Source organism: Streptomyces sp. NPDC002935 (assembly GCF_040611295.1).
In the GTDB taxonomy this organism is placed as follows: domain Bacteria; phylum Actinomycetota; class Actinomycetes; order Streptomycetales; family Streptomycetaceae; genus Streptomyces.
Map to the genome: position 1 here is coordinate 1 of NZ_JBEXNW010000018.1, position 57,046 is coordinate 57,046.

At 72.2% G+C, this 57,046-nt stretch carries 48 protein-coding genes, 1 other RNA gene, 2 pseudogenes and 1 riboswitch; of the genes and pseudogenes, 24 read left to right on the forward strand and 27 right to left on the reverse strand.

Annotated features, from left to right (window positions below; translation table 11 throughout):
- Positions 1-321: 321 nt before the first annotated feature.
- The 6 genes from ABZX90_RS24015 to ABZX90_RS24040 form a co-directional block, all read right to left on the reverse strand.
- Positions 322-741, reverse strand: coding sequence for a transglycosylase SLT domain-containing protein (locus ABZX90_RS24015; RefSeq protein WP_351121829.1), 420 nt, complete (start codon positions 739-741; stop codon positions 322-324).
- A gap of 375 nt (positions 742-1,116) precedes the next feature.
- Positions 1,117-1,977 carry an ECF transporter S component gene (locus ABZX90_RS24020; protein WP_351121831.1) on the reverse strand — a complete coding sequence of 287 codons (861 nt, stop codon included), beginning with the start codon at positions 1,975-1,977 and terminating at the stop codon, positions 1,117-1,119.
- The gene (locus ABZX90_RS24025; RefSeq protein ID WP_355207826.1) at positions 1,974-3,737 is read right to left on the reverse strand and encodes an ATP-binding cassette domain-containing protein; all 1,764 of its coding nucleotides are present in this window, start codon (positions 3,735-3,737) and stop codon (positions 1,974-1,976) included. Before ABZX90_RS24025 ends, ABZX90_RS24020 begins: the two co-directional genes overlap by 4 nt.
- Entirely contained in the window at positions 3,734-5,062 is a 1,329-nt protein-coding gene (locus tag ABZX90_RS24030) for an energy-coupling factor transporter transmembrane component T (RefSeq protein WP_355207829.1), read from the reverse strand. Before ABZX90_RS24030 ends, ABZX90_RS24025 begins: the two co-directional genes overlap by 4 nt.
- A gap of 10 nt (positions 5,063-5,072) precedes the next feature.
- The gene (locus ABZX90_RS24035) at positions 5,073-5,729 is read right to left on the reverse strand and encodes an SCO2322 family protein (RefSeq protein ID WP_355207832.1); all 657 of its coding nucleotides are present in this window, start codon (positions 5,727-5,729) and stop codon (positions 5,073-5,075) included.
- Positions 5,726-6,961, reverse strand: a complete 1,236-nt coding sequence (locus tag ABZX90_RS24040) for a prenyltransferase/squalene oxidase repeat-containing protein (protein WP_351121842.1) — start codon at positions 6,959-6,961, stop codon at positions 5,726-5,728. The genes ABZX90_RS24035 and ABZX90_RS24040 overlap by 4 nt, the downstream gene beginning before the upstream one ends.
- A 130-nt stretch (positions 6,962-7,091) precedes the next feature.
- A riboswitch (cobalamin riboswitch) is annotated at positions 7,092-7,155 on the reverse strand.
- 165 nt (positions 7,156-7,320) lie between these two features.
- Here ABZX90_RS24040 and ABZX90_RS24045 point away from each other — a divergent pair.
- Positions 7,321-7,983, forward strand: a complete 663-nt coding sequence (locus ABZX90_RS24045; protein WP_351121844.1) for a phosphotransferase — start codon at positions 7,321-7,323, stop codon at positions 7,981-7,983.
- Between the two features lie 32 nt (positions 7,984-8,015).
- Here ABZX90_RS24045 and ABZX90_RS24050 read toward each other — a convergent pair whose 3' ends face one another.
- Positions 8,016-9,212, reverse strand: coding sequence for a PP2C family protein-serine/threonine phosphatase (locus ABZX90_RS24050; protein WP_355207836.1), 1,197 nt, complete (start codon positions 9,210-9,212; stop codon positions 8,016-8,018).
- Positions 9,213-9,372: 160 nt separating this feature from the next.
- Between ABZX90_RS24050 and ABZX90_RS24055 the strand changes: the two genes are divergently transcribed.
- Complete coding sequence (locus tag ABZX90_RS24055; protein WP_355207839.1) at positions 9,373-11,445, forward strand: hypothetical protein; 2,073 nt, start codon at positions 9,373-9,375, stop codon at positions 11,443-11,445.
- A gap of 120 nt (positions 11,446-11,565) precedes the next feature.
- On the opposite strand, the gene ABZX90_RS24060 is transcribed toward ABZX90_RS24055, so the two are convergent.
- On the reverse strand, positions 11,566-12,645 hold the full coding sequence (locus tag ABZX90_RS24060; RefSeq protein WP_355207842.1) for an MBL fold metallo-hydrolase: 1,080 nt from the start codon (positions 12,643-12,645) through the stop codon (positions 11,566-11,568).
- Between the two features lie 193 nt (positions 12,646-12,838).
- Here ABZX90_RS24060 and ABZX90_RS24065 point away from each other — a divergent pair, with 193 nt between their 5' ends.
- Both ABZX90_RS24065 and ABZX90_RS24070 read left to right on the forward strand, forming a co-directional pair.
- The gene (locus ABZX90_RS24065; protein WP_351121856.1) at positions 12,839-14,296 is read left to right on the forward strand and encodes an aldehyde dehydrogenase; all 1,458 of its coding nucleotides are present in this window, start codon (positions 12,839-12,841) and stop codon (positions 14,294-14,296) included.
- A gap of 2 nt (positions 14,297-14,298) precedes the next feature.
- Complete coding sequence (locus ABZX90_RS24070) at positions 14,299-14,532, forward strand: ferredoxin (protein WP_351121858.1); 234 nt, start codon at positions 14,299-14,301, stop codon at positions 14,530-14,532.
- 10 nt (positions 14,533-14,542) lie between these two features.
- Here ABZX90_RS24070 and ABZX90_RS24075 read toward each other — a convergent pair whose 3' ends face one another.
- Complete coding sequence (locus ABZX90_RS24075) at positions 14,543-15,244, reverse strand: TetR family transcriptional regulator (protein WP_351121860.1); 702 nt, start codon at positions 15,242-15,244, stop codon at positions 14,543-14,545.
- Between the two features lie 240 nt (positions 15,245-15,484).
- On the opposite strand from ABZX90_RS24075, the gene ABZX90_RS24080 reads away from it, so the two are divergent.
- From ABZX90_RS24080 to ABZX90_RS24090, 3 genes are read left to right on the forward strand one after another with little or no spacing between them, the layout of a single operon-like run.
- The gene (locus ABZX90_RS24080; protein WP_355207847.1) at positions 15,485-16,960 is read left to right on the forward strand and encodes a glycosyltransferase family 4 protein; all 1,476 of its coding nucleotides are present in this window, start codon (positions 15,485-15,487) and stop codon (positions 16,958-16,960) included.
- The gene (locus ABZX90_RS24085; protein WP_355207850.1) at positions 16,954-17,715 is read left to right on the forward strand and encodes a class I SAM-dependent methyltransferase; all 762 of its coding nucleotides are present in this window, start codon (positions 16,954-16,956) and stop codon (positions 17,713-17,715) included. The genes ABZX90_RS24080 and ABZX90_RS24085 overlap by 7 nt, the downstream gene beginning before the upstream one ends.
- Positions 17,712-18,794: a prenyltransferase/squalene oxidase repeat-containing protein gene (locus ABZX90_RS24090; RefSeq protein ID WP_355207852.1), complete on the forward strand. Its 1,083-nt coding sequence runs from the start codon at positions 17,712-17,714 to the stop codon at positions 18,792-18,794. Before ABZX90_RS24085 ends, ABZX90_RS24090 begins: the two co-directional genes overlap by 4 nt.
- 67 nt (positions 18,795-18,861) lie before the next feature.
- Here ABZX90_RS24090 and ABZX90_RS24095 read toward each other — a convergent pair whose 3' ends face one another.
- The 6 genes from ABZX90_RS24095 to ABZX90_RS24120 form a co-directional block, all read right to left on the reverse strand.
- On the reverse strand, positions 18,862-19,155 hold the full coding sequence (locus ABZX90_RS24095) for a hypothetical protein (protein ID WP_351121871.1): 294 nt from the start codon (positions 19,153-19,155) through the stop codon (positions 18,862-18,864).
- A 243-nt stretch (positions 19,156-19,398) separates the two neighbouring features.
- Positions 19,399-20,409, reverse strand: a complete 1,011-nt coding sequence (locus tag ABZX90_RS24100; RefSeq protein WP_355207855.1) for an LLM class F420-dependent oxidoreductase — start codon at positions 20,407-20,409, stop codon at positions 19,399-19,401.
- Positions 20,410-20,523: 114 nt separating this feature from the next.
- A complete protein-coding gene (locus ABZX90_RS24105; protein ID WP_355207858.1) occupies positions 20,524-21,372 on the reverse strand; it encodes a hypothetical protein in 849 nt (282 codons plus the stop codon).
- A 173-nt stretch (positions 21,373-21,545) separates the two neighbouring features.
- Positions 21,546-22,520 carry an N-acetylmuramoyl-L-alanine amidase gene (locus ABZX90_RS24110; RefSeq protein WP_351121879.1) on the reverse strand — a complete coding sequence of 325 codons (975 nt, stop codon included), beginning with the start codon at positions 22,518-22,520 and terminating at the stop codon, positions 21,546-21,548.
- 22 nt (positions 22,521-22,542) lie between these two features.
- The gene (locus ABZX90_RS24115; RefSeq protein WP_355207861.1) at positions 22,543-23,193 is read right to left on the reverse strand and encodes a class I SAM-dependent methyltransferase; all 651 of its coding nucleotides are present in this window, start codon (positions 23,191-23,193) and stop codon (positions 22,543-22,545) included.
- Positions 23,194-23,425: 232 nt separating this feature from the next.
- A complete protein-coding gene (locus ABZX90_RS24120) occupies positions 23,426-25,171 on the reverse strand; it encodes an MFS transporter (protein ID WP_351121885.1) in 1,746 nt (581 codons plus the stop codon).
- 293 nt (positions 25,172-25,464) lie between these two features.
- Between ABZX90_RS24120 and ABZX90_RS24125 the strand changes: the two genes are divergently transcribed.
- The 5 genes from ABZX90_RS24125 to ABZX90_RS24145 all read left to right on the forward strand — a co-directional run bounded on the left by ABZX90_RS24125 (position 25,465) and on the right by ABZX90_RS24145 (position 32,016).
- Entirely contained in the window at positions 25,465-27,732 is a 2,268-nt protein-coding gene (locus ABZX90_RS24125) for an acyl-CoA dehydrogenase (protein ID WP_355207864.1), read from the forward strand.
- Positions 27,733-27,739: 7 nt separating this feature from the next.
- A complete protein-coding gene (locus ABZX90_RS24130) occupies positions 27,740-28,933 on the forward strand; it encodes a lipid-transfer protein (RefSeq protein WP_355207867.1) in 1,194 nt (397 codons plus the stop codon).
- A gap of 222 nt (positions 28,934-29,155) precedes the next feature.
- Positions 29,156-30,583, forward strand: coding sequence for an MFS transporter (locus ABZX90_RS24135; RefSeq protein WP_355207870.1), 1,428 nt, complete (start codon positions 29,156-29,158; stop codon positions 30,581-30,583).
- A gap of 51 nt (positions 30,584-30,634) precedes the next feature.
- On the forward strand, positions 30,635-31,174 hold the full coding sequence (locus tag ABZX90_RS24140; RefSeq protein WP_351121896.1) for a SigE family RNA polymerase sigma factor: 540 nt from the start codon (positions 30,635-30,637) through the stop codon (positions 31,172-31,174).
- Positions 31,174-32,016 carry a hypothetical protein gene (locus tag ABZX90_RS24145; RefSeq protein ID WP_351121899.1) on the forward strand — a complete coding sequence of 281 codons (843 nt, stop codon included), beginning with the start codon at positions 31,174-31,176 and terminating at the stop codon, positions 32,014-32,016. Before ABZX90_RS24140 ends, ABZX90_RS24145 begins: the two co-directional genes overlap by 1 nt.
- A gap of 188 nt (positions 32,017-32,204) precedes the next feature.
- Here the strand turns inward: ABZX90_RS24145 and ABZX90_RS24150 are convergent, their stop codons facing one another.
- From ABZX90_RS24150 to ABZX90_RS24165, 4 genes are all read right to left on the reverse strand, one after another.
- A complete protein-coding gene (locus ABZX90_RS24150; RefSeq protein ID WP_355208092.1) occupies positions 32,205-32,837 on the reverse strand; it encodes a response regulator transcription factor in 633 nt (210 codons plus the stop codon).
- 155 nt (positions 32,838-32,992) lie between these two features.
- Positions 32,993-34,243: a sensor histidine kinase gene (locus ABZX90_RS24155; RefSeq protein ID WP_355207874.1), complete on the reverse strand. Its 1,251-nt coding sequence runs from the start codon at positions 34,241-34,243 to the stop codon at positions 32,993-32,995.
- Between the two features lie 14 nt (positions 34,244-34,257).
- On the reverse strand, positions 34,258-34,977 hold the full coding sequence (locus ABZX90_RS24160) for an ABC transporter permease (RefSeq protein WP_355207877.1): 720 nt from the start codon (positions 34,975-34,977) through the stop codon (positions 34,258-34,260).
- Complete coding sequence (locus tag ABZX90_RS24165) at positions 34,977-35,858, reverse strand: ABC transporter ATP-binding protein (protein WP_355208095.1); 882 nt, start codon at positions 35,856-35,858, stop codon at positions 34,977-34,979. Before ABZX90_RS24165 ends, ABZX90_RS24160 begins: the two co-directional genes overlap by 1 nt.
- A 404-nt stretch (positions 35,859-36,262) precedes the next feature.
- On the opposite strand from ABZX90_RS24165, the gene ABZX90_RS24170 reads away from it, so the two are divergent.
- The 3 genes from ABZX90_RS24170 (at position 36,263) to ABZX90_RS24180 (ending at position 39,310) form a co-directional block, all read left to right on the forward strand.
- A complete protein-coding gene (locus ABZX90_RS24170; RefSeq protein ID WP_355207880.1) occupies positions 36,263-37,120 on the forward strand; it encodes a MaoC/PaaZ C-terminal domain-containing protein in 858 nt (285 codons plus the stop codon).
- A 34-nt stretch (positions 37,121-37,154) separates the two neighbouring features.
- On the forward strand, positions 37,155-38,231 hold the full coding sequence (locus ABZX90_RS24175; RefSeq protein WP_355207883.1) for a Zn-dependent alcohol dehydrogenase: 1,077 nt from the start codon (positions 37,155-37,157) through the stop codon (positions 38,229-38,231).
- 122 nt (positions 38,232-38,353) lie between these two features.
- Entirely contained in the window at positions 38,354-39,310 is a 957-nt protein-coding gene (locus ABZX90_RS24180) for a 3-oxoacyl-ACP reductase (RefSeq protein ID WP_355207886.1), read from the forward strand.
- A gap of 350 nt (positions 39,311-39,660) precedes the next feature.
- On the opposite strand, the gene ABZX90_RS24185 is transcribed toward ABZX90_RS24180, so the two are convergent.
- On the reverse strand, positions 39,661-39,831 hold the full coding sequence (locus ABZX90_RS24185; RefSeq protein ID WP_351121914.1) for a hypothetical protein: 171 nt from the start codon (positions 39,829-39,831) through the stop codon (positions 39,661-39,663).
- 1,371 nt (positions 39,832-41,202) lie between these two features.
- A pseudogene (locus ABZX90_RS24190) lies at positions 41,203-42,246 on the reverse strand (hypothetical protein); the annotation flags it as partial.
- Positions 42,247-42,490: 244 nt separating this feature from the next.
- On the opposite strand from ABZX90_RS24190, the gene ABZX90_RS24195 reads away from it, so the two are divergent.
- The 3 genes from ABZX90_RS24195 to ABZX90_RS24205 are packed head-to-tail and all read left to right on the forward strand — an operon-like array spanning position 42,491 to position 45,744.
- Entirely contained in the window at positions 42,491-43,342 is an 852-nt protein-coding gene (locus tag ABZX90_RS24195; RefSeq protein ID WP_351121916.1) for a Nif3-like dinuclear metal center hexameric protein, read from the forward strand.
- A complete protein-coding gene (locus tag ABZX90_RS24200) occupies positions 43,339-44,082 on the forward strand; it encodes a C4-type zinc ribbon domain-containing protein (RefSeq protein ID WP_351122266.1) in 744 nt (247 codons plus the stop codon). The genes ABZX90_RS24195 and ABZX90_RS24200 overlap by 4 nt, the downstream gene beginning before the upstream one ends.
- Positions 44,083-44,094: 12 nt before the next feature.
- Entirely contained in the window at positions 44,095-45,744 is a 1,650-nt protein-coding gene (locus tag ABZX90_RS24205) for a bifunctional RNase H/acid phosphatase (protein ID WP_355207890.1), read from the forward strand.
- Positions 45,745-45,756: 12 nt separating this feature from the next.
- Here the strand turns inward: ABZX90_RS24205 and ABZX90_RS24210 are convergent, their stop codons facing one another.
- Complete coding sequence (locus ABZX90_RS24210) at positions 45,757-46,557, reverse strand: helix-turn-helix transcriptional regulator (protein ID WP_351121922.1); 801 nt, start codon at positions 46,555-46,557, stop codon at positions 45,757-45,759.
- Between the two features lie 144 nt (positions 46,558-46,701).
- Between ABZX90_RS24210 and ABZX90_RS24215 the strand changes: the two genes are divergently transcribed.
- Positions 46,702-47,718, forward strand: a complete 1,017-nt coding sequence (locus tag ABZX90_RS24215; protein WP_355207893.1) for an NAD(P)-dependent alcohol dehydrogenase — start codon at positions 46,702-46,704, stop codon at positions 47,716-47,718.
- Between the two features lie 136 nt (positions 47,719-47,854).
- On the opposite strand, the gene eda is transcribed toward ABZX90_RS24215, so the two are convergent.
- Together eda and yaaA are read right to left on the reverse strand one after the other, a co-directional pair.
- A complete protein-coding gene (gene eda, locus ABZX90_RS24220; RefSeq protein WP_355207896.1) occupies positions 47,855-48,499 on the reverse strand; it encodes a bifunctional 4-hydroxy-2-oxoglutarate aldolase/2-dehydro-3-deoxy-phosphogluconate aldolase in 645 nt (214 codons plus the stop codon).
- A 199-nt stretch (positions 48,500-48,698) separates the two neighbouring features.
- Positions 48,699-49,499, reverse strand: coding sequence for a peroxide stress protein YaaA (yaaA, locus tag ABZX90_RS24225; RefSeq protein ID WP_355207899.1), 801 nt, complete (start codon positions 49,497-49,499; stop codon positions 48,699-48,701).
- 347 nt (positions 49,500-49,846) lie between these two features.
- Here yaaA and ABZX90_RS24230 point away from each other — a divergent pair, with 347 nt between their 5' ends.
- The 4 genes and pseudogenes from ABZX90_RS24230 to rnpB all read left to right on the forward strand — a co-directional run bounded on the left by ABZX90_RS24230 (position 49,847) and on the right by rnpB (position 53,698).
- Positions 49,847-51,280 carry an RNB domain-containing ribonuclease gene (locus ABZX90_RS24230; RefSeq protein WP_355207902.1) on the forward strand — a complete coding sequence of 478 codons (1,434 nt, stop codon included), beginning with the start codon at positions 49,847-49,849 and terminating at the stop codon, positions 51,278-51,280.
- Between the two features lie 246 nt (positions 51,281-51,526).
- Entirely contained in the window at positions 51,527-52,345 is an 819-nt protein-coding gene (locus tag ABZX90_RS24235; RefSeq protein ID WP_355208098.1) for an AraC family transcriptional regulator, read from the forward strand.
- A 49-nt stretch (positions 52,346-52,394) separates the two neighbouring features.
- Positions 52,395-53,174 (forward strand): annotated as a pseudogene (locus tag ABZX90_RS24240) (DMT family transporter); the annotation flags it as partial.
- 118 nt (positions 53,175-53,292) lie between these two features.
- An RNA gene (gene rnpB / locus ABZX90_RS24245) (RNase P RNA component class A) lies at positions 53,293-53,698 on the forward strand.
- Between the two features lie 147 nt (positions 53,699-53,845).
- Here rnpB and ABZX90_RS24250 read toward each other — a convergent pair.
- The 3 genes from ABZX90_RS24250 to ABZX90_RS24260 all read right to left on the reverse strand — a co-directional run bounded on the left by ABZX90_RS24250 (position 53,846) and on the right by ABZX90_RS24260 (position 56,404).
- Positions 53,846-55,198, reverse strand: coding sequence for a hypothetical protein (locus tag ABZX90_RS24250; RefSeq protein ID WP_355208101.1), 1,353 nt, complete (start codon positions 55,196-55,198; stop codon positions 53,846-53,848).
- 184 nt (positions 55,199-55,382) lie between these two features.
- The gene (locus ABZX90_RS24255) at positions 55,383-55,823 is read right to left on the reverse strand and encodes a MazG-like family protein (RefSeq protein WP_355207905.1); all 441 of its coding nucleotides are present in this window, start codon (positions 55,821-55,823) and stop codon (positions 55,383-55,385) included.
- 35 nt (positions 55,824-55,858) lie between these two features.
- Positions 55,859-56,404, reverse strand: a complete 546-nt coding sequence (locus ABZX90_RS24260; protein WP_351121938.1) for a DoxX family membrane protein — start codon at positions 56,402-56,404, stop codon at positions 55,859-55,861.
- Between the two features lie 132 nt (positions 56,405-56,536).
- On the opposite strand from ABZX90_RS24260, the gene ABZX90_RS24265 reads away from it, so the two are divergent.
- On the forward strand, positions 56,537-56,863 hold the full coding sequence (locus ABZX90_RS24265; protein WP_351121941.1) for a nuclear transport factor 2 family protein: 327 nt from the start codon (positions 56,537-56,539) through the stop codon (positions 56,861-56,863).
- Positions 56,864-57,046 lie beyond the last annotated feature (183 nt).

Below are 57,046 nucleotides of genomic sequence, written 5' to 3' on the forward strand. Positions count from 1 at the left end.
CATCCCCGTCCGTCGCCGCTGGATCAGACGTGGGCTACCTGTGCGAACTGCTGCTCGATCCGAACGTAAGCGACGGACATTTGGGATGTACCGGCGCGGCCCCTCCCGTGCAAGATCCAGCCCCTCCGGCGTTTGAGGAGCGGGGTCTGGGGCGGAGTCCCAGGGGGTGGGAAGGGTAAGGGTGGAGGGGGCGAAAGGAGCTTCTGGGGTCCGCGTCACCGGGGGGGGCCTGCCAGGGCGGGCCGGGGTCCGGGTACGACGAAAGCGGCAGCCCCGGGAACGGGGTTGCCGCTTTGCGTGTGGTGTAAGGCTGGGGGCTGATCAGTACCAGCCGTTGGCCTGCCAGAAGTTCCAGGCGCCGGCCGGGCTGCCGTAGCGGGAGTTCATGTAGTCCAGACCCCACTTGATCTGGGTCTTGGGGTTGGTCTTCCAGTCGGAACCGGCCGAGGCCATCTTCGAACCGGGCAGAGCCTGGACCAGGCCGTACGCGCCGGACGAGGAGTTCGTCGCGCTGACGTTCCAGCCGCTCTCGTGCTCGACGATCTTGCTGAAGGCGTTGAACTGCGCGGCGTCCGGAATCATCGAGTGCGCGATCGACTTCGCGGAGGAGGCGGCGGTGGGCGTGGCGGCCTGGGCGGGCGCCGCGGCCAGAACCATACCGGTGGTGGCAGCGGCCACAGCGGCACCGGCGAGAGCCTTCTTCGGGGAAGCGACGATGCGGCGGATGACGGAGACGGACACGGAGAACCTTTTTCTTCGGGGACATGGAGTCGCTCGCAGGCCGTGACCACGTGGTGTGTGGATGGGGCGTACGTCGGCGCCGCGACCCGTGTGGGCTCGTGGCGCCTGGCGACTGCTCCAGAGAAACAGGCTCGGAGCGCGTCCGCAATGACCTCTTTTACTAGTGGTGGTCGCATCCGCGGTGAAAGTCCCTCATGTGACGTGGCTCTCAAACCCCAGGTCAGAGGGCATGACGACGCGTCCATGTCATGGCATTGGGTCTACGAAGCCGCTTCGTATGTGACCTGGGCCCTGTGGCCCGGTTCACCCCGCACCTGACGGACAGTGCGGGGAAGTCCACGGAGTGCCGCCGGGCGTTGTGACGTGGGTCGCGGATCACCGGGGGTCGAAGGTGACCGGGCTCTCGAAAGCCGCCCGGCGCGTGGCCCGGCGCAGCGCCTTGAGGAGGGTCGTGCCGATCGCCAGGGTCAGGACGACGGTCACGACCGCCCGGCCCAGGTCCCAGCCGAGGGACGTGGCCAGGCAGTACGCGAGGAAGCGGGCGAGGTTGGCGGGGACGGCGGCGTGCGGGTCGAAGGCGACGTTCGAGGCCAGCGCGTCCATGAACGGCCAGCCGGCCAGATTCATGACGGTGCCGTACGCGAAGGAGGCGAGGAAGCCGTACCCGGCGAGCATCAGCAGTTCTCCGCGCCCGCGCAGCCGGTCCGGGCCCGGCAGCAGTCCGGCGCCCATCGTGAACCAGCCCATGGCCAGCATCTGGAAGGGCATCCAGGGCCCCACCCCGCCGGTCAGCAACGCCGACGCGAACATCGTCACGGACCCGAGCACGAACCCGAAGCCCGGCCCGAGCACCCGCCCGCTCAGCACCATCAGGAAGAACATCGGCTCGATGCCCGCGGTCCCGGCCCCGATCGGGCGCAGCGCCGCGCCGGTCGCGGCCAGCACGCCGAGCATCGCGACCGCCTTCGGGCCGAGCCCCGACTCGGAGATCGTCGCCGCGACGACGGCGACCAGCAGGACGAGCAGCCCCGCGAACAGCCATGGAGCGTCCTGGGCGTGTGCGCTGACCTGTGAGCCGGGCCCCGCGAACAGCGGCCAGGCGAATCCGGCGGTCCCGGTGGCGCTGACCAGGGCCAGGGCGGCGACGGAACGCGGGCCGAGGCGGATGGCCCTGGCCTGGGGCTGGGGATGAGACTGGGCCTGAGGGCGGTGGGCGGAGGCTTCGGGGGCGCTCATGCGAGGGCCTTCCTGACCTGGGCGACGGTGAGCCACGGCTCGGGGGCCAGGATCTTGGCCACCTGCGGGGCGAAGGACGGGGACGCGACGACCACCTCGGCGGTGGGGCCGTCGGCGACCACCTCACCGTCCGCGAGGATCACCACACGGTGGGCGAGGTCGGCGGCGAGTTCCACGTCGTGGGTGGCCAGCACGATGGCGTGCCCCTCGGCGGCCAGCCCGCGCAGCACGGCCACGAGCCGGGCCTTCGCCGCGTAGTCGAGTCCGCGGGTCGGCTCGTCGAGGAGCAGCAGCGGGGGGCGGGCCGTCAGGACGACGGCCAGCGCCAGCGCCAGCCGCTGTCCCTCCGACAGGTCACGGGGGTGCGTGTCGTCCGCGATGTCCGACAGCAGCTCGGACACCAGGGCCCGGCAGGTCCCGGCCTCGGCCCCGGCGTCCTCGTCGGCCGCCGCGCACTCGGCGGCCACCGTGTCCGCGTACAGCAGATCCCGCGGCTCCTGCGGTACGAGCCCCACACGGCGTACGAGGTCGCGCGGCGCCGTGCGATGCGGGACCGCCCCGCCTACCCGTACGGACCCGGCGGCCGGCTCGACCAGTCCGACCAGCGCTCCGAGCAGCGTCGACTTCCCGGCTCCGTTGCGGCCCATCAGCGCGATGGTCTCGCCGGGCCCCGCCGTGAGGTCGACCTTGCGGAGCGCCTCGACGCGCCCGCGCCGCACGGCCAGCGACTCGACGACGGCCACTTCGGCCGGGGGAGGGGCGGCGTCGGGGGTGCGCCTGCGGAGGAGGCGGAAGAAGCGGGAGGAGGGGGAGAGGGGGGAGAGGGAGGAGGGGGAGAGAGATGGGGAGGCTGTGGAGGAGGGGCTGAGGGAGGGGCTGGGGGAGGTGGGGTGCGTCGGTGCCGGAGGGAGGGGGAGGGTGGCTGCGGGGGATTTCGACGGGGTCGTGGTGAGCCGCTCGCGCAGTGGTCCCGCCCGGCGTCGCGCGTCGCGGACGGTCAGGGGGAGCGGGGACCAGCCGGCCAGGCGGCCCAGTTCCACCACCGGTGGGCAGACCGGGGAGACGGTCATGATCTCGGACGGGGTGCCGAGCGTCAGGGGCGCTCCCGGGGCGGGGAGGAGGGCGATCCGGTCGGCGTACTGGACGACGCGCTCCAGGCGGTGCTCGGCCATGAGGACCGTGGTGCCGAGGTCGTGGACCAGGCGCTGCAGGACGGCCAGGACCTCCTCGGCCGCGGCGGGGTCCAGGGCCGAGGTGGGTTCGTCGAGGACCAGGACCTTCGGGTGCGGGGTGAGCACCGAGCCGATCGCGACGCGCTGCTGCTGGCCGCCGGACAGGGTGGCGATCGGACGGTCGCGGAGGTCGGCCAGGGAGAGGAGGTCGAGCGTCTCCTCCACGCGGCGGCGCATCACCGCCGGCGCCAGGCCCAACGACTCCATGCCGTAGGCGAGTTCGTCCTCCACCGTGTTCGTCACGAAGTGGGACAGCGGGTCCTGGCCGACCGTGCCGACCACGTCCGCGAGTTCGCGCGGCTTGTGTGTTCTGGTGTCCCGCCCCGCGACGGTCACCCGGCCGCGCAGTGTCCCGCCCGTGAAGTGCGGGACGAGTCCGCTCACCGCGCCCAGCACCGTCGACTTGCCGACCCCGGACGGGCCGACGAGCAGCACCAGTTCGCCCTCCGGGACCTCGAAGTCCACGCCCCGGACGGTGGGTTCGGCCGCCCCGGCGTACGTCACGGAGACATCCTCGAAGCGGATCACGATGGTTCCTCGGGGGCCGGGGTTCGCTGGGGGGTCGGGGCCAGGAAGGCGGGGAGCAGGCCGAGCATGACCACCGCCGTCGGCCAGAGAGGGAGGGCGGGGGTCACCAGGGGGATGACGCCGGGGCTCAGTGCGGCGGGGTCGTAGGATGCGGCGACGATCATCAGGGCCGCCACCGCCACGCCCGACCCGGCGACCAGCCAGGCCCGTACGCCCCAGGTGTCCGGCCGGTACCGCGTCCGCGGTGAGTGGCGGCCGCCCAGCCACAGGCCGCCGAGCGCCGCGGCGAGGCCGGCCAGCAGGACCGGCAGGCCGTAGGTGTCGCCCTCGGCGGTCAACAGCCCGTAGGTGCCCGCGCAGACGCCGAGCAGACCGCCCAGGGTGAGGGCCCCGGTGGTCCGGCGGACGGCGGGCGGGACCTGCGCCGTCCGCCCGTACCCGCGTGCGTCCATCGCCGCCGCCAGCGCGACCGAACGTTCCAACGCGCCCTCCAGGACCGGGAGTCCGACGTGCAGCAGGCCGCGCAGCCCCCGGTCGGGGCGGCCGCGGAGCCGGCGCGCGGCGCGCAGCCGCTGGACGTCGGCGATCAGATGCGGGGCGAAGGTGAGGGCGACGACCACCGCGACGCCCGCCTCGTACAGCGCTCCCGGCAGTGACTTGAGCAGGCGTGCCGGGTTCGCGAGGGCGTTCGCCGCGCCGACGCAGACGAGGAGCGCGGCCAGCTTCAGGCCGTCGTACAGCGCGAAGAGCAGGCCCTCGGCGGTGACCCGGCCGCCGATGCGGACCCCCTGCGCCCAGTGCGGGAGGGGAATTTCGGGCAGCGTGACGATCACATGGGTGCCGGGGATGGGGGAGCCGAGGAAGACCGCGAAGGCCAGCCGGATGGCGAGGACGGCCGCGGCCAGTTTCACGAACGCGGTGTAGGAGCGGGCCCAGGGGGCGTCGGTGCGATGGGTGGCCACCACGAAGCCCGCCACACCTATGAGGAGGGCGAGCAGGAGGGGGTTCGTGGTGCGGGAGGCCGCCGTGCCGAGCCCCAGGGCCCAGATCCACCAGGCGCCGGGGTGCAGGGCGTTCGCACGGTTCGCCCGAGGTGCGCGGGCGCGCGACGGTCGCCCCGTCGGGCCTGCGCCCGGCGCGGACCGTGTGCCGCGCGCTTTCCCGGCCTCCCGGCCGCGCGACTCCGCGGCCTTCCGGCCGCTTGCTCCCCCGGCCTTCCCGCCGGGCACGGAGGCTTCCGGGCCGGAGAGGGAGGACCCCCGTCGCTCCGCGGGACGTCGGCCCACGGCGGTGGCGGCGGGGCGTTCACGGTCGCCCTTGGTCATGATCCGCGCCTCAGCCCCGGTGCCGACGGGCCTGCCAGACGGCCGCCGCGCCCAGCACCGCCACCGCTGCCGCGCCCGCCAGCAGGCCCACCGAGGGGCCGTGGTGGGCCGGCTCGGAGGCGTGCGGCCGGGCGGACGCGGTCGGCTCGGTGGCCGAGACCGGGTCGCCGCAGCCCGTTCGCGGATAACCCGTGATGGCGCACAGCAGCGCGTTGGCGTCGTAGCGCAGGGGCTTGGCGACCGTGGCCAGAGCCTCCGCGGTGCTCGCGTCGGGGGCGACGCGTGCACAGGCGGTGCGCGAAGGCGGCGGGGTCTCGCCGGACGGCGCGTCCGCGGCCGTACCGGCGTCGATGACCAGGGCCACCCGCTTCGTGCCCTGCTGGGCGGGCGTCTTGGCGCATATCGCCGCGAAGTCCCGCTCCCCGCGCGGCTGTACGGCGTGCTGGGAGTCCTCGCTCACCGCGAAGCGGAAGCCCTGGACATCGCCGTCGGACGGCCGCGCGGTGGACGGGCCCTGGGTGGCGTACGTCCACTTCCCGCCGGTCAGGTCCCAGAAGGACCAGTAGCGGTAGCCCACAGCCTGGGCCTGCCCCGCGCCGCCGAGGACGAGGAGCAGGAGGGCCAGCGTGAGCGCCAGGGCGGGCGCGGTCGTCCGACGGGTGGTCACAGCTGCTGCTTCTTGTTGCGGCCGCTGATCAGGAAGCCGATGCCGATGCCGGCGACCAGGCCGATGCCGATGATCCACCAGACGCCGAGCCCGTTGCCGTCGTCCTTCTCGTCGTGCTTCTTCTCGCTCGGGGTGGCCGAGGCGCCGGCCGCACTCGGCGTCGGGCCCGTCGCGTTCAGCTTCGCGACCAGGTCCTGGCCGCCGAAGTCGCGCGGGTCGGTGCCGGTGGCGTGCGCGGCGAAGATCAGCTGCGCGTACGCGGCGGGGCCCGACTGGGCCGCCCAGTCGGCGGAGTTCTTCTCCAGCCAGGCGAGCGGCTGCTGCGCGAGCTTCTTCGCACCGACGGCCGAAAGGGCCACGACCGCGTCCGCCGTGTTGCCGTAGTCGGGCTGGTCCTTGGCGCCAGGGAGGGCGGACTTCAGGTACGAGGTCTTCGCCAGGGCCTTGGCGAGATAGTCGGCGCCGTTCCCCGCCGCGTCCGCCCGGTTGGGGGTGTCGGCGATGACGCAATCCGTCAGGTCGAAGGGCTCGCCGGCCTCCGCCACGAAGCCCTGGCCCATGCCGGCGACCACGCCCGCCGCGGTCGCGTCCGCGTTCGCCACCAGATTGCCCTTCTTGTCGGGCTGGTAGGCGAAGGCGCCGCCGCCCTCCCCTCCGCAGACCTTCGACAGCTTCACCAGGGTGTCGTACGGGGACTTGCCGTCCTTGGAGACGCTCTGGGGCTTCTTGCCGACCGCCTTCAGCGCGCCGATGACGACGGACGTCGAGTTGGTGTCGCTGGCGCCGCCGGCCATGTAGCCCCAGCCGCCGTCCTTGTTCTGCGCGGACTTGAGCCAGGTCACGGCCCTGCTCGTGGCGGCGTCCTGCCCGCCGAGCGCGGCGAGTGCCTGGACGGCGGCCGCGGTGCTGTTGGTGTCGACCTGCGTCTTGGCGTCGCACGCGAGTCCGGCGTCGGCGCGGTACGCGGCGAACGCCCCGTTCGCGCACTGCTGCCCGGTCAGCCAGTCGACGGCCTTGGCGGCGGGCCGTACGCCGACGGTGTGCTGGGCGAGCAGCGCGAGCGACTGGCGCCAGACACCGTCGTAGGTCGGGTCGGTGGAGCCGTACAGGCCCGACGGGATCGCCGTCGAAGGCGACGGTGAGGGGGACGAGTCGGCGGCGAACGCGGACGGTGCGACGACCCCGATCACGGCGGTGGCGGCCAGTACCGCTGCGGTGCGGCGAACAAACATGACTCTCCCTGCGGGGAGCCGGGCAGCACCGGGCGCGAGGCATCCGGGCGGCTCCGGCTCCGTATCCCTCGACGGTGCCGGCCGTCGGCGGGCTGCCGAGGGCACGAGCCGGTCACGTCCCGTGCGAGGCGATCCGGCTCACCACCGAAGTGGCTCACGGTTGCGGGTCAGCGCCGGATTTGCACCGGCTTCTCCTCGTACGGGTGTGATGACGACGCGCTCACTCTACCGGCCGCTCGGAATTCCCCGAGTGCCGCCTGTGGAGCGGGTCGGGGGCGCGGCAGGCGGGTGTCGTCGGGATCACCCGGATCACGGTGGGGACCCCCTGTGATCCCCATGGCATCCGCTAGGTTCGGGCCATGCGAACGGGGAGACTGCTCGGCTCGGGGCGTTCGGCGGACGTCTACGAGATAGACGAGGCGTGGGTGCTGCGGCGGGACCGCGAGGGCTGGGGCGACGCGACGGCCGAGGCGGCGGTGATGCAGCACGTGCGCTCGCACGGCTATCCCGTGCCGGGTGTGCGGGCGGCGACCCGCGGCGATCTGGTGATGGAGAGGCTGTCCGGGCCGACCATGCTGGAGGCGTTCGGCCAGGGCCTGCTCTCCGCCCAGGAAGCGGGCCTCACCCTGGCCCGGCTGCTGCGCAAACTGCACGCGGTGCCCGCCCGGCTCTCCGCCGACCCCGGCGTCCGTGTCCTGCACCTGGATCTGCATCCCGACAACGTGATGCTGACCCCGGACGGCCCGAAGGTCATCGACTGGACCAACGCCGAGGAGGGACCGCCCGGCCTCGACTGGGCCATGTCCGCCGTGATCCTCGCCCAGGTCGCTGTCGGCGGAGAGCCGGTCGGGGACGTGGCCGCCGAGACACTGGAAGCGCTGCTCGACGGGAACGAGGACCAGGTGACCGAGGAGGGGCTCGTGGAGGCGGGGCGGCGCCGGGCGGCCAATCCGACGATGAGCGCGCGCGAGGTCCAACTCCTGGGCGAGGCCGACGGGTTGATCCGCGGGCTGCTGCACTGAGCGAAGGCCGACCGGCCGACCGGCCGACGCGGTCACAGCACGTGTGCGGGGACCGTGGCCTCCACCGGCTGGCACAGCACCAGGGCGAGATCGTCGGCGAGGGGCGCACCGGTGTGCCGGAGCAGGGAGGCGTGCAGGGTGTCCAGGGCGTCCTCGGCGAGAGGCTCACGCAGGGCGAGGGCGGCCTCGCCGAGCAGCGGGAACGCGATGCCGTCCGGGTCGCGGCCCTCGGTCAGGCCGTCCGTGTAGAGGAGCAGCCGGTCGCCGGGCTGGAGCCGTACGCGGTACTGGTGCGGATCGGGCCGCAGCCCCAACGGCGTTGTGGGGACCTTGGGTTCGAGGAACTCGACACTCCGGCCGGAGCGCAGCGGCGCGGGATGACCGCAGTTGACCAGCCGCACCTCGCCGGGCGCGAACTCCACGAGCAGCGCGGTGACGAAGTCCTCCGGCCCCAGCTCCGGTGTCAGGTGGGCGTCGAGACCGGCGGCGAGGGCCGGCAAGGCGGGTGCGGTATAGGCGAGTTCGCGGAAGCCGGTGATCGTCTCGGCGGTCAGCCTGAGGGCGTCGAGGCCATGACCGCGTACGTCGCCGACCAGGACCCGCAGTCCGTACGGGGTCACCGCGATGTCGTACAGATCGCCGCCGACCGTAGACTCGTCGGCGGAGCAGTGGTAGCGGGTGTACACCTGAGTGCCGCCCAGCGTGCGGGAGATGGGCCGCAGGATCGCCTCCTGGGTGACCCGGGCGACCTCGCGGGCCCGCGCGAGCGCGGTGGTCAGGCGCTCGCGCCGGCCGGCGGCGTACACCGTGACCGCGCAGCCGAGCAGCAGCCCGCCGAAGCGGACGCCGAAGTCGAAGGCGGTGGCACCGCGGTCACCGAGCCCCGTCGCGAGCCCCAGCGCCGCCGCCCAGCAGCAGACCAGCAGGGTGTGAAGCACCCCGAACCGCACGCACGCCAGCAACGGCCCGATCAGCAGCAGCGTGACCAGCGGCGGCACCCGGTCGTCCACCAGATCCGGCAGGGCGACCGCCGCACAGGCGGCCGGTGGCACGAGCATCGACCACGAGAAGCCGCCTTCGCCGCCGTTCCCCCCGCTTCCTTCGCCCGTCCCACGGCTTCCGCGGCCGTTCCCGCCGCCTTCGCCGCCGTACCCGTCGCCTCCGCGGCCGTCCTCACCCCCTCCGCCGTCCGCGGACATCGGTTTGCCCCGCTGCTCCTTCTTGCGCATCACCCGACAATCCCCGAAAAACGCCCCTGTCGCCCTCACCGACGGAGAGTTGATCGCATGTCGTCGCAAGGTGCCCGGAAGTGGCGTCGTGCTGCGGGCTTTTTGTCCGAGTCGGTGGAGCGGGACATCGCGCGAGCGTGATCCGGTCACACTGGTCCGCGTGTCCGACAAGACGACCGGTGGACGGCCCGGCAATCTGCCTTCCCACACGCGGAGCTTCATCGGGCGGCGGGAGGAGCTGGGCCGGCTGGAGCGAGACCTGGATCCGGGTGTCGGGACCGACCGGCTGGTGAGCGTGGTCGGTGTCGGAGGGGTCGGCAAGACCCGGCTCGCCCTGCGGGCCGCCGGCCGGATCGAAGGCGCCTACCCGGACGGCGTCTGGCTGGTCGAGCTCTCGCCGCTGCACACCGCCGGCCTGGTGGGCCTCGCTGTCATGGAGACGCTGCCGCTCTCCGACCGGTCGACGCGGCCGGTCACCGAAGTGGTCGCCGAATGGGCCGAGGGCAAAAGGCTGTTGCTGGTCCTCGACTCCTGCGAACACGTCCTCGCGGACTGCGTGGCCTTCGTCGAGAAGCTGCTGCCCCTCCTGCCGGGCCTGCACGTCCTCGTCACCAGCCGCGAGCCGCTCGGTCTGCCGGGTGAACGCGTCCTGTGCCTGGACCCGCTGCCGGTCGCCGACGACGCGGTGGCCCTGTTCGCCGACCGCGCGGCCGGCAGCGGATTCACCCTCGACGACACCAACCGCCCCGCCGTGGAGGCCGTCTGCCGCCGCCTCGACGGTATCTCGCTCGCCATCGAGCTCGCCGCCGTCCGGCTCGGCGAACTCACCCTGGACCAGTTGCGCGGTCTGCTCGGCGCGCGGCTTCCGTCCCGGCTCGACCTGCTCTCCGCGCGAGGGGGCGAGGGGCCGCCCCGCCACCAGACCCTGCGGACGGCCATCGGCTGGAGCCACGAGCTGTGCGCCCCACTGGAACGGCTGCTGTGGGCCCGACTCTCCGTGTTCCCGGGCGACTTCTGCGCGAGCGTCGCCGACGACGTCTGCGCGGGCGGTCCGCTCCCCGCCGACCAGATCCCCGGCCTGCTCACCCGGCTCGTCGAGCAGTCCATCGTGCGCCGTCACGTCGCCGACCCCGCCCGCTACCGACTCCTCGACGCCGTACGGGAGTTCGGCGCCGACTGGCTGCGCGCACTGGGTGAGGAACGCACCGTACGGCTGCGTCACCGCGACCACTACCGGCGGCTGGCCCGCGAGGGCTGCGCCGAGTGGAACACCGGACGCCAGGCGGCCTGGTGCGAGCGCGTCCTCACCGAGCACGCCAATCTCCGCGCGGCCATGGACTGCGCGCTCACCGAGCCCGACGGACGGGTCGCCCTCGCGATGGCGGCCGACATCGGCTTCCTTTGGCGGCACTGCGGCTATCTGCGCGACGCCCAGTACTGTCTCGACCAGGCGCTGGTGAACGGCGCCCCGCCCGGCCCCGACCGCATACGCGCGGTGTGGACACGGGGTGCGGTCGCGCTGCTCCAGGGCGATCTGGAGGTCGCGGCCAACTGGGCGGTGCGCTGCGCCGACGCGGCGCGGGAACAGGGCGACCCGGTGGCGGTGGTGGCCGCCAAGTACCTCCGGGGCGGCCAACTCGCCCTGAGCGGGCGCCTGTCCGAGGCGGTCCAGGTGCTGGCCGGCGCACCTCGGCTGCCCGTCCGGCGGGACTGGTTCGGGGCGGCGCAGCTCCAGGTCCGGGTGGCGCTGGCCTTCGCGCATCTGTTGAGCGGGGACCAAGAGCGGGCGCGCGCGGTGGCGGAGGAGGTGCGTGCGTCGAGCGCGGCGTGCGGGGAGTCGTGGGCGGGGGCCTTCGCCGACAGCCTCGTGGCCCAGACCGACCTGGTCCGCGGGGACATCCTCGCGGCCGTCGCCAATGCCCGCACCGCGCTGGCCGGGCACGCACTGTTGCACAACACCGTGGGTGCCGCGATGGCCCTCGACGTGCTCGCGGCGGGAGTCGTCGCGGCGGGCGACGGTCGTCGTGCCGCCCGTCTCCTCGGCATCGGGGAGCGCGTGTGGGAGCTCACCGGGCGTGCTCAGATGGACTCGCCCGACCTGATGGCCACCCGCCGCTCGCACGAACTCCGCGTCCGCGGCGAGATCGGCGACCCGGCCTACGAGCAGGCGTACGAGGAGGGCCGCACGATGGCGTACGAGGAGGGGCTGGACTACGCGGCCCACACCTACTGAGGTGCGCTACCAGCTACCAGCTACCAGCTACCAGCTACCAGCCACCAGCTACCAACCACCAGCTACCAACCACCAGCTACCAACCACCGGTTACCGTGCGACTCGCTGGAGGCGAGCGCGTCACACCGCCACGTACGTCACCGGGTCGCTGCCCGCCACCGCCTCCGCCCGTCCCAGCTTCACCAGCCGGCGGACATGGGCCTCGGCCTCCGAGACCGCGATGTTCCGTGATCCGTAGGGGATGTCGGCCCAGGGGCGGTTCCACTCCATGCGCTCGGCGAGCTGCCAGGGCGTGAGCGGGGCGGAGAGGAGGGAGAGCAGGCCGGTGAGCCGCTCCTCGTGGTGTGCGAGCAACTCCGCGACACGGGACGGGGCGTCGGTGAACACGTGCTGGTGGGCAGGGAGCACCTCGGCGGGGTCGAGACGGCCGACGCGCTCCAGGGAGTCGAGGTAGTCGCCGAGCGGATCGGCGATGTCCCCGAGGCTCTCGATCCCGTTCGCGTAGGGGGGACGCCCGTGGGTGTCCGGGTCCTCGTAGAGGCCGATGTGCGGGGTGATCCTCGGCAGCAGGTGGTCGCCGGAGAACAGCCGTCCGTTCCCCGGTAGTCGGGCCGGGTGGTTCTCCTCCAGGTGGAGGCACACGTGCCCCGGTGTGTGGCCGGGGGTCCAGATGGCGCGCAGCCGGCGGCCGGGCAGGTCGACGAATTCGCCGGGGACGATCTCGCGGTCGGGGAGCGCGGGGGAGAAGCCTGGCAGGGTGCTGGGGCGGCGTACGGACGTGCGTGCCTCGCGCAGGGGGGCGATGTGTTCCTCCGGGGCGCCGGAGGCCGCCAACTTGGCCGCCATGTAGGCGAACCAGCGCTCGGGCGGGCTCTCCCGGGTGCGCCGGACGAGCGCCGTGTCGGCGGCGTGCATCGCGATCCAGGCGCCGGACGCCTCGCGGACCCGGCCCGACAGGCCGTGGTGATCGGGGTGGTGGTGGGTGATGACCACGCCGTGGATCTCCGCGACGGAGGTTCCGCAGCCGGTGAGTCCCTCGACGAGGGTGTCCCAGGACGTCGGGTCGTCCCAGCCCGTGTCGATGAGCACGGGCCCCGCGTCGGTGTCGACCAGGTACACCAGCGTGTGGCCCAGCGGGTTGTTCGGGATGGGGACCCTGATCGACCGTACGCCCCCGCCGTGATCGGTCACCTGCGTCATGCGCTTCCACCCATCGCCGAGTTCTCGCCACTATAACTAGAACGAGTTCCAATGGGAGCCCAAGTCGACTGTTCTGTCCGCGTGGACGGCCGCGTCCTTTCCGTGGACTCATCCGGCGGGAACTGGTATCAGTTCTCGTATCTGATGAAGCGTCAGAAGCGGTGGCAGAGAGCGTCCTTGGAGGCAGTCGGCCATGACCGAACTCGTGGAACACGGACAGCTGTTCATCGGCGGGGAGTTGACCGACCCGCTGGGCAAGGACGTCATCGAGGTGATCTCGCCGCACACCGAGGAGGTCATCGGCCGGGTGCCGCACGCCTCGGCGGCGGACGTCGACCGGGCCGTCGCCGCGGCGCGCGAGGCGTTCGACGAGGGGCCCTGGCCGCGTATGAGCCTCGACGAGCGGATCGCGGTCGTGACGCGGATCAAGGACGCGATCGCCGTACGCCACGAGGAGATCGCCCGTGTCATCTCCTCCGAGAACGGCTCCCCCTACTCCTGGAGCGTCCTCGCGCAGGCCCTCGGCGCGATGATGGTGTGGGACACGGCGATCACGGTCGCGCGCGGCTACCCGTACGAGGAGAAGCGCGACGGAGTCCTCGGCAAGCTCCTCGTCCGCCGTGAGCCGGTGGGCGTGGTGGCGGCCGTGGTGCCGTGGAACGTCCCGCAGTTCGTGGCGGCGGCCAAGCTCGCGCCCGCGCTGCTGACCGGCTGCACCGTCGTACTGAAGCCGTCGCCCGAATCACCCCTGGACGCCTACCTGTTGGGTGAGATCGCAAAGGAGGCCGGGCTGCCCGACGGGGTGCTGTCGATCCTCCCGGCGGACCGCGAGGTCAGCGAGTACCTGGTCGGACACCCCGGCATCGACAAGGTCTCCTTCACCGGCTCGGTCGCGGCGGGCAAGCGCGTGATGGAGGTCGCCGCGCGCCATCTCACCCGCGTGACACTCGAGTTGGGCGGCAAGTCGGCGGCCGTGGTGCTGCCGGACGCCGACCTCGACACATCGGTCCCCGGGATCGTCTCGGCGGCCTGGATGAACAACGGCCAGGCCTGCGTGGCCCAGACCCGCATCCTCGTACCGCGCTCGCGCTACGACGAGTTCGCGGAGGCCTTCGCCGCCGCGGCGAACGCGCTGGTCGTCGGCGATCCGCTCGACCCGGCCACCCAGGTCGGCCCGCTGGTCGCCGAGCGGCAGCAGCGGCGCAACCTCGACTACATCCGCATCGGTCAGGAGGAGGGCGCCAAGATCCTGGCCGGCGGCGGGCGTCCGCACGGGTTCGACCGCGGCTGGTACGTCGAGCCGACCCTCTTCGGCGACGTCGACAACTCGATGCGCATCGCCCGCGAGGAGATCTTCGGCCCGGTGATCTGTCTGCTCCCCTACGGCGACGAGACCGAGGCCGTCAAGATCGCCAACGACTCCGACTACGGGCTGAGCGGCAGCGTGTGGACGGCGGACGTCGCCCACGGCATCGACATCGCCCGCCAGGTCCGTACCGGCACCTACTCGGTCAACACCTTCAGCCTCGACATGATGGGACCGTTCGGCGGCTACAAGAACTCCGGCCTGGGACGGGAGTTCGGGCCCGAGGGCTACGGCGAGTTCCTGGAGCACAAGATGATCCACCTGCCGGCCGGCTGGGAGGCGTGAGGATGGGCGACCGCTGGCAGGTCGAGGTCGACCGCTCCGTCTGCATCGGCTCCGCCCAGTGTGTCCACCACGCCCCGGACGCCTTCCGTCTCGACGCCGGCATGCAGTCCCACCCGGTCGAACCGGAGACCGACGCCAACGAGAAGATCCTCGAAGCGGCCGAGGGCTGCCCGGTCGAGGCCGTCATGATCTCCCTGCTGGCCAGCGGCGAGCCGGTGTTCCCGCCGGAGGAATAGGCGTGGGACTCTACGGGCCCTTCGGGTCGGTCAGGTCGATCAGGCGGCACACCGTCTCGATGTCTATCTTGACCTGGGCGATCGAGGCGCGGCCGGAGAGCCAGGTGATCAGGGCCGAGTGCCAGGTGTGCTCGATGACGCGGACGGCGGAGAGCTGGGCCGGCGTCGGGTCGTCGAGGCCCATCGCGTCCAGGATGATCACGGTGGTCTGCCGCGAGACCTGGTCGACCTCGGGGCTGACACTGCGGTCCGCGAAGGTCAGCGCGCGGACCATGGCGTCGGCCAGGTGAGGCTCGCGCTGGAGGGCACGGAACGCCCGCATCAGCGTTTCCGCCACCCGCTCCGCGGCCGTGTCCCCGGTCGGCGGCTTCTTGCGGAGCGTGCCGTGCATGTGCTCCAGCTGGTCCTGCATCGTGGCGACGAGCAGATGCACCTTCGAGGGGAAGTAGCGGTACAGCGTGCCGAGAGCGACCTGCGACGACTCCGCGACCTCGCGCATCTGCACGGCGTCGAAGCCGCCCCGGCTGGCCAGCTGCGCGCTGGCGTGCAGGATCCGGCGACGGCGCGCCTCCTGCCGCTCGGTGAGCGGGGGCGAGGCGGGCTGCGACATGGGGTGCGGGGTGGAGCGCGCGGTCGTGGAAGGCGCGGCGGGCGTGCTGGCCCCCGGCGCCGGTCGCGCGGTCTTCGAGTCCGCCTTGGCTTCCGCAGGCATGGGTCCGTTCCGTGACATCAGCGAGAGGGAGCGACGAACCGGCACGACAGGGTGTGACACCACCGTGCGGACCAGCCGATCCCGCCGCGCCGTCGTGGCGTGAATCACCTGATCCACCGCTCACAGTGGCGCTACCTGCCGGTAGATTCAGTGCTCCTTGAACGATCAAGTCTGAAACTTGTTCTAGATTAGCGTCCCGGCGTAATCTCGCGGGACAGTGCAGGCAGAAGGGGGCCGGAAGTGACCGCTGAGGCCATGGAGGCGGGCCCCGGAAAGGGCGCGGCAGCCGACGGGGACCAACCCCTGCGGATCGCGCTCCTCACGTACAAGGGAAACCCGTTCTGCGGCGGCCAGGGTGTGTACGTACGGCACCTCTCGCGCGAACTCGCCCGACTCGGTCACCGCGTCGAGGTCATCGGCTCCCAGCCCTACCCCGTGCTCGACGAGGGCCTTCCCGAGCTGAGCCTCACCGAGCTGCCCAGCCTCGACCTGTACCGCCAGCCCGACCCCTTTCGCACCCCTGCGCGGGGCGAGTACCGGGACTGGGTCGACGCCCTCGAAGTCGGCACGATGTGGACCGGCGGCTTCCCCGAGCCGCTGACCTTCTCGCTGCGCGCCCGCCGCCATCTGCGGGCCCGGCGCGGCGACTTCGACGTCGTCCACGACAACCAGACACTCGGTTACGGCCTGCTGGGGGATGTCGGCGCCCCGCTGGTGACCACCATCCACCACCCCATCACCGTCGACCGGCAGCTCGAACTGGACGCCGCCGAGGGCTGGCAGCGCCGCGCGTCCGTCCGCCGCTGGTACGCCTTCACCCGCATGCAGAAGCGCGTCGCGCGCCGCCTGCCGTCCGTGCTCACCGTCTCCGGCACCTCCCGCCAGGAGATCGTCGACCACCTGCGCGTCGAGCGGGACCGCATCCACGTCGTCCACATCGGCGCGGACACCGACCTCTTCTCGCCGGATCCGTCCGTACGCCAGGTGCCGGGCCGCATCGTCACCACGTCCAGCGCGGACGTGCCGCTCAAGGGCCTGGTGTTCCTCGTCGAGGCGCTCGCGAAGGTGCGCACCGAACACCCGGGCGCGCACCTCGTCGTCGTCGGCAGGCGCGCCGAGGACGGGCCGGTCGCCCAGGCCATCGAGCGGTACGGCCTCGACGGCGCCGTCGAGTTCGTCAAGGGCATCTCCGACGCCGAGCTCGTCGACCTCGTCCGCTCGGCCGAAGTCGCCTGCGTGCCCTCCCTGTACGAGGGCTTCTCGTTGCCCGCCGCCGAGGCGATGGCCACGGGGACGCCCCTGGTGGCCACCACCGGCGGAGCGATCCCGGAGGTCGCGGGCCCCGACGGCGAGACCTGCCTCGCGGTCCCGCCGGGCGACTCGGGGGCGCTGGCCGCGGCCCTGATCCGGCTCCTCGGCGACCCCCAACTCCGGGCGCGGCTCGGCTCCGCCGGGCGTGAGCGCGTCCTCGCGCGATTCACCTGGGCCAAGGCGGCCGAGGGCACGGTGGCCCACTACCGCGAGGCGATGGCCCTGCCCGCGTCCCGGCTCCGCTCGCGCGGGACGACCCCCGCCGCCGGCACCGACGGGCGCGGCACGACGCCGGGCCCCGACCGCCCGGCGGCCCCGGGCCCCGACCACTCCGAGGCCGCGGACGAGACTCTCGCCGCCGAAGAACTAGTTGCAGCCAACCGCGAAAGCAGGGCCACGTGCTGACCGTCGACTTCTCCCGGTTCCCGCTCGCCCCGGGCGACCGCGTTCTGGACCTCGGATGCGGTGCCGGCCGGCACGCGTTCGAGTGCTACCGGCGCGGCGCGCAGGTCGTGGCGCTGGACCAGAACGGCGAGGAGATCCGCGAGGTCGCGAAGTGGTTCGCGGCGATGAAGGAGGCCGGGGAGGCGCCCGCCGGGGCCACCGCGACGGCCATGGAGGGCGACGCGCTCGCGCTGCCGTTCCCCGACGAGTCCTTCGACGTCGTGATCATCTCCGAGGTCATGGAGCACATCCCGGACGACAAGGGTGTCCTCGCCGAGATGGTCCGCGTGCTCAAGCCGGGCGGCCGCATCGCCATCACCGTGCCGCGCTACGGGCCGGAGAAGGTCTGCTGGACGCTGTCCGACGCCTACCACGAGGTCGAGGGCGGTCACATCCGCATCTACAAGGCGGACGAACTGCTCGGCAAGATCCGCGAGGCCGGGCTCCGGCCCTACGGCTCCCACCACGCGCACGCGCTGCACTCGCCGTACTGGTGGCTGAAGTGCGCGTTCGGCGTCGACAACGACAAGGCGCTGCCCGTGCGGGCGTACCACAAGCTGCTCGTCTGGGACATCATGAAGAAACCGCTGGCCACCCGGGTCGTCGAACAGGCGCTGAACCCGCTGATCGGCAAGAGCTTCGTGGCGTACGCGACCAAGCCGCACCTGCCGGAGCTCGCCGCCTCCGCGACGACCGCCGAGGCGGACGCCACGTGACCACTCCCCGGCGGACAGAACACCTCGTCCTGCCCGGGGTCCTCACCGCAGAGGAGGCCACCGCCACGGTGCGCGGCATCCTCGGGGTGCAGCGCCCCGACGGAGCCATTCCGTGGTTCCGTGGCCACCACCTCGACCCGTGGGACCACACCGAGGCCGCCATGGCACTCGACGCGGCCGGCGAGCACGAGGCCGCCGAGCGGGCCTACGCGTGGCTGGCACGGCATCAGAACGAGGACGGATCCTGGTACGCGGCCTACGCCGACGGGGACTTCGAGGACGTCACCGACCGCAGCCGCGAGTCCAACTTCTGCGCCTACGTCGCGGTGGGCGTCTGGCACCACTACCTGGCGACCGGCGACGACGTGTTCCTGGACCGCCTGTGGCCCACCGTCTACGCGGCCATCGAGTTCGTGCTGCGGCTCCAGCAGCCCGGCGGGCAGATCGGCTGGAAGCGCGAGGACGACGGGACCGCGGTCTCCGACGCGCTGCTGACCGGGAGTTCGTCGGTCCACCACGCGCTGCGCTGCGCGCTCGCCATCGCCGAACAGCGTGAAGAGCCGCAGCCCGACTGGGAGTTGGCGGCCGGCGCACTGCGCCACGCGATCCGGCTGCACCCGGAGCGGTTCCTCGACAAGGACCGCTACTCCATGGACTGGTACTACCCGGTACTCGGCGGCGCGTTGACGGGCGTCGAGGCCAAGTCCCGTATCGAAGAGGGCTGGGACCGCTTCGTGGTACCCGGCTTCGGGGTGCGCTGCGTGGTCCCCAACCCGTGGGTCACCGGTGGCGAATCGGCCGAACTCGCCCTCGCCCTGTGGGCGGTGGGCGAGTCCGACCGTGCCCTGGAGATCCTCCAGTCCATCCAGCACCTGCGCGACCCGAAGACCGGTCTGTACTGGACGGGCTACGTCTTCGAGGACCGGGCCATCTGGCCCGAGGAGCTCACCGCCTGGACGGCGGGCTCCCTGCTGCTGGCGGTCGCCGCGCTGGGCGGCGACGAGCCCACCTGCGCGGTTTTCGGCGGCGAGCGCCTTCCGACCGGCCTGGAACCCGACTGCTGCGCGCAGACCCGCTGAACCGCCCCGACCGCCTGGACCGTCCGGATCTTCCGGGCGCTCCAGGCCGTCCGGGCGGACGGGGCCGTCAGTGCCGGTGCATGCGGTTGGCCACCGCGTGGCCCACGAACAGGTAGACGACGGCGGCGAGACCGTAGCCGGCGACGACGCGCGCCCACTGCTCGTCGAAGGTGAACAGATCACGCGACCAGCCGGCCAGCCAGCTTGCCACGTCGTGGATGAACTGCACGAGGTCGTTGCCGGGGTTGGCGTCGAGCAGGTACATCAGAATCCAGAGACCGAGGATGACGGCCATAACATCCGCGACGATCGCGATGACCGTCCCCGCCTGATTCGAGCCGTTGCGATATCGAGGGGACATGTCCAGCGGGTTGCCCGTCAGTCCTGGATGAAACCCGAACGGGTTCGCCGGGGTGGTGCGGCCGCCCGAGCCGGGTGAGGCTGCAGCGTCCACGAGTGCGGGCCGACCGGTCCGCCGGCACGGCTGTGCTCCGGTCGGGCGCCGGTGAGGCCGTGCTCTAGCCCGGCGCCGGTAAGGCCGTGCTGCGGTCCGGCGCCTGTAGGGATGTACTTTCGGTCAGGCGGCCGTACGACCGGACAGGTCCTAGGAGTTCAGCTCGGCCAGTACACGCAGTGTGTGGGGATCCGGGGACAGGACCAGCAGGTCGGTCACCGGTCCCTTGCGCCACAACTCCAGCCGCTCGGCGATGCGTTCACGCGGTCCGACGAGCGAGATCTCGTCCGCGAAGGCGTCCGGGACGGCCATGACGGCCTCCTCGCGGCGCCCTTCGAGGAACAGCCGCTGGATCCTGCGGGCCTCCTCCTCGAAGCCCATCCGGGCCATCAGATCGGCGTGGAAGTTGCGGGCCGCGTGCCCCATTCCGCCGATGTAGAAGCCGAGCATCGCCTTGACCGGCAGCAGGCCTTCGGCGAGGTCGTCGCAGACGTGCGCGCGGGCCATCGGCGCCACGAGGAAGCCGTCGGGCAGGTCGGCGAGCGAAGCCTCGTACGCCTGCGGACGCGTCGGCGACCAGTACAGCGGCAGCCAGCCGTCCGCGATCCGGGTCGTCTGCGCGATGTTCTTCGGGCCCTCGGCGCCGAGCAGGACGGGCAGTTCGGCCCGGAGCGGGTGCGTGATCGGCTTCAGCGCCTTGCCGAGTCCCGTGCCGTCGGCGCCCCGGTACGGGTGGGAGTGGAAGCGCCCGTCGAGCTCGACCGGCCCCTCGCGCCGGAGGACCTGGCGTACGACATCGACGTACTCCCGGGTCGCGGTCAGCGGCGACTTCGGGAACGGCCGCCCGTACCAGCCCTCGACGACCTGAGGCCCCGACAGACCGAGCCCCAGCATCATGCGCCCGCCGGAGAGATGGTCGAGGGTGAGCGCGTGCATCGCGGTGGTGGTGGGGGAGCGGGCGGCCATCTGCGCGATCGCCGTGCCGAGTCGGATGCGCGTGGTCCGCGCGGCGATCCAGGTGAGAGGGGTGAACGCGTCCGAGCCCCACGACTCGGCGGTCCACACCGAGTGGTAGCCGAGCCGCTCCGCCTCCTGGGCGAGCGGCACATGGTCCGCCGAGGGGCCGCGCCCCCAGTAGCCGAGCGCGAGACCGAGCCGCATGTCGCCTCCAGAAGCCGGTGCCTGACGGTCCGTCAGTTCGCGGGGTGCTGCGACTGTACGACAACGGCCCCCCGCCGGAAAGGGCGAGGGGCCGGCGCTACGGCGATGAGAGGGTCAGCCGCGCTGGATCCCCGAGGTGTCCTGAAGCACACCGCGACGGCCGTCCTGCGTCTGCGCCACCAGGGTCGCACCACGTTGCTCGACGGCCAGGTACCAGGTGCCCGGCGCCAGTTCGGCGATCGGCGCCTGCGTGCCGTCCTCCGAGAACAGCGGGCGCGCCACCGGCACGGCGAACCAGAACGGCGAGAAGTCCTGAGCGGGCTGCTGCGTCTGCGGGGCCGGCGGCTGGCTCGGCTGCGCACCGAACGGCTGCCCCGGCTGCGAAGGCTGCGAGGGCTGCGAGGGCTGAGCACCGTAGGGCTGCTGACCGGGCTGACCCAGCTGCCCCGGCTGCGAGGCCCCCGGGTACCCGTAACCACCCTGCGGCTGACCGCCGTAGGGCTGGGGGGTGGGGGGCTTGGGGGCGCCGACGAGGGCGGCGCTCAGGGCCGGGACCAGCGGGGTGGCGATCGCGCCACCGGCGAGCACCAGGGTGCCGATGAGGCCGAGGATCAGACCGGCTCCCGCGCCGACGTCTCCGAAGTTGGAGTCGCTGTACGGGCCCAGGGGATCGACGATCGTCCAGAACGCGGTCCAGACCGCGAACAGCGTGAGCGCGACACCGAGCTGACCGAGGTCGAGTCCGATGACCTTGCGCGGCTGCGGAAGCGCGCGGGAGACGACGATCAGAGCCGCACCGGCGATGCCACCCACGTACATGCTCATCACCAGGCCCAGGTTGTCCCAGGCGTTGGGGGCGTTGGTGCCGTCGGCGTCGAACGTGTGCAGGAACGACGCGATGAACAGCAACACCGCTGCTCCGATCACCACGCCGTCGCCTCGAGTGAGGGAGCGGATATTCACTTCAGGTCCTTCGTCAGTCGTCTCGTCGTCGATGGAGGCATCGCTGTTCGCCGTGTCGCCGTCATGGTGCCGCCGTCGGGACTCGGTGTGAAGCGCGGGGGTGGCCCTTTATCGTACGGACGACACTATCGTCCGTACGATCCGGGTGTCCGCCGGGTTCGGTCCGTAGATCACTACCCGTGCAGGAAACTCACGATTCCCTCAGAGATCCCCCGTGCCGCCTTCTGCCGCCAAGCGCTACTGGTCAGCAGCGCAGCGTCCTTGCTATCGCGCATGTTGCCGCACTCGATGAACACCTTGGGAACCGTTGACAGATTGAGACCACCGAGATCCTTTCGGACCACCAGTCCCGTGCCGTCACCGACGTAGTTGGAGGGCGCGCTGCCCGTCTCACGGACGAACAGGCCGGCGACGCGCTCGCCCAGATCGCGGGATGCGGCGACGATCGGGCGGGTGTCGGCGGCGTGCGCGTGCACCGACGCCGGGAGGATCACGTGGAAACCGCGGTTGCCCGCCGCCGATCCGTCGGCGTGGAGGGAGACGACCGCGTCCGCGTGCGCCGTGTTGCCGATGCGGGCCCGCTCGTCGACGCAGGGGCCCCAGGACCGGTCGCCGTCCTGGGTGAACTTCACCGTGGCGCCCTGCTGTTCGAGGATCTTCCGCATCCGGTGCGCGACGTCGAGGGTGAACCGGGCTTCCGTGTAACCCGCGTTGGTCGACGTGCCGGTCGTGTCGCACTCCTTCCAGTTCGTGCCGATGTCCACCTTGCGGTTGATCTCGGACGCGTGCTGGAAGTTGTTCGGGTTGTGCCCCGGGTCGATGACGACGACCTTGCCCTTGAGGGAGCCGGAGGCGGCGGGCCCGGAAGAGGACGAGGAGGAGGGCGTCGGGGCCGACGACGAACTCGGCTTGCCGTCGTCCGTCGTCGAGGCGGACCCCTGCGCGGAGGGGGAGGCGGAGCCGGGCGCGGAGGACGACGACCCGGGAACGGCCCGGTCGGACCCGCCCCCCGAATCGTCTCCCACGGCCTGCCACACCAGCCACCCGGCCAGTGCGCCCGGTACGAGCGCGGCGAGCGCGACGGTGAGAGGTCCGCGCCGGGAGCGGCGCGGCTGGGGCGGATCGAAGTCAGGACCTACGTACGACACGTCAGCGACTCTAACCGGCTGCTCAGATCCCTGCTCCGGTTCGCCGCAGGACACGCATCGAGTCGCTCACCGCGACCTCGGTGAACGCGCCGGATTCCAGGGCCCGGAGGTAGACGCGGTAGGGGGCCTGGCCGGTGAACTCGTCGACGGGGTCCGGGAACACGTCGTGGATGACGAGGAGGCCGCCCTCGGCGACATGGGGTGCCCAGCCCTCGTAGTCGCCGCTCGCGTGCTCGTCGGTGTGGCCGCCGTCGATGAAGACGAGACCGAGGGGCGTGCGCCAGAAGGCGGCGATCTGCGGGGAACGGCCGACCAGCGCGACCACATGGTCCTCCAGGCCCGCCCGGTGGAGGGTGCGGCGGAAGGTGGGGAGCGTGTCCATGAGGCCGATCTCCGGGTCCACCGTGGACGGGTCGTGGTACTCCCAGCCCGGCTGCTGCTCCTCGCTGCCCCGGTGATGGTCGACCGTGATCGCGGTCACCCCGGCCCCGCGGGCCGCGTCGGCCAGCAGGATCGTGGAGCGGCCGCAGTAGGTGCCTACCTCCAGGAGGGGCAGCCCGAGCCGTCCGGCCTCGACGGCGGCCTCGTACAGCGCGAGTCCCTCACCCCTGGGCATGAACCCCTTCGCGGCCTCGAAGGCGGCGAGGATCTCGGGCTTGGGTGCCGCGGGCATGGGGTCTCCTCCATCGGGTGCGAACAGCGGTGCGCGAACAGCGGTGTGCGGACATCCGGCACGAACGGTGGGCGGCTCGGACATCCGGTGCGTGCGCCGGGTGCGTGCGTCGGGCGCGAACATCCGGTGCGAACGAACCGGGTGTACGGCTCCCTGGCCGCCCCATGGTGCACCACACCCCCGCCGCGTGGGCGGCGAGGGTGTGAATGATCACTCGGTGGAGGCCCGGGCGTCAGGCGGTGACGTCGGCGGTCTCGCCCGGCAGTGACAGGTCGAGGGCGACCGGGCGGTCGTCGCCCGTGTGCGTCGCCGACGAGGCGAGCGGGCCGTGGCCGGTGGCCCGGGCGGCGAGCACGTACGGGCCCTGGGCCGGCACGGCGAGCGCGTAGCTGCCGTCCTCGGCGGAGAGAGTGGCGCCCGCCTGGCGGCCGCGCCGGTCGATCAGGGTGACCTTGGCGCGGGGGACCGGGGAGCCCTCGGCGCTCAGGACCCGGCCGCGGAAGCCGCCGAGCACCTCGTGCGCCCGCTCCAGCGCGGCGTCCTCCTCGCTGCTGGCGCGCAGCTGGGGCTTGGTGGCCGGGCGCCGGCCGGGCAGGAACAGGGCCATGAGCAGGCCGACCGCGACCGCGCCGGTGGCGATCAGGAAGGACACCCGGAATCCGTGCATGGTCGGGATCGCGACCCCGCCGACGTGGTTCGCCGTGTTGGCGAGCACCATGCCGATGACGGCGCTCGACACGGACGTGCCGATGGAACGCATCAGGGTGTTCAGACCGTTGGCCGCGCCCGTCTCGGAGGCCGGGACGGAGCCGACGATCAGCGCGGGCAGCGAGGAGTAGGCGAGGCCGATGCCCGCGCCCAGGATCACCGCGATCACCAGCGACTGCCAGGCGGCGTTCATCAGGCCGAGGCCGGCGCCGTAGCCGATCGCGATGATGACCATGCCGATGATCAGCGTGACCTTCGGGCCGTACCTCGCCGACACCCGGGCGTACACGGGGGCGGTGACCATCATCGTCAGGCCGAGCGGCGCCACGAGCAGACCCGCGGTCACCATCGACTGGCCGAGGCCGTAGCCGGTGGACGTCGGCAGCTGGAGCAGCTGAGGCAGGACCAGCGAGACGACGTAGAAGGAGACGCCGACCATGATCGAGGCGAGGTTGGTGAAGAGGACCGCGGGGCGGGCCGTGGTGCGCAGGTCGACCAGCGGAGCCTTCAGGCGCAGCTCCATCACGCCCCACAGGAGGAGTACGGCGACCGACGCGCCGAACAGGCCGAGCGTGGTGGGCGCCGTCCAGCCCCAGTCGCTGCCCTTGGTGATCGGCAGCAGGAAGAGGACGAGTCCGACGGAGAGGCCTATCGCGCCGAGCACGTCGAAGGTGCCCTCGGCGCGCATCGGGGACTCCGGCACGACGAGGAGGGTGAGGACGATCGAGAGGACGCCGAGGCCGGCGGCGCCGTAGAAGAGGGCGTGCCAGTCGGTGTGCTGCGCGACGAGGGCCGCGGCGGGGAGCGCGAGTCCGCCGCCGACGCCGATCGAGGAGCTCATGAGGGCCATCGCGGAGCCGAGCTTCTCGCGGGGCAGCATGTCACGCATCAGGCCGATGCCCAGCGGGATCGCGCCCATGGCGAAGCCCTGGAGCGAACGGCCCACGATCATCGGCACCAGGGCGCTGGTCAGGGCGCTGATCAGCGCGCCGGCCACCATCACGGCCAGGCTGGTGAGCAGCATGCGCCGCTTGCCGAAGAGGTCGCCGAGGCGGCCCATGATCGGCGTGGCCACGGCGCCCGAGAGCAGGGTCGAGGTCAGTACCCAGGTGGCGTTGCTGGGCGTGGTGCTCAGCAGTGTCGGCAGGTCCTTGATGACCGGGACGAGCAGGGTCTGCATCACCGCGACAACGATGCCCGCGAAGGCGAGCACCGGCACGGTGGCGCCGCTCGGCCTCCGCGCGGGCTGGTCGGTCGTCGTGTGCGTCATTGCGGGGGCCTCCAGGCCGTGAGGAAGCAGGGTGCGTTCCCGAGAGAGAGGGGGGTGATCCGTGCGGATGCGGGGACGGTCGGTCGGGTGATCCACGGGGATACGGGGACGTCGGTCGGGTGATCCGTTCGGGATACGTGCAGAGGGAACCCGGTGCGCCTGGGCAACTATTCCGATGCTTCGGCGTACTAACGAATTCTTGACCGATCCATGGGTATCTGACCTACCGTCAGAATGAAACGTGTTCTAGTCTGGCGCGGATCCACGCACCTTGGGCCGTTGGGGAGGCACGCATGGGCATCGCGATCACGCCGGAGCAGCGGGAGCTGGCCGAGGCCGTACGCGGCTGGATCGCCCGCGCCGTGCCGCCCGAGGAGGTCCGCAAACTCCTGGACGCCCCCGGCAGCGGCAGACCACCGTTCTGGGACGCGCTCGCCGCGCAAGGGCTCCTCGCCGTGCACCTTCCCGAGGCGTACGGCGGTGGCGGCGGCGACCTCGTCGACCTCGCCGTCGTCGTGGAGGAGGCCGCGCGCGCCGCCCTGCCGGGACCGTTCGTCGCGAACGTCCTGGCGTCGGCGGTCCTGGCCGCCGAGGTTTCCCCCGGGACGGGCGATCCCGTTCGGGCGTCCGCGCGCGGTGATCTCTTACGGGCCCTGGGGTGCGGGGAGCGCATCGGCGCCGTCGCGTTCGGCACCGGCTCCCTGACCGCCGTCACGGTGGACGGCGGATACGTGCTCGACGGGACGGCGCCGCCCGTGCTCTCCGGCGCCGACGCCGACGTGCTCGTGCTGGCGGCGTCGTGCGACGGCGGGACGGGGTCCGGCGCAGGAGCGGCGGCAGAGGGGGGCACGGCGTCGGGCGGCGGCACCGCGTCGCACGCGGACGCCGCGCCCGGCGGCATTCTCCGGCTGGTCGTGGACGCCGCCGATCTCGTCGTCCGGCCGCACGAGAGCGCCGATCCGACGCGGGCGACCGCCGAGGTCGTGGCGCGGGGGGTGAGGGTATCCGCCGACCGCGTCCTCGCGGTCGACCCGTCACTGGTCCGGGACCTCGCCGCCGTCGTCCTCGCCGCGGACGCCTGCGGCACCGCGTCATGGGCGCTGGACACGGCCGCCGGGCACGCCAGGGTCCGCGAACAGTTCGGCCGGCCCATCGGGCACTTCCAGGGCGTGAAGCACCTGTGCGCGGACATGCTCGTACGCCTGGAACAGGCGCGGGCCCTCACCTGGGACGCGGCACGCGCCGGACAGGAACCCTCCGGCGTACGGGAGCTGGTGGCCTCCCTCGCGGCCGGTGCCGCCCTCGACGCCGCCTGCTCCTGCGCCAAGGACTGCGTCCAGATACTCGGCGGCATCGGGTTCACCTGGGAGCACGACGCCCATCTGTATCTGCGCCGGGCGCTGGTGGCACGGCAGTTGTTCGGGGCCGGGAGCGGACACCTGCGGCGGGCCGCACGGCTCGCGCAAGACGGCGTACGGCGGGAACTGCGCCTGGAACTGCCGCCGGAGGCGGACGGGTACCGGGCCGAGGCCCGTCAGGTGATCGACCGGGTGCGCGGGCTCGGTCCGGCGGCCGCCCGCCGGTCGCTGGCACACACCGGGTACGCCGCCCCGCACCTGCCTCCGCCGTACGGACTCGGCGCCGGCCCCGTCCAACAGCTCGCCGTGCAGCAGGAGTCGGCGGCGGCCGGGGTGCGGATCAGCGATCTGGGGATCGCGACCTGGGTCGTACCGTCCCTCATCGCGTACGGCACCGGCGTGCAGCAGGAGCGCTATCTGCTGCACACCCTGCGCGGTGACCTGCTCTGGTGCCAGCTCTTCTCGGAGCCGGGCGCCGGATCCGACCTCGCCTCGCTGCGGACCCGCGCCGAGCGCACGGCCGACGGGCGGTGGCGGATCAACGGGCAGAAGGTGTGGACGAGCGCGGCACAGTGGGCCGACCACGGAATCCTCCTCGCCCGGACGAACCCGGCCGCGCCCAAGCACAAGGGGCTCACCTACTTCGTCGTCGACATGAAGAACACGGACGGCATCGACATCCGCCCCTTGAAGGAGATCACCGGGGACTCCCTCTTCAACGAGGTCTGGTTCGACGACGTGCTGCTGCCCGCGGACGCGGTCGTCGGCGAGGTCGACGACGGCTGGCGGGTCGCCCGCAACACGCTCGGCAACGAACGCGTCCACATGGCCGACCAGTTGACCTTCGACACGGGCCTGGAGGCGCTGATAGCCGCCGACACCGACGGCGCCCGGCTGGGTGCCCTCCTCGCCGAGGCGCACGCGCTGGCCTGCATCGGACTGCGCACCACCCTTGGCCAGGTCTCCGGCGTGGAACCCGGCGCGGGCGCCTCCGTCCGGAAGCTGGTGCAGACCGCCCACCAACAGAAGGTCGCCGAACTCGGCCTCGAACTCCTCGGCCCCGAGGGCGCGTTGCGCGAGGGACCGGGCGAGCGGGCCGTCCACGGTTTCCTGCTCTCCCGCTGCCTGACCATCGCGGGCGGCACCACCCAGGTCCAGCTCAATGTCGTCGCCGAGCGCATCCTCGGCCTGCCGCGAGACTAGGAACCCCATGAAGACATACATCGTCGGTGTCGGCATGACCAGGTTCGAGAAGCCCGAGACCCGCGAGTGGCAGTACTGGGACATGGTCCGCGAGGCCGGCTCCAACGCCCTGGCCGACGCCGGGATCTCGTACACGGACGTGGAACAGGTCCCCGTCGGCTACTGCTTCCAGACCTCCACCGCCGGTCAGCGCGCCGCCTACGAACTCGGCCTGACCGGCGTGCCCGTCTACAACGTCAACAACAACTGCGCCACCGGGGCCAGCGCGTTGATGCTGGCCCGGCAGTTCGTGGAGGGCGGGATCTCGGACTGCGTCCTCGCGCTCGGCTTCGAGAAGATGAAGAGGGGAGCCCTCGGCTCGGGCGCCGACGGCGGGGACTTCTCGACCTCGCCCGTCGCCCGCCACTACGGGATCATGGCCGCCCGGCACGGCTTCGAGATGTCCCCGCCCACCGCGCAGATCTTCGGCGACGCGGCCCGCGAGCACATGGAGCGGTACGGCACGACGGAGGCCCAGCTCGCCGCCGTCGGCGCCAAGAACCACCGCCACTCCGCGCACAACCCGTACGCCCAGTTCCAGGACGTGTACTCCGTCGACGAAGTCCTCGCCGCCCGGACCGTGCACCGTCCGCTGACCAAACTCCAGTGCTCGCCCACCTCGGACGGAGCCGCCGCGGCCGTCGTCGTGTCCGAAAGGTTCGCCGAGCGGCACGCGCTCGGGGACAGGGCGGTCGAGATCGTGGCCCAGTCGATGACCACCGACACCGAGGAGTCCTTCGCCTCCGGCTCCTGCATCGACGTCGTCGGACAGCCGATGTCGCGGGAGGCTGCGCGCCAGGAGTACGAACACTCCGGACTCGGCATCGAGGACGTGGACGTCGTCGAACTCCACGACTGCTTCTCCGTCAACGAACTGCTGACCTACGAGGCGCTCGGCATGTGCGGGGAGGGCGAGTCGGGCAAACTCGTCGAGTCGGGGGCGACGACGTACGGCGGACGCTGGGTGGTGAACCCCTCGGGCGGGCTGATCTCCAAGGGCCATCCCCTGGGAGCGACCGGGATCGCCCAAGTCGCCGAGCTGGTTTGGCAGTTGCGGGGACAGGCCGAAGCTCGGCAGGTGCCGGGGGCGCGGGTCGGGCTCGCCCACAACATCGGACTGGGCGGCGCGGCGGTGGTCACCCTGCTGCGCGCGGGTGCCTGAGCAGCACCAGGCGCCCGGCAGCAAGCAGCAGGCACCACCGGCATCAGGCGCCCGGCAGCGGGCACCTCCAGGCATCAGGCACCCGGCAGCAGGCATCGCGCCCTGCCGACGTGATGCCGGGACGGCATCGGTCGCGCCCCGGCCCGGTGAGGTCCTAGGTCTCGTGACGCACGCGCGCGTGCTTCGAAATCCCGATGCAAGGGGCGTCAGCCGGTTGAGAGCATGACACTCATGCTCCGAGCCGCTGAAGACACCCGAATATCCGCCCGTAGCGCACCACCCACCTGGGTGGTGGTCGCCCTCGCGTGTGCCGGACAGTTCCTCGTCGTCCTGGACGTGTCCGTCGTCAACGTGGCCCTGCCCTCCATGCGGACCGACCTGGGGCTCAGCGCGCCGGGGCTGCAATGGGTGGTGAACGCCTACTCGATCGCCTTCGCCGGTTTCATGCTCCTCGGCGGGCGGGCCGGGGATCTGTACGGGCGCAAGCGGATGTTCCTGGTGGGCCTCGCGCTCTTCACGCTCGCCTCGGTCGGCGGTGGCCTGGCCCAGGAGGGCACCCAACTGCTCGTCGCGCGGGCCGTGCAGGGCCTGGGGGCCGCGGTGCTCGCGCCCTCGACACTGACGATCCTGACGTCGGCCGTCCCGGAGGGCGCCGCACGCGCGCGGGCCATCGCGACCTGGACCGCCGTCGGCGCCGGAGGCGGCGCGGCGGGCGGACTCGTCGGCGGACTGCTGGTCGACGGGCTGTCGTGGCGCTGGGTGCTCCTCATCAACGTGCCCGTCGGCGCGGTGGTGCTCGCCGGCGCGGCACGCCGGCTGCCGGAGAGCAGGGCCGGGGACGGGCGACGGCTAGACCTGCCGGGCGCGCTCCTGGTGACGGCGGGACTCGCGACCCTGGCGTACGGGATCGTGCAGACGGAGGCCGAGGGGTGGACGGCGCCGGCCACGCTCGTGCCCCTCTGCGCGGGAGCCGCCCTCATCGGGGTCTTCCTGGTCGTCGAGGCGCGGAACAGAGCGCCGCTGATGCCGCTGAAACTGCTGAGGCTGCGGTCGGTGTCGTCGGCGAACGCGGCCATGTTCGTCTCCGGCTCCGCGATGTTCTGCATGTGGTTCTTCATGACGCTGTACGCGCAGAACGTGCTCGGCTACTCGCCGCTGGACGCGGGCCTCGCGCTGGTGCCGAGCTCGCTGGCGGTGGTCATCGGCTCCAAGCTGGCGCCGCGCCTCATGCCGGTGGTCGGGGCGCGCAATGTGGCGGTCCTCGGCACACTCCTGGCCGCGGCCGGCTTCGGCTGGCAGTCGACGATGACGGCGGACGGCCCGTTCCTCACGGCGATCATGTTCCCCGGCATCCTGATGATGGCCGGCGCGGGCCTGGCCGCGACACCGCTGGCCGCGATCGCGACCTCGGGCGCGGCGCCGGAGGACGCGGGGCTGGTGTCGGGCCTGGTCAACACCTCACGGGTGATGGGTGGTTCGCTGGGCCTCGCGGTCATGTCCACGATCGCGGCGGCCCGTACGGGCGGAAGCACCTCCGGGGAGGCGCTGACCGCCGGGTACGCGCTGGCGTTCCGCGTCAGCGGTGTGCTGCTGCTGGTCGGCGCCGGGTTGATGCTCGTATGGCTGCCGCGGAAGATCTCACGGATGTGAGGCAACGAAAACCGATCCTCGCGGACTCCTTCAAACATCTAGGAGGTGCTCATGGGGGATCGGAAGCAGGCTCGGGACGAGGAGTTCCAGAGCTTTGTCATCGGCCGCTGGCCGCGGCTGATGCGTACGGCATTTCTCCTGACGGGGGAGCAGCACGCCGCCGAGGACCTGGTCCAGACGACGCTGGAGCAGGTGTACGTGGCCTGGCGCAGGGTCGGCGCGGCCGACGAACCCGAGGCGTACGTACGGCGCGTGATGATCAACGCGCATGCTCGCAAGCACCGCAGAAAACTCAAGGAGTTCCTGGCGCCGAAGGACGACTCGGACCTGACGCACGAGCTTCCCGACAGCGGTGACCCGATCGCGCGCGCCGACGACCGCGGCGCCCTGCTCACGGCACTCGCCCAACTGCCCCCGCGCCAGCGTGAGGCGGTGGTGCTTCGCTATTGGGAGGACCTGAGCGAGAGCCAGACGGCGGAGGCGATGGGCTGCTCGGTGGGCGCGGTGAAGAGCAACGCGGCCAAGGGGATCGCCAAACTCCGCGTCATACCGGGCCTGGCGGACACGGTGGCCCACGGAGGGCGGAAGTGATGAACGCGAACCGGGAGACGAATCACGACATGGCGACGGAAACGGACATCGCCTTCCTGCTGGCCGAGGCCGCGGACGAGGTCGAGATCGGCATAGCCCCCTACCAGGCGGTGCTGCGCGGCGGGCGCCGCCGCAAGGCGCGCCGCTGGGCGATGGCGGCAGCGGCGGCCCTCGTCATCGCCGGTTCCACCGGGTCACTGGCGCTGGCCGGGGGGACGGGTGACGACGCCAAGCGGGTCATGCCGGCCGCCACCCCGCCGCCGACGCCGGAGCGGCGGCATGTGTACGAGCCGCAGATGACCACGGTGGCCAGGGCGCGGGACAACGGCAAGGACTGGAGCGTCACCGTCATGGTGTGGGGTGCGCCGAAGACCGAGGCGGAGGCGCAGTACCAGCGGACCAAGATGGGCGAATACGGCCTCACACCGACGGACACCGAAGTCGCCTCGGACCTCATCGGCAAGAGCTGGATCTTCGTCGAGTTGCTCGTGGGCGACGGGGATCCGATGACCGCGCTGGACGGACCGGTCAAGAAGGGTGACGGGGACGGGAGCACGGACATCGAGGTCGTTTCGAGGTCGCTGGACACCGGCCGGTCCGGTGCGGCGGGAGCGGCTTCGCGGCTGGTGATCGGCAAGGTCGATCCGACAGCCCGGGACGTCACCTGCACCTGGGACGACGGCACCTCGACCCGGGTTCCGATGGCCGACGAGGGTGCCGGCTACGGCTGGGAACTCAAGCCGATGATCCACCGGGTCGCGGGCTCTCCGGCCAACTGGTTCGTGTGCCTCGCCCCGCAGGGCAGGAGCTTCAAGGGCGCGCAGGTGGACGCACTGACGTGAGAGGGGTGAGGTGAACGAAGCGGCGCCGGGCCGGACGCGGGGCGGGGCGGGGTGGGCATCGGCGGAGGCCGCTGGTCGAGGGACCGCCGATTGAAGGGGCGCCGGTCGAGGGACCGCCGATTGAAGGGGCGCCGGTCGAGGGGTCGCCGGTTGGGATCGCCGGTCGAGCGATCGCCGGCCGGGGCCCGCTACAGCCAGCCCTGTTGGCGGGCCTCCCGCATCGCCTCCATGCGGTTGCGGGTGCCCGTCTTGCCGATGGCGGAGGAGAGGTAGTTGCGGACGGTCGACTCGGAGAGGTGCAGCTTGCCGGCGATGTCGGCGACGGTCGCGCCGTCCACCGATGCCTTCAGCACGTCGCACTCGCGGGCGGTGAGCGGATTCGGCCCGGCGCTCAGCGCGGCGGCGGCGAGCGCCGGATCGATGACGGTCTCCCCGGTCAGCACCCGCCGGATCGCCTCGGCCAGTTCCTCCACGGGGCCGTCCTTGACCAGGAACCCGGCGGCCCCCGCCTCCATGGCCCGTCGCAGGTAGCCGGGGCGGCCGAAGGTGGTGAGGATCAGCACCCGGCAGTCGGGCACCTGCTCGCGCAGTTCGGCGGCGGCGTCCAGCCCGCTCATCCCCGGCAACTCGATGTCCAGCAGCGCCACATCGGGCCTGCTGATCAGAGCCGTGTCCACGATCTCGTCCCCCGCGGACACCTGCGCGACCACCGCGATGTCCGCCTCCATCCCGAGCAGCAGAGCGAGCGCCCCGCGCATCATTCCCTGGTCCTCCGCGAGCAGGACACGGATGGACTTGGCGGGCCGGTGGTCCCGGGGCATCTCGTTCACGGGGCAAGGGTAGGCGGCGGGCGCCGCCACCGGCCCCTGCCACCGGCCTTTCGACCGGGGATCCTCGGCCGGGGATCTTCGACCTGGGATCTTGGGACGGGGATCTTCGGACCTGGGACCTTTCGACCGGAGGTCCGACCGGGACCCTAGAACGACGCCTCCGTCAAGTCCGCCGCCTCCACCGGCAGTTCGGCTCTCACCTCGAAGCCGCCGCGGGGACTCCGGCCCGCCCGCAGGGAGCCGCCCGCCGTGGCGAGGCGTTCGGTGAGGCCCTTCAGGCCGGTGCCGCCGATGCCCGGCTCGGGATCGGCCGGAGAGGCGTCGGTGCCGTTGTCCGAGACGGTCAGGCGGACGAGGTCCGGGGTGCCGTCGACGGTGATCTCGCAGCGGGTCGCGTCACTGTGGCGTACGACGTTGGTGACGGCCTCGCGGAGCACCCAGCCCAGCAGAGCCTCGGTCTGCGGGACCAGGGGCGGCCCCGACTGCCGTACGACCGGCTCCACCCGCGCCGCGGACAGCGCCGAGCGGGCGCGGTCCAGCTCCGTGGCGAGGCTGCCTTCGCGATAGCCGGTGACCGCCTCGCGGATCTCCGTGAGAGCCTGGCGGCCGACCGACTCGATGTCCGTGACCTGGACGAGTGCCGCCTCCAGATCGCGGGGCGCCAGCCGACGGGCCGCCTCCGACTTCACCACGATGACGGAGAGCGTGTGCCCGAGCAGGTCGTGCAGGTCGCGGGAGAAGCGCATCCGTTCCTTCTCGACAGCCCGGCGAGCCAACTCCTCCCGGGCGTCGCGCAGTTCACGTACCGCCTCGGAGAGGGAGAGGATCGCGGCCGTCACCATCGTGGACAGGAAGGTGGCGTAGGCGACGTTCACCGCGTCCCAGCCCGCCCGGACGACGGAGACCGCCGCCGCGAGCGCCGTCAGACCGAGGCCGATCTTCCCGAGCCAGGGGCCGCGCAGCACCGCCCCGGTGGCCAGTCCGAGCAGAGGGAAGAAGTACAGCCAGCTGCCGCCGTACCCGATGGCCAGCGCGCAGGTGACCAGGCCCATCAGGACGAGTGCCACCCGTGTGGAACGGGCCTCCCGCTTCTCCCTCACGAACGCGTGGAACGTCACGTAGATATACAGGGAGTTGAAGACGAACAGGCCCAGGCCGCCGATCCAGGGCTGTGCCGTCTTGCCCTGGAGGAGGTTGGAGAAGGCGCCCATCCCCAGCAGCAGCCACGGCAGCAGCGCGAAGCCGGTCGGTGGCGGTCCCGGGTTCTCCGGCATCTCGCCGCCGCTCCTGCGCGCGGCCCGTTGCTCGGCCTTGAACCGTTGCATGTCGGCCTTCCAGCGGATCCGCTCGGCCCGCCACACGCGGACCTGGCAGCCGAGGCCTTTCATCCAGGACATGTCCCGCTCCCCGTTCAGACGGTTCGTGCGGATCGACGGTACGAGACCACAGCGTACGAACCGAACGCCAGCAGCCAGCCCGTCAGCACGGCCGTCGCTCCGAGGGACGGCGGCCTGCCCTCCGTGACCGACACACCCAGCTGTGCGAAGCGGTTCGTGGGCGTGTACGCCGATATCGAGCGCAGCCAGCCGGGGAAGAGGGCGAGCGGGAACCACAGGCCGCCGACCACCGAGAGCCCCAGATTGCACACCATGTTCGCGACACCCGTGGTCTGCGGGGTCAGCCGGTAGCCGTTGCCGAGGCCCAGCAGAGTGAAGGGGACCGAGCCGAGCCACAGCAGCACGGCCGTGGCGGCCCACTGCCAGGCATCCAGGCGTACGCCGTTGACCAGGCCGCCGGCCGCCAGGACGACGGTGATCGCGGGCAGCACGGTCACCGAGCAGGTCAGGGCCCGCCCGAGCACCACCTCGCGCGGTGTCATCGGTGTCACCCGCAGCTGCCGCAGCCAGCCGGTCCCCTTGTCCTCGGCGACCCCGCCGCCGGTGTTCAGCGCCGAGCCCACCGCGCCGTACGCGGCCATGCCGACCATCGACGCAGTCTTCCACTCGCCGTCGTCGCCACCGCCGAGGTTGGTGAACAGCAGGTACATCACCACCGGCATCGCGACACTGCCGATCACGAAGCCGGTGTCGCGCAGCGTCCGGCGTACTTCCAGCCGCAGATAGTCGAACATCACACCTTCTCCTGAGCGCGCGAGGTGAGGGCCATGAACGCGTCGTCCAGGGACGCGGGGACGACCTCCAGGCCGCGGATCGCCCCCAGCCCCGCCAGCGCGATCACCGTCGCGTCCGAGTCGTCCGTGCGCAGCCGGGCCCGCTCCCCGCGCACCTCCACGGCCACCACGCCGGGCAGCAGCGCCAGGCCCTCCGCGCCGTGCCCCGCCAGGTCGAAGGAGACCAGATTGCCGCCCGCCGACCGCTTGAGCTCCTCCCCGGTCCCGTCCGTGACGATCCGCCCCCGGTCGATGACGACGATCCGGTCGGCGTGCGCGTCGGCCTCCTCCAGATAGTGCGTGGAGAAGAGCACGGTGTGCCCGCGCCTGGCATACGCCCGCATCGACTCCCAGAACGCGTGCCGTGCCTCCACGTCGAGCGCGGCGGTCGGCTCGTCGAGGACGATCAGCGCGGGGTTCCCGGCGAGCGCCACCGCGAACCGCACCCGCTGCGTCTGGCCGCCGGACAGCCGGTCGACGCGCCGTCCGGCCAGTTCCGGGATGCCCGCGAGCCGCAGCGCTTCGGCCACCGGCAGCGGTGCCGGATAGCGTCCCGCCACGAAGGAGACCAATTCCTGGACGGTGACACGGGACACCGGCCGGGTGTCCTGGAGCATCGCGCCGACGCGTCCGGCGCGCACCGCCTCCTCCGGTCGGCCGCCGAAGAGCGCGACCGAGCCCTCGTCCGGCTCGTTCAGACCGAGCAGCAGCGAGATCGTCGTCGACTTGCCCGCGCCGTTGCGGCCCAGCAGCGCCACCGTCTCGCCGCACGCCACCTCAAGGTCGAGACCGGCCACGGCGCGCACATCGCCGAAGGACTTGACCACCCCCGTGAAGGACACAGCCGGTGGTGCCCCCGTCGTCCGTGCCCCCGTCGTCCGTGCCCTCACCGTCGTCCCCGCCGCCCGCGTCGTCCCCGCCGCCCGCGTCGTCCCCGTCGTCCGTGTCATGAGAACGACGCTAGGGGCCCGGGCCGTCTCCCGGCAGATGCACTTGTCGGCGATCGGCCGGGACAAATGTCACGGCCGGCCGTCGCGGCACGCACCGACGGAAGTCCGTCGCACCACTTGGATCTGACATGGCGTCAGTAGTCTTCACAAGTAATGGGCGCTGGGCTATACAAGGGTTCGCCGGACTGGAACGCGTTCTAGAACGAGCGGGTTCCACGGCCCAGTGTCGACCTCGGTGCGGCCGACGGTGCGGACGGCCGCACCGAGGTCTTTCGCGCAGTCGAGTCAGGAGTCCCATGCCCATTGACGCCGCCAAGGCCGTCGCAGCGGAACCGCGGACCGGAGAGATCGCCTGGACCACCAAGGACGTCCAGCTCTACCACCTGGGCCTGGGCGCGGGTGTTCCCGCGACCGACCCCGACGAGCTGCGCTACACCCTCGAATCCAGGCTGCACGTCCTGCCGAGCTTCGCCACCGTCGCCGGCGCCGGATCGCCGGGCGTGATCAGCGGCCTCTCCATGCCCGGTGTCGACGTCGACCTCGCCCGCGTCCTGCACGGCGGCCAGACCGTCCGGCTGCACCGCCCGATCCCCGCCGAGGGCACGGCGACCGCCACCGGGCGCATCGCCGCGGTGTACGACAAGGGCAAGGCCGCCATCCTCGTCATGCGCACCGAAGTGGCCGACGCCGAGGGCCCGTTGTGGACCAACGACGCCCAGATCTTCGTACGGGGCGAAGGCGGCTGGGGCGGCGACCGCGGCCCCAGCACCAGCCTCGAAGCACCGACGGGCCCGCCGGACCGAACCGTCGAGCGCCCGATCCGCGAGGACCAGGCCCTGCTCTACCGCCTCTCCGGAGACTGGAACCCGCTGCACGCCGACCCCGAGTTCGCCAAGCTCGCCGGATTCGACCGGCCGATCCTGCACGGGCTGTGCACGTACGGCATGACGCTCAAGGCCGTCGTCGACACCCTGCTCGGCGGCGATGTGGCCCGCGTCCGCTCGTACACCACCCGCTTCGCCGGAGTCGTCTTCCCCGGCGAGACCCTGCGCATCCGGATGTGGCGCCGCGACGGCGGGGTCCGGGTGGCGGTGAGCGCGGTCGAACGGGACGACGCGCCGGTCCTCGCCGACACCATCGTCGATCACAGCTGACTGTCGTACGAACCGTCCTGAGGGGAGCCGCACCATGCGCGCAGCCGTACAGCACGAGATAGGCCAGGACAAACTCGAAGTCCTCGACGACGTCGAGGCGGTGGGCTTCGGACCCGGCAAGGTGCGCATCCGGGTGCGGGCCACGGGGCTGTGCCATTCGGACCTGTCCGCGATGAACGGCGTCCTGCCGCAGCCCGCGCCGTTCGTGCCGGGGCACGAGGGCGCCGGCGAGATCACCGAAGTCGGCGACGGCGTCACGCACTTGAAGCCCGGCGACCGCGTCGTCATCTGCTGGCTCCCTGCCTGCGGCGTCTGTCCCGCCTGCAAGCGCGGCCAGACACAACTGTGCCTGGCCGGATTCATGAACGCGGGCACCCCCAACTTCAAGCGCCCCGGAGGTGACGTCTTCGGCTTCGCCGGCACCGGCACCTTCGCCGAGGAGGTGGTCGTCGACGCCGGCTGCGCGGTCCCCGTCCCCGACGACGTGCCCTTCGACATCGCGGCCCTGATCGGCTGCGGCGTCACCACCGGACTCGGCGCCGCCCTCAACACCGCTGACGTGGAAGCCGGTTCGTCGGTCGCCGTCATCGGCTGCGGAGGCGTCGGCATCTCCGCGATCCAGGGCGCCCGGCTCAAGGGAGCCGCCGAGATCGTCGCCGTCGACCCGGTCGCCTCACGCCGGGAGGCCGCGCTGCGGTTCGGCGCCACGAAGGCGGTCTCGCCCGACGAACTCGGCGACGCCAAGCAGTCGGTGACCGCCGGCGAGGGCTTCGACTACGTCTTCGAGGTCGTCGGCAAGTCCGCCACCGCACGCACCGCCTACGACCACACCCGGCGCGGCGGCACCCTCGTCGTCGTGGGAGCCGGTGCCATGGACGACTACCTCCAGCTCAACATGTTCGAGCTGTTCTTCGACGAGAAGCGCATCCTGCCCTCCATGTACGGCGGTGGTGACGTCCTGCGGTCGTACGAGCGGACCATCGCCTTGTGGCGCGCGGGCCGCATCGACCTCGAAGGCCTGATCACCCACCGGGTGCCGCTGGCCGAGATCAACGAGGCGCTCGACCAGATGCGCTCGGGCACCGCACTGCGGACGTGCATCGAGATCTGACCTCCTGGACCGCCGAGGACCTCCAGGGCCGCGGAGGACTTCCACGACCGCCGAGGACCTCCAGGGCCGCGGAGGACTTCCACGACCGCCGAGGACCTCCACGACAACCGTTAAGGACCTTGATGTCACTGCCACTTGAAGGGCTCACCGCGATCGTCACCGGCGCGGGGCGCGGGCTCGGCCGGGCCGAGGCGCTGGAACTCGGCCGGCTGGGCGCGGCCGTCGTCGTCAACGACTACGGGCAGCCCGGACGGGACGGCTCGGGTGCGGCATCGGCCACCCCGGCCGAGGAGGTCGCCGCCGAGATCCGTACGGCGGGCGGCCGGGCCGTCGCCCACACCGGGGACGTCGCCGATCACGAACAGGCCCGCGCACTCGTCGAGTCGGCGGTCGCCGAGTTCGGGAAGCTGGACATCCTCGTCAACAACGCGGGCATCCTGCGCGACCGGATGGTCTTCTCGATGACCGAGGACGAGTGGGACTCGGTGATCCGGGTGCATCTCAAAGGCCACTTCAACACCACCCACTTCGCGTCCGTGCACTGGCGGTCCCGCTCCAAGGCGGCCGACGGACCCGTGTACGGGCGGATCGTGAACACCTCGTCGGAGGCGTTCCTCGCCGGATCCGCCGGACAGCCCAACTACGCGGCGGCGAAGGGCGGGATCGTCGGTCTGACCACCTCGACGGCGCTGGCGCTCGCCAAGTACGGCGTCACGGCGAACGTCATCTGCCCGCGCGCCCGGACCCGTATGACGGAGGACGTCTTCGCCGGATTCGGCCGGCCCGACGACGGCCTCGACCCGCTCGCCCCCGAGCATGTCGCCCCGCTCGTCGGCTACTTGGCCTCTCCCGCCGCAGCGCACGTCAACGGCCAGCTCCTCGTCGTGCACGGCGGGATGGTCGCGGTCGTCGAACGGCCGCGGGTGGCGGCGAAGTTCGACAGCAAGCAGGACACGTTCAGTCATGACGAACTCGACGCGCTGCTCACGCCGTACTACGCGGACCGGCCGCGCGGCGAGACGTTCGCGGCGGCGGAGGTGCTGGGTCTCAAGCGGGACCGGGAGGGTTCTCCCCGCTGAGCGGACGGCCGTCGGTGGCTGGGGGAGGTGTGCGAGCCGCGGCGGGAGGTGCCGGAGGAACAGTTCGGCGACGAGCTCGCGGTGGCTGCGCGCCCCCACCTTGTCGAAGATCTGCTGGAGACGGTCCTGCCCCGTGTACCCGGACGGAGCCCCTACGGAAACGGCCCCGCTCGCCATGGTGCGAGCGGGGCCGTCTGCCGGTTCGGCGTGCCGTCGGTCGGTCGGACCGCCGTGTTCGCGGCCGTCCCGTCCTCAGGCTGTCGTGCGTGTCGTGCGTGTCGTCCGTGGTGCGCGTGCTGTGCGTGTCGTGCCCGTCAGGCGTTGTCCTGCCTGAACGGTCCGTCCGCCCTTCAGGCCGTCGTGCCCGGCTGGCCGGACGGCTTGCGGTGGCGGCCCTGAGGGGTCGCCTCGTCGTCGTGGCCGGAGACCGGGCCGCGGTGTCTGCCGTGGCCTTCGGACCGGGTCGCCGACGTCTCGTGGACGTCCGTGCCCGGTGCTTCCATGGTGCTGAAGTCGTTCATTGAAGTGTTCACCCCGTATGCAAGATCCTTCTTTACAGCCGGGGGATTCTAACGTGCCGTCATCGCACGGGTGTCGGAGGGTGACGTTTCTTCACCCTCGTCGTCCCTTTCCTCCCCGTCCGCGAGCGCTGCGGCACCCTCGGCGGGCAGAGCGGTCGCGTCCTCGGACGGCGGACCGGACGCCGAACCGGACGGCTGGGGCGGCCCGTTGTGGAGAGGCCGACGGGCGGTCGGCGGGGTACGGGGACCTGCGTCCTCCTGCCCGTACTCCGCGAGTGGCTGCGGACCGGCAGGGAGTGCCGAGGGCGGCTCGGCCCCGAACCCCGGACGACTCACCGCGGGCCTCAGGGCCACGTCGCCCCTGAACTCCCCGAACACCGGCAGCTGGTCGGCGTTTGCGTTTCCCTCTCCGTGGCCGGTGCCGACCGGGTGCGCCCCGTCGGCCCTGGTGCCGAGGTTCATGCCGGGTGGGGGCGTGTCAGCGATCTTGGTCCAGAGGTCCGGCTCGGCCGGGCGTGTGTCGGCGGCCTTGGTCCAGGGGTTCGGTGAGGTCCGGGGTGTTTCGGCGACTCGGGTCCAGAGGCCTGGCTTGGGTGCGGGTGGTTCGGTGGTTCCGGGGCTGTGGCTCACGAGGGCCGGGAGTGCCTCGGCGGGCTCGGCGCCGTGGCCGGTGCCGACCGGGTGCGCCCCGTCGGCCCTGGTGCCGAGGCTCATGCCGGGTGGGGGTGTGTCGGCGATCCTGGTCCAGAGGTCCGGCTCGGCCGGGGGTGTTTTGACGACTCGGGTCCAGAAGCCTGGCTTGGGTGCGAGGGGTTCGGTGGTCCCGGGGTTGAGGCTCGCGAGGGCCGGGAGCGCTGCGGCGGGCTCGGCGTTGTGGCCCGTGAGGGGCGGCAGCGCCTGGGCGGGCGTAATCCCGCGCGGGCCGGCACCGGCACCGGGCGCAGCACCAGCACCAGCACCAATACCCGTACCAGCACCCGTACCCGTACCCGTACCGATTCTCGTGACGGGAGGGAGTGTTTCGGCGGTCTCGTCGCCGAGGCTCATGCCGGCGTGCCGCGCTTCGGGGGCCGGGGTCCTGACGGCGAGGCTCGTCACCGTCGAGAGCGACTCCGTGTCCCTGGACGCGGGACCCATGCCGACGTGCGGTGCCTCGGAGGCGTCGAGACGGACGGTCGCTTCGGTCCTGGGGGCGCGCGCGGTGTCCGTTCGCAGGGTCAGGTGGACCGATGGCATCCGGACCGAGCCCGTTGACGCGGTCGGCCGGCCTTTCAGGGGCGCCTGCTGGAGGGGGACAGGGCGCGGCGGCGCGGGGCGTCTCGGGGGAGCCGGATTCCCCAGGTCCGGCTCCCCCGCCCCGGCGGGTGCCTCCAGTCGTGCGACGCCGCACGGTACGACCCCCGTGGCGTACGGCAGTTGGAGCACCCCCTCCGCGGTCCACAGCCCGGTGCCGGGCAGCCAGCCCTCGGGCGCCTGGCGATGGTGGATCCGGCGCTCGGCCGGGCGCCACACGCCCACCCAGGTGCCGCCCGGCCCGTCGATGCGCAGGGCGACGGCGCAGGACTCCGGGGTCAGCATCTGGCCCGGCTGGATCGCGAACGGGGTGATCGAGCAGCCCGTCGCGCTCAGGCAGTCGGGGAAGCGGATAGGCAGGGTGCTGCCGAGCACACCCCAGCCAAGACGCTCCCGGCCGGGGGACGGGGCGTCGGAACGGATGAGGAGGAGCCCGCTGTCGGCGTCCGCGAGGAGCAGCCGGTCGTTGCTGTGCTCGGAGATCTGGAGAAGTGGCGACAGCTCTCCGCCGCGCTCCAGGTCGACCACCACGGTCTTGGTGCGGCCGTTCTGGAAACGGTCCAGCGCGAGGAGGCGTCCCGTGCCGTCCAGCCACACCCCTCCCGAGCAGTGGCCCGGCACCTCGGCCAGATGCTCGGGGCCGAACGGGCCGCCCGCAACCAGCCACACCGCCGTGGACCCCCGGCCCACGGCGAGGGCGTACGCGCGTTCCCCGTCCGGCGCGGGCGGCAGCAGCCGCAGCCGGGTGCCGGCGTCGGGGCACTCCACCGCACCGAGCGGGAGCTCGCCGGTGCCAGGACCGGTCGGGTAGAGGAGGGAGAAGGCATGCCGTCCGTCGTCCGCGCGATGGATCAGCACCCTGCCGTCGGTCAGCGGCAGCACCTCGGTGCCGGGCTCCTCCGGCTGGGGGCCGGGCAGCGGTACGGCGTACGGCTCGGGGCCGTCCAGCGTCCAGCGCTCCGGATACCAGGACTCGCCGTCGCCGGCGAGCCGCGCCCCGTACGTGCCGTCAGCGGTGATCACACAGACGGGACGGGCGGCCCACCGACTCGCGTCGTCGCCGTACCCGTCGCCGTTCTCGCGTTCGCTCTGCACCAAGGGCTCCGTCGCACCGGCCGTCATCGTTCGGTCACCTCCGGCGACGAAGGTAGTTTTCGTACGCACAGACGGGGGAGCGACGGGCTGCCGCTTCACACATAAGGGTGGCCATGTCGGGATTCGCCTGAGGGAACGGGGGCGGATGTGCTGAACGACGGTGGGAGGACCGGGCCAGGGCGGCGTCAAGCGCGTACCGTCCGCCGTCCGGGTGCCGGTCCCGTGGTCCGCGACCGGTCGGACAGGGACATAAGCCAGGTAGCCTTTCCCCGTGCCCCGTCTGTCTGAAGTCATCGCCGCGCTCGACGCCCTCTGGCCCCCGGAGCGGGCCGAGGGGTGGGACGCGGTCGGCACCGTCTGCGGCGACCCCGACCAGGAGGTCACGCGCGTTCTGTTCGCCGTCGACCCGGTCCAGGACATCGTCGACGAGGCGGTGAAGCTGGACGCCGACCTGGTCGTCACCCACCACCCGCTCTATCTGCGCGGTACGACGACCGTCGCGGCCGGCACCTTCAAGGGCCGCGTCGTGCACACGCTGATCAAGAACGACATCGCGCTGCACGTCGCCCACACCAACGCCGACCGCGCCGATCCGGGAGTCAGCGACGCCCTGGCCGGGGCGCTGGACCTGCGGGTCGTACGGCCCCTCGTGCCGGACCCCACCGACCCCGAAGGGCGCCGTGGCCTCGGCCGCGTCTGTGAGCTGGACCACCCGCTCACCGTGCGCGAGCTCGCGGCGCGGGCCGCCGAGCGGCTGCCCGCGACCGCGCAGGGCATCCGCATCGCGGGCGACCCCGAGGCGGTGGTGCGGACCATCGCGGTCAGCGGCGGCTCCGGGGACAGCCTCTTCGACGATGTGCGCGCCGCGGGCGTCGACGCCTTCCTCACCGCGGACCTGCGGCACCACCCGGTGTCGGAAGCCCGCGCCCACAGTCCTCTCGCGCTGCTCGACGCGGCGCACTGGGCCACTGAGTGGCCCTGGTGCGAGCTGGCCGCCGCCCAGCTCGACGAGATCTCCGACCGGAAGGGATGGGGACTGCGCGTCCACGTCTCCCGGACGGTCACCGACCCCTGGACCGCCCACGCGGCCTCACACACCGACACATCAGGAGCCCCCAACTGAACGCCGCGCCCGCCGACCAGATCCGACTTCTCGACGTCCAGACCCTCGACGCCCGCCTGCAGCAGCTCGCGCACAAGCGGAGGTCGCTGCCCGAGCACGCCGAGATCGAGTCGCTGAACAAGGACCTCACCCAGCTGCGCGACCTGCTCGTCGCCGCGCAGACCGAGGAGAGCGACTGCGCCCGCGAGCAGACCAAGGCCGAGCAGGACGTCGACCAGGTGCGTCAGCGCGCCGTCCGCGACCAGCAGCGCCTCGACTCGGGTGCCGTCACCTCTCCCAAGGACCTGGAGAACCTCCAGCGCGAGATCGTCTCCCTCGCCAAGCGCCAGGGCGACCTGGAGGACGTCGTCCTCGAGGTCATGGAGCGCCGCGAGTCCGCCCAGGAGCGGGTCGCCGAGCTGACCGAGCGCGACGCCTCCGTCCAGGCGAAGATCGACGACGCGACCGGGCGCCGTGACGCCGCCTTCGAGGAGTTCGACGGCGAGGCGGCCACGCTGACCAAGGAGCGCGAGGTCATCGCCGCGTCGGTGCCCGCCGATCTTCTCAAGCTGTACACCAAGCTGCGTGACCAGCAAGGTGGCGTCGGCGCCGCCCGGCTCTACCAGCGCCGCTGCGAGGGCTGCCGCCTGGAGCTCAACATCACCGAGGTGAACGACGTGAAGGCGGCCTCCCCCGACACCGTGCTGCGCTGCGAGAACTGCCACCGCATCCTCGTGCGCACGTCCGAGTCCGGCCTGTAGGGAGTTCGGCGCGTGCGGGAGTTCATCGTCGAGGCCGACGGCGGTTCCCGGGGCAACCCGGGGCCCGCGGGCTACGGCTCGGTGGTCATCGACGCGGCCACGGGCGAGACGCTTGCGGAGCGCGCCGAGTACATCGGCATCGCCACCAACAACGTCGCGGAGTACCGGGGCCTGGTCGCCGGGCTTGAGGCGGCTCGCGACCTCGACGCGACCGCACGGGTCCGGGTCCGGATGGACTCCAAGCTCGTCGTCGAGCAGATGTCCGGCCGCTGGAAGATCAAGCACCCGGACATGAAGCCGCTGGCGGCGCGGGCTGCCCGGGTTCTCCCGCCCTCCCAGGTCACGTACGAGTGGATGCCGCGCGAGCGGAACAAGCACGCGGACCGACTGGCCAACGAGGCGATGGACGCCGGCAAGCGCGGCGAGGCCTGGTCACCGTCGGCGTCGACGGCGGAACTGGACGCCCGGGCCGCACGGTCCGCGGCGCCCGAGCCGACGGGCCCGCCCGGCGACGCCAAGGCGGGCGCGGCGAGGGCACGGGCAGCCCTGGCCGAAACCCGGACGACGACCCTGGGTCCCACCCCGTCACCCGACGACGAAGAGGCGCCCCCTCAGGGGCGCGAGGAACTGCGCGACCAGCAACTGGCGGCCCGCACCGGGAGGACGACCACGGGTCCCACCCCGTCATCCGGCGGCGAAGAGGCGCCCCCTCAGGGGCGCGAGGAACTGCGCGACCAGCCACTGGCGGCCGGTACGCGGACGGCGGCCACGGGTCCCACCCCGTCACCCGACGACGAAGAGGCGCCCCTTCAGGGGCGCGAGGAACTGCGCGACCAGCCACGGCCGGCCGGCACCCGGACGACGACCACGGGTCCCACCCCGTCACCCGGCGGCGAAGCCGCGAGAACGTCAGACGACGGGCGGGCCGCGAAGCCGGCGACCGACGGGCGGATCGCGAAAGAGGCGAACGACAGGCGGGCCGCGCAGAGCGTGGCCACCACCGCACCGACGACCGGCTGGGGCACGGCCCCCGACATGGGCGCGCCCGCCACCTTCGTTCTCCTGCGCCACGGCGAGACCCCGCTGACCCCGCAGAAGCGGTTCTCGGGCAGTGGCGGCAGCGATCCGTCGCTGTCCGCCGTGGGCCGGGAGCAGGCGGAGCGGGTCGCCGCCGCGCTGGCGGCGCGCGGCACCATCCAGGCGATCGTGGCTTCCCCGCTGGCGCGGACCCGGGAGACCGCGGGGGCCGTCGCCGCCCGGCTCGGCCTCGACGTCGTCATCGAGGACGGCCTGCGGGAGACGGACTTCGGCGCCTGGGAGGGGCTGACGTTCGGCGAGGTGCGCGAACGCCACCCGGACGACCTGAACGCCTGGCTCGCCTCACCGGAGGCCGAACCGACCGGCGGCGGCGAGAGTTTCGCCGCGACCGCCCACCGCATGACGGCCACCCGCGACAAGCTGATCGCCTCCTACGCGGGCCGCACTGTCCTGCTCGTCACGCACGTCACCCCGATCAAGACGCTCGTACGACTGGCTCTCGGCGCCCCGCCGGAGTCCCTGTTCCGGATGGAACTGTCGGCGGCGTCGCTCTCGGCGGTGGCGTACTACGCGGACGGCAACGCGAGCGTCCGGCTGTTCAACGACACCTCTCATCTGCGCTGAGCGGCCTGGTGGTCAGCCGCGCCGCGCCGCACGGTCGCGCAGGATGCGGGCGGTCTCCCGGTCCGCCGGGAGGAACGCCTCCAGATGGAGCTCGGCGAGCGTGACGTCCACCGCGGTCGCGAACGACGTCAGTGTGGTGAGCAGTCTCAACTCGCCCTCCGGACAGCGCAGTCGCAACGGCACGGCGAAGCCGAGGTAGTCCGCGCCGGGCTCGCTCGCCGGCACGTACTCCGCCAACTCCTCCACCAGCGCGTCGAGACGCGGATCGGGGCTGCGGGCGGCCCGGGCCCGCAGGTTCTCCACGATGTGCTGCCCCCAGGCGTCCAGGTTCACCACCCGTGACGCCATCCCGCGAGGATGCAGGGCCAGCCGCAGTGCGTTCACCGGCGGTGCCAGCAGCTCCGGAGCCGCCCCCTCGGTCAGGACGTCGAACGCCGCGTTGGCCGCGACGAGTTCACCGCGCGGCCCCACCACCACGGCCGGATACGGCAGATGCCCTTCGAGAATGCTGTCCAGCGCCTCCCGTACGGGCTCCAGCGCGGCCGCGTCGAGCGCCGACTCGGTGAACGCGGGCGCGTAACCCGCCGCGAGGAGCAGCGCGTTGCGCTCCCGCAGGGTCAGGCCCAGCGATTCCGCGAGCCTGATCACGATCTCTCTGCCGGGCACCGAACGCCCGCGCTCGATGAAGCTGACGTACCGCTGCGTCGTGCCCGCCCGGGAGGCGAGCTCCAGCTGGCTCACCCGGCGGGCGTGCCGCCAGCGCAGCAGCTCCCGGGCGAAGGGAGGTGGTTCGGTGGAGATTCCGGTCGTCATGGGATCAGTTGTACGTCACGGGTACGACAGCGGCGCGGGAGCGGGCGCCACCTGATCCGTGTCATACCTCGCCGGGAATTGAGCGGCAGCGCCGTACCGAACAGCATGGACGCATCCACTCGGGAGCCCACGCAGGGAGCGGACATGCGCGCCTACCACCTCGAAACGCTCGGCATCGTCGACGGGATCGTCCCGCGAGAGTCGGCCCGGCCCGAACCGGGGCCCCGCGAGATCCTCGTCCGTGTCCGTGCCGTCTCCCTCAACAAGCGCGACCTGCTGATCCTGAAGGGGACCTATCCGCTGAAGGCCGTACCGGACGTGATCCCGGTGAGCGACGGAGCGGGGGAGGTCGTCGCGGTGGGGGCGGAGGTGACCCGGTTCGCGGTGGGTGACCGGGTGGCGGGCACGTACTTCCCGAACTGGCTGGACGGCCGGATCACCCCGGCCCAGTTCGACCAGCCCGGCGCCACCCTCGACGGCATGCTGACCGAGTACGCCTGCCTGAGCCAGGAGGCCGCGGTCCGCGTTCCGGACCATCTGACCTGGGAGGAGGCGGCCTGTCTGCCCTGCGTCGGGGTGACCGCCTGGCAGTCCCTGACGGGCGGCGAACCGCTCACCCCCGGCCGGACCGTACTCACCCTCGGCACCGGCGCGCTGTCCCTCTTCGTCGTGCAGTTCGCCAAGACGATGGGAGCCCAGGTCATCGCGACGACATCGAGCGCGGTCAAGGCGGACCGCCTCAAGGCCCTCGGCGCGGACCATGTCGTCAACTACGCCGAGAATCCCGAATGGGGCCTCGTCGTACGGGAGTTGACCGGTGGCCGTGGCGCCGATCTCGTCGTCGAGACCAATGGACCCGACACCATCGAGCAGTCGATGCGCGCCACCGCGCTCTACGGCCAGATCGTGCTGCTGATCACCGGCAATCCGCGCAAGCACGGTATCGAGATCTCCAATGCGGCGTACGCGGCGAGTCTGGCCACCATCCGCCGGGTGTTCGTGGGCAGCCGCGCCCACTTCGAGTCCATGAACAGGGCGCTGGAACTGCACGGCACGCGCCCGGTCGTGGACCGCGTCTTCGGTTTCGACGAGGTGCGCGAGGCGTTCCGTTACTACGAGAGCGGCGTGGCCTTCGGCAAGGTGGTCATCCGCGTGGGCTGAGCGGGGCTGGGGCCGAGCGGGGCCGAGCGTGGGCTGAGCGAGCGTGCGCCGTGAGCTGGAGGTGCGAGGTTCGCGGCGTTCGCAGCGTTCGGCGGGTCCGCGGGGTACGTCGCGGGCGTTCCCCGCGGTGGGCGGGCTACCGGCGCAGTGCCGAGGCCTCCCGCGCCAGGCCCTCCACCCGGCGCCAGTCCCGCGCGGCGATCGCGTCGGCCGGAAGCATCCAACTGCCGCCCACACAGCCAACGTTGGGGAGCGCGAGATAGTCCGGAGCGCAGTCGGGGCCGATGCCCCCCGTCGGGCAGAACCGCGCCTGCGGCAGTGGCCCGGCGAGTGACTTCAGGTACGCCGTACCGCCGGCCGCCTGCGCCGGGAAGAACTTCATCTCGCGCACCCCCCGCTCCAGCAGCGCCACCACCTCCGACGTGGTGGACACCCCCGGCAGGAACGGCACCCCGGACGCCTTCATCGCGCCGAGCAGTACGTCCGTCCAGCCGGGGCTGACCAGGAAGTGGGCGCCCGCCGCGACCGACTCCGCCACGTGCTCAGGCGTCAGGACCGTGCCCGCGCCCACCACCGCGCCCGGCACCTCGGCCGCGATGGCCCGGATCGCGTCGAGCGCGGCCGGGGTCCGCAGCGTCACCTCGATCGCGGGCAGCCCGCCGGCGACCAGCGCCCGCGCCAACGGCACGGCGTCGGCGGCGTCCGCGACCACGACGACGGGGACGACGGGCGCGAGATCCAGGACGGAGCCATGCGGAGACGGGGGCAGCGGCGAGGTCATGCCCACATCCTGCCCGGGGTGTTCAGCATGCGCAAAGGTCGTTGCGTATGTTGCAATGTCATCGAAGGGGGCGCGGAAGCGGTGCGGAAGGGGGCGCGGAAGCGGTGCCGAAAGGGGTGCGGAAAGGGGTGCGGAAGCGGGTGCGGGAGGGGGTGGGGAAACGGGTGAGGAAAAGGGTGCCTGAGCGGTGGATCGCCGCTCAGTGGATCTCGTTCACCACCACGTCGAGCGCCCACGGCCTGCCCACCCTGCCGGGGGCCTCCGCCTCCACGGCGTACCCCAGGTCGCGCAGTGCCTCCACCAGCTCCGCCGGGTTCCTCGGCGCCGCGCCCGTGGTGAGCAGGCTGCGGACGATCTTGCCCTTGGTCGCCTTGTTGAAGTGGCTGACGACGGAACGCTTCTCGACCCCGTCGACCATCTGCGCGTGCAGCACCCGCACGGTCGCCGTCCGCCCCGCGACCTCGCCCTTGGGCTTCCACGCGGCCGTGTACGCCGAGGACCGCAGGTCCAGCACGAGCCCGTCCCCCGCCGCCTCGGGGAGCGCGGTGGCCATCGGCGTACGCCAGTGCGCGCCCAGCGCTCCGAGGCCGGGCAGCTTCACACCCATCGAGCAGCGGTACGAGGGGATGCGGTCGGTCACCCGCACCGCGCCCCACAGCCCGGAGAAGACCAGCAGCGAGCGGCCCGCGCGCCGTTTGGCCGGGGTGTCCAGCGAGGCCAGGTCCAGGGCGTCGTACAGGACCCCCGTGTAGATCTCCCCGGCCGGGCGCGCACCCGCGGTCCGCAGTTCCGTGTTCTTCGCGATCTCGCCGCGCAGTCCCTCGCTCAGTCCGAGGACCTCACGGGCCTTCTCCTCGTCCGCCGCGCAGAGCTCGACCAGCTCGTCGAGGACCGCCTGGCGTGCCTCCGCGAGACCGGGCAGGGACAGCGACTCCGGCTTGAGCGCGGTTCCCCGGCCGGAGGCGGCCTTGCCTTCGGAGGGCGGCAGCAGCACGAGCACGGTTGGTTCTCCTCACGATGGATGGGGCCCGCGCCAGCCTACGGGGTACGACCGGCCCCCTTTCCCCGCCCGGCCCCGCCCCCACCGGGCCTCGTTTCCATCGGGCCCCGCCTGGCCATCCCGCCGGGGGACTCGGACGGGGCAGCCCTGCCGATGACCCGTCCAGATGCTGGGCCCGGCTCCTGCCGCGCCACACCCCGACCCGGCTCCTGCCGCGCCACACCCGGGCTTGGACCCCGCCGCGCCAGACCCGACCCGGACCGCGCCGCGCCACCCCCGCCCCGGACCCGTCGGCCTCCCGCTCGGCTCGGCGTGCTCAACGCCTGCCCCCGGCCTACGCTCGACCCATGCCTCGCCGTCACGTCCGTGTCACCGGTGCACCGGAGGCTCCGCTGCGAGCCGCCCTCGGCGCGTTGCGGACCGAGCTCGGTGTGCCCCAGAGCTTCCCGGCCGAGGTCCTCGCGGAGGCCGGGCGGCCGCCCCGCCTGCCCACGTACGACGCGACGGACATCCCCCTCTTCACCGTCGACCCGCCGACGTCCACCGACCTCGACCAGGCGATGCACCTCGCGCGACGCGAGAACGGCGGCTACCGCGTCCGGTACGCCATCGCCGACGTCGCCGCCTTCGTCGTACCCGGCGGCGCCCTGGACGCCGAGGTCCACCGCCGCGTCACGACCCTCTACTTCCCGGACGAGAAGATCCCCCTCCACCCGCCCCGGCTCTCCGAAGGCACCGCCAGCCTGCTCCCCGACCAGACCTGCCCGGCCGTGCTGTGGACGATCGACCTCGACGCGGACGGGCGTACACAGTCGACCGACGTATGCCGCGCCCTCGTACGCAGCCGCGCCAAGCTCGACTACGCGCACGTGCAGCGGCAGATCGACGAAGGAACGGCGGAAGAGCCGCTCGCCCTCCTCAAGGACATCGGGGAGGCGCGCGAACGACTGGAGGTAGAGCGCGGCGGCATCTCGCTCAACGTCCCCGAGCAGGAGATCGTCGAGGAGGACGGGATGTACGAACTCGTCTACCGCGCCCCGCTCCCCTCCGACGGCTGGAACGCGCAGATCTCCCTGCTCACCGGCATGGCGGCGGCCGACCTGATGCTCGCGCACGGCACGGGGGTCCTGCGCACCCTCCCCGCCGCCCCCGACGGCGCGGTCGGCCGCCTCCGCCGTACGGCGAAGGCCCTGCGTATCAACTGGCCGCACCACGTCTCGTACGCGCAGCTCATCCGCTCCCTCGACCCGCACTGGCCGCACCACGCGGCCTTCCTCCTGGAGTGCACGACGCTGCTGCGCGGCGCCGGCTACACGGTGTTCCGGAACGGGGTCCTCCCCGAGGTCACCTCCCACGCCGCCGTCGCCGCGCCCTACGCCCACTGCACGGCCCCTCTGCGCCGCCTCGCCGACCGCTATACCTCGGAGATCTGCCTCGCGGCCGCCGCCGGTGAGCCGCCTCCCGAGTGGGTCCTCGCGGCCCTCGACGCCCTGCCCAAGGAGATGGCGGACGGCAGTCGGCGCGCGGGCACCGTCGAGCGCGAGTGCGTCGACATCGTGGAGGCCGCCCTGCTCAAGGACCGGGTCGGCGACCTCTTCGAGGCCTGCGTGGTGGACGTGCAGGAGCACGAGACCACGGTCGGCACCGTGCAGTTGGAGTCCCCGGCGGTCTTCGCCCGGATCGCGGGCGGCACGACGGACCTGCCCCTCGGCGAACGCCTGCGGGTCCGGCTCACCCAGGCGGACCCCGGAACGGCGAAGGTACAGTTCGCGCCTGCCTGACCACGGGGCCGAACCCCGGCATGGATTCGGGGAACGCGCGTGTTGCCCTCGTAGCGGCGAACGCGGCGAACGCGGTGGCGAGGGGGAGAGCGGGCCATGACCGGACGGGGAGAGACGACGGAGACCGTACGGCGGGGGCCGACGGTGTCCGTATCGCGCGGGGCGACCGCGTCCGTATCGCGCGGGGCGACCGCGTCCCTGAAGAGCTCCGCGAAGGTATCCGCGAACGAATCCGCGAAGGCATCCGTGAAAGAAGAGGCCCGCTGGACCCGGGCCACCCTCGGTCGGGACGGCCGGCCCCTGGACCTGCTGACCGCCCGCTTCGAGCGGCACCGCTACGCGCCGCACGCCCACGACGAGTTCACGATCGGCGTCTGCGTCGGTGGCTCGGAGATCATCGACTACCGAGGCGGCCACATCCGGACCGGCCCGGGGTCCATCGTCGTACTGGCCCCCGGCGAGATGCACACCGGCGGCCCCGCGGCCTGCGACGGCTACGCCTACCGGGCCCTGTACGCGGAGCCGTCCCTGCTCTCCGAGAGTGCCGTCGGCGGCCTCCCGCACTTCCGTGAACCCCTCCTCGACGATCCCGAACTCGCCGCCGCCCTGCGCGCCGCGCACGCCGAACTGAGCGCCTGCCCCGACCCGTTGGAGGCCGAGTCCCGCTTCCCGTGGCTGCTCGCCGCGCTGGCCCGGCGCCACTCCACGGCCCGCCCGGACCGCGACGAGATCCCGGGCGCCGCACGCATAGCCGACGCCGTACGGGACCGCCTGGCCGACGAACTCCAGGCCCCGCCCTCCCTCGCCTCCCTCGCCACGGACCTGGGCCTGTCCCGCTACCAGCTCCTGCGCGCCTTCCGTACGACGATGGGGATACCGCCGTACGCCTGGCTGGCCCAGCACCGGGTGCACCGGGCCCGTCGGCTCCTGGAGTCCGGACTGCGCCCCGCCGATGTCGCCGGGCTCGTGGGCTTCGCGGACCAGGCGCATCTGACCCGCTGGTTCCGCCGGGTGCTGGGGGTGACGCCGGCGGCGTACCGCGCGAGCGTGTTTCCGTCCTCGTAGCGCAACAGCGTTCAAGACGCGCCACCGCACGGCGGCAGAGACTGCCCGTATGACTGCACGCGGCTGGTTCCTGTTCTCCCTGATGGGAGTGGTCTGGGGCATCCCCTACCTGATGATCAAAGTGGCGGTGGATGAGGTGTCCCCGTCGGTGGTGGTGTTCACGCGCTGTCTGATCGGCGCCGCGCTGCTGCTGCCCTTCGCGATCCGTCAGGGCGGCCTGACCCGGACCGTTCGGGCCCACTGGCGCCCGATGCTGGCCTTCGCAATCATCGAGATCATGGTCCCCTGGTGGACCCTGACGGACGCCGAACGCCATCTGTCCAGCTCCACCGCGGGCCTGCTGATCGCGGGAGTGCCGATCATCGGCGTGGCCGCGGCCCGCTTCTTCGGCGACTCGGAACGACTCGGTAGCCGTCGCGTGGCGGGCCTCGCGCTCGGCCTGACCGGCGTCGCGGTCCTCACCGTCCCGCACCTGACCGGCGGCGACGCCCGGTCGCTCGTCGAGGTGCTGCTGACGGTCGTGGGCTACGCCACCGCGCCGGTCATCGCGGCCCGCCACCTCAAGGACGTGCCGTCGCTCCACCTCACGGCCCCCTGCCTGGCGCTGGCGGCGCTGGTCTACGCCCCCGCGGCGGCGGCCACCCGGCCGGACGCCGTCCCTTCCGGACAGGTCCTGGCCGCCCTCGCGGGCCTGGGCGTCGTCTGCACGGCCGTCGCCTTCGTGGCCTTCCTGGAACTGATCAAGGAGGCGGGCCCGACGAGGGCCACGGTGATCACGTACGTCAACCCGGCGGTCGCGGTCGCGGCGGGCGCGGTCTTCCTGAACGAGCGACTGACCCCGGGCATCCTCGCCGCCTTCGCCCTCATCCTGGCGGGCTCGGTCCTGGCCACGGCGACTGCCGGTCCCCGGCGTCCCGCCCGCCCGGTACCATGGTCGACACGGCAGACGAGCCGGGCGGACGGCCGCGTGGAGGTTCTTGTGGACCTTCCCGAGGAACGTCCGGGCTCCACAGGGCAGGGTGGTGGCTAACGGCCACCCGGGGTGACCCGCGGGACAGTGCCACAGAAAGTAAACCGCCGAGAACTCCGGTTCCCGGTAAGGGTGAAACGGTGGTGTAAGAGACCACCAGCGCCTGGGGCGACTCAGGCGGCTAGGTAAACCCCACCCGGAGCAAGGTCAAGAGGAGCCGCTGTAACAGGCGGCTCTGCGCGGACGTTCGAGGGCTGCCCGCCCGAGTCCGCGGGTAGACCGCACGAGGCCGGCGGCAACGCCGGCCCTAGATGGATGGCCGTCTCCCCGGCCGCCGCGAGGCGACCGGGCGACAGAACCCGGCGTACAGCCCGACTCGTCTGCCTTCAGGGCTCTGACCTGGTCTTACGACCTGGGTCGGAGCCCTTTGGCGTATCCGGGCGCCTCGCGCTGCCCGCCTCCTCGACCGCCCACGCCTCGACCGTCGGTCAAGGCGTGGGCGCCTGGGGTGCCCTCGGGTTCCCGCAGCCTCAGTTCGTGACCGTGAACCAGGTGGTGCGGGACTTCTTCCACTCGTTGTGGGTGAGGTCCTTGGCCTCCGTGCCGTCGTCGTACAGATCGGCGGAGCCGTCGTCGGTGATCAGCTGGGTGCGGGCGCCGGACACGGTGAGGTCGGGGACGTCGACGATCGCCTCCCAGCCGCCGGGGTCTGAGGTGGGCAGATCGAGGCGCTTGACCGGCGCGTGCCCCGCGACGCCGTCCCAGGAGTAGAGGGCGTACGGGTCGGAGTTGTCGTCGGCGGCCCAGGAACCGGCCACGATCAGGTACTGGTTCGACGCGTTCTTGCGGATGTCGCGGATCGCCAGACCCCCGAGGTCGAGCTCGATCGGCGTACCGAAGGTGGCCGACGTGCCGCTGCTCAGCACCTTGTCGAAGTTGGTGACCGGCACGATGAGGGCCTTGCCGCCGGGCACCGCGGGGGCGAGCGGGGCGCGGAAGCCGACGTAGGCCGTGGTCGTCGAGCCCGGCGCGAACTCCAGGCCCTCCACGTTGAATCCGTCGATCTGCTTGGGGATCTGGCCGGCCGCGGTGCCCGCCGCGAAGCCGTAGCGGTTGCTGTTCGCCTTGTCCCAGGCGACGAGGTTGTCCCGCAGCTTCTTGTACGAACGGCCGTACGTCAGGGCGGTCGAGGCGCCGGAGCCGGTCACCGTCGTGGTGAAGACCGTGTTGCGGTCCGCCTTGTACTCGCCGTCCTTGTTGTTGCCGAGCGAGCCCGTCCAGTAGATGGTGTTGCCGACGCGGGTGGCGGCCTCGATGTCGATCTCCTTGGAGGCGCCGATGTTCGAGGAGAAGTCCCAGGTCTTGACCGGAGCGCCCGAGGCCGAACGGTCGTACAGGCGCAGGATGTTGGACTCGTCGTCCGCGACGACCGTGTAGCCGCCGCCCGCGTCGACGGCCGCCGAGGCGTCGCTGGAACCGGTGAAGTACCGGCTGTCGGAGGCGTATTGGACGGCGCCCGACGCGGCGTAGTGCAGCGTCTTGGTGGCCGTCTGGCCGTCGACACCGGTCACCTTCACGGTGAGGTCGGTGTAGCCCTCGCCGCGCGCGGCGACGACGACCTTGCGGGTGGCGCCCGTGCCGGTGACGCTGACGTCCGCCGTGGTCGCCACCGTGGTCCTGCTGCTCTTGGTGACCGTGACGGTGAGCGCGCCGACGTCGGCCCCGCTCTGCGCGACGGTCACGTTCACGGCCGGATCGGCGGTCGCGCCCACCGCGCCCGACAGATACGCGGCCGACAGCGAAAGGCTCGGCGTGCCGTAACTCGCCGCCTGTGCCTGGCTTCCCAGACCCACGGCCGTGAGCGTCAGCACGCCACCGATCATGGCGACTGTCCTGCGGCCTGTGGAGAAAACGTAGTCCTGCACGGGGACCCTTTCGTCGGCTCTGCGTCGACGAGAAGGCTGAGCTGCGATCGCCAACTCCATACCGCGCACACGCATCTGCGGAGTGAACACTTTCGGTCACCGCAGGCGCGACGCGCGCCGGGTCACGGAGTCCCGTGCCTCGTCAGGGAGTTGAGGCCGTCCCGAGCGAGCGGTCGGAAACGGACGCGAGGTGGGCCGCGAAGACCTCGCGCGCGTCCGGCGCGAGCGTGCGCAACGCCACCATCGCCGTGATCACGACATCGCACAGCTCCGAACGGACGTCGTCCCACGTGTGGCTCACGCCCTTGCGCGGGTTCTGGCCCGTCGCGCCGATCACCGCTTGTGCCACCTCGCCGACCTCCTCCGACAGCTTCAGCACGCGCAACAGCAGGCCCTCCCGGCCGCCGTGGGCCCGGTTGGCGTCCAGCCAGGTGTGCAGCCCCTCGATCGTGTCCCAGACATCCTGACCGGGGGCCTCCGCGGCCGCGTCGACGGCGGTGCTCCCGGCCGGTTCGGCGGGGGCACGCACCGCGCTGTCGGCGCCGGTGCGTCCGGCCGGATCGTGTGCGGTGTCGTCAGCCATGGGCCCAGCCTCCCCAGGCCGCGAAGGGCCGACTCCTACTCGTCGAACAGGGCTTCCTGCTCGCCCTCCTTCGCCCGGCGCACCCGGTTGTTCCGGATGCCCACGACGACCGCGGTGACCGCCGCCGTCGTCCCGAGCGCGATCGGCACCATCCAGCCGCGGTTCACCGCGTGGCCCATCAGATGGTCGAGGGACAGCCGGCCCGGACCCGTCACCGCGAGGCCCGCCGCGGCCAGGCCGAGCGACGCCGTGTACTCGTAGCCACCGCTCATCGCGAAGAAGCCGTTCGGTACGTGCACCGCCGCCGCGCCGGCCATCGCGCCGGCCGCCGCGGCGCCGGCCGCGGGCGTGGCGAGGCCCAGCGCCAGCAGAGTGCCACCGCCAGCCTCCGCGAGGCCGGCCGCCGTGGCGCTCGCCTTCCCGGGCGTGTAGCCCATGGCCTCCATGGCCGCTCCGGTGCCCTCGATGCCGCCTCCGCCGAACCAGCCGAACAGCTTCTGCGTTCCGTGTGCTGCCAGTACGCCGCCCGTGCTCAGACGGAGCAGCAGCAGTCCCAGATCACGCCGGTCGAAACAGGTCACGGTGACTCCCAGTGCAGACAGCGGCAACGGTTCCCTCCCGGATGTCCACCGTCGCACCGATCGGATCGGCCCGGCGTGCCCGCGCCGCCGTTCGGGTGGCGGGGGTCGGGGACCGGTGTGAGTCTGACTCCCATGACGATTTCGGTAGCGAAACTCAGCGACCCGGCCGTCCGGGCCTTCGTCACCGCGGTGAACGCCCACGACCGGAACGCTTTCGAGGCGCTTCTCGCGCCCGGCGCCACGATGGCCGACGACGGATCCGACCGTGACCTCGACGACTGGACCGACCGGGAGATCTTCTCCTCCCGCGGCCACATGGACGTCGACAACGAGTCCAACGGCGGGCGTTCGCTCCTCGTGCGGTACCGCAACGACACCTGGGGCGAGATGAAGACGAAGTGGAGCTTCGTCGTCGACGACGGCGGCAGGATCAGCCGCTTCGAGACCGGCCAGGCGTAACCGTCCGGGCGTTACCGGTCAGGCGCTACCGTCCGGGCGCCCTCGTCCAGGACCTGTCCGGTCGATACCGGCGAGGGGCGCGAAGGCCGAAGGGCCGCTCACCGCCGCGCAGTTGACCGAGGTCGACGGCGTGATCGGACGGGGAGCGGCCCGAGGGCGTGTGCGGGACGCGTACGGCGGCGC

Bases quoted from the DNA above. Each gene is read 5' to 3' on its own strand.
- ABZX90_RS24215 (WP_355207893.1), top strand. From the start codon at position 46,702: ATGCGCGCCTACCACCTCGAAACGCTCGGCATCGTCGACGGGATCGTC.
- ABZX90_RS24100 (WP_355207855.1), bottom strand. From the start codon at position 20,409: ATGCGGCTCGGTCTCGCGCTCGGCTACTGGGGGCGCGGCCCCTCGGCG.
- ABZX90_RS24070 (WP_351121858.1), top strand. From the start codon at position 14,299: ATGGGCGACCGCTGGCAGGTCGAGGTCGACCGCTCCGTCTGCATCGGC.
- ABZX90_RS24210 (WP_351121922.1), bottom strand. From the start codon at position 46,557: ATGACGACCGGAATCTCCACCGAACCACCTCCCTTCGCCCGGGAGCTG.
- ABZX90_RS24040 (WP_351121842.1), bottom strand. From the start codon at position 6,961: ATGTTTGTTCGCCGCACCGCAGCGGTACTGGCCGCCACCGCCGTGATC.
- ABZX90_RS24140 (WP_351121896.1), top strand. From the start codon at position 30,635: ATGGGGGATCGGAAGCAGGCTCGGGACGAGGAGTTCCAGAGCTTTGTC.
- ABZX90_RS24155 (WP_355207874.1), bottom strand. From the start codon at position 34,243: ATGTCCTGGATGAAAGGCCTCGGCTGCCAGGTCCGCGTGTGGCGGGCC.
- ABZX90_RS24050 (WP_355207836.1), bottom strand. From the start codon at position 9,212: ATGCGCAAGAAGGAGCAGCGGGGCAAACCGATGTCCGCGGACGGCGGA.
- ABZX90_RS24120 (WP_351121885.1), bottom strand. From the start codon at position 25,171: ATGACGCACACGACGACCGACCAGCCCGCGCGGAGGCCGAGCGGCGCC.
- ABZX90_RS24075 (WP_351121860.1), bottom strand. From the start codon at position 15,244: ATGCCTGCGGAAGCCAAGGCGGACTCGAAGACCGCGCGACCGGCGCCG.
- ABZX90_RS24170 (WP_355207880.1), top strand. From the start codon at position 36,263: ATGCCCATTGACGCCGCCAAGGCCGTCGCAGCGGAACCGCGGACCGGA.
- ABZX90_RS24060 (WP_355207842.1), bottom strand. From the start codon at position 12,645: ATGACGCAGGTGACCGATCACGGCGGGGGCGTACGGTCGATCAGGGTC.
- eda (WP_355207896.1), bottom strand. From the start codon at position 48,499: ATGACCTCGCCGCTGCCCCCGTCTCCGCATGGCTCCGTCCTGGATCTC.
- ABZX90_RS24145 (WP_351121899.1), top strand. From the start codon at position 31,174: ATGAACGCGAACCGGGAGACGAATCACGACATGGCGACGGAAACGGAC.
- ABZX90_RS24150 (WP_355208092.1), bottom strand. From the start codon at position 32,837: ATGCCCCGGGACCACCGGCCCGCCAAGTCCATCCGTGTCCTGCTCGCG.
- ABZX90_RS24255 (WP_355207905.1), bottom strand. From the start codon at position 55,823: ATGGCTGACGACACCGCACACGATCCGGCCGGACGCACCGGCGCCGAC.
- ABZX90_RS24130 (WP_355207867.1), top strand. From the start codon at position 27,740: ATGAAGACATACATCGTCGGTGTCGGCATGACCAGGTTCGAGAAGCCC.
- ABZX90_RS24045 (WP_351121844.1), top strand. From the start codon at position 7,321: ATGCGAACGGGGAGACTGCTCGGCTCGGGGCGTTCGGCGGACGTCTAC.
- ABZX90_RS24020 (WP_351121831.1), bottom strand. From the start codon at position 1,977: ATGAGCGCCCCCGAAGCCTCCGCCCACCGCCCTCAGGCCCAGTCTCAT.
- ABZX90_RS24160 (WP_355207877.1), bottom strand. From the start codon at position 34,977: ATGTTCGACTATCTGCGGCTGGAAGTACGCCGGACGCTGCGCGACACC.
- ABZX90_RS24230 (WP_355207902.1), top strand. From the start codon at position 49,847: ATGCCTCGCCGTCACGTCCGTGTCACCGGTGCACCGGAGGCTCCGCTG.
- ABZX90_RS24135 (WP_355207870.1), top strand. From the start codon at position 29,156: ATGACACTCATGCTCCGAGCCGCTGAAGACACCCGAATATCCGCCCGT.
- ABZX90_RS24125 (WP_355207864.1), top strand. From the start codon at position 25,465: ATGGGCATCGCGATCACGCCGGAGCAGCGGGAGCTGGCCGAGGCCGTA.
- ABZX90_RS24265 (WP_351121941.1), top strand. From the start codon at position 56,537: ATGACGATTTCGGTAGCGAAACTCAGCGACCCGGCCGTCCGGGCCTTC.
- ABZX90_RS24180 (WP_355207886.1), top strand. From the start codon at position 38,354: ATGTCACTGCCACTTGAAGGGCTCACCGCGATCGTCACCGGCGCGGGG.
- ABZX90_RS24175 (WP_355207883.1), top strand. From the start codon at position 37,155: ATGCGCGCAGCCGTACAGCACGAGATAGGCCAGGACAAACTCGAAGTC.
- ABZX90_RS24250 (WP_355208101.1), bottom strand. From the start codon at position 55,198: ATGATCGGTGGCGTGCTGACGCTCACGGCCGTGGGTCTGGGAAGCCAG.
- ABZX90_RS24095 (WP_351121871.1), bottom strand. From the start codon at position 19,155: ATGTCCCCTCGATATCGCAACGGCTCGAATCAGGCGGGGACGGTCATC.
- ABZX90_RS24115 (WP_355207861.1), bottom strand. From the start codon at position 23,193: ATGCCCGCGGCACCCAAGCCCGAGATCCTCGCCGCCTTCGAGGCCGCG.
- ABZX90_RS24065 (WP_351121856.1), top strand. From the start codon at position 12,839: ATGACCGAACTCGTGGAACACGGACAGCTGTTCATCGGCGGGGAGTTG.
- ABZX90_RS24185 (WP_351121914.1), bottom strand. From the start codon at position 39,831: ATGAACGACTTCAGCACCATGGAAGCACCGGGCACGGACGTCCACGAG.
- ABZX90_RS24030 (WP_355207829.1), bottom strand. From the start codon at position 5,062: ATGACCAAGGGCGACCGTGAACGCCCCGCCGCCACCGCCGTGGGCCGA.